This window comes from Arsenophonus nasoniae DSM 15247, from assembly GCF_000429565.1.
Lineage (GTDB): Bacteria > Pseudomonadota > Gammaproteobacteria > Enterobacterales > Enterobacteriaceae > Arsenophonus > Arsenophonus nasoniae.
Genome location: NZ_AUCC01000018.1, coordinates 1 through 46,981, shown reverse-complemented (window position 1 = coordinate 46,981; position 46,981 = coordinate 1). Strand labels below are relative to the sequence as shown.

Genomic DNA, 46,981 nt, shown 5'->3' with positions numbered 1-46,981 from the left:
CAGGGATCCAATCAGGTTTAGCCAGTTCAATTCGCTGAAGCAAATAAGGTTTAAAGGGGGATAATTTAGTCGGTTGTTGACTTCTTTTAGCATAAGTTGGCATTGTCTGTTGTTGTAAATGATGTTTTACGGTGTTACGGGATATACCCAACTCACTGGCAATTTTTCGAAGGCTTTGTCCTTGTGCAAAGCGAACATGAATATCCACAAATATCTCCTTGGTTAACATAAATTATCCGTACAAAAATGTGCGAATAATACCAAGTGGATCAGTTTTAGATGATCGTTAGTGGATCAGTTTTGCATGATCGGTGACACTATATTCCAAGAAAGTGGTTCAGTTGCTAAAATTTGATTTAGATAACGCTATAGGTCACTGTTTTTTATTATTTACTTTTTTAAGGATGATTGGTCACAAAGGGCATCAAAGTGATAAACTAAGAATAATTAAGAAAAATGTATAATTAAAATATTTAACTGGATTTTTACATAATGAGTGAGTGCCAATCAGATTATCAGACGGATGTCAGGCTCAAGGAACAAGTGGAACATGCTTTACAGCCACCTTCTATGTATAAGGTGATTTTGAATAATGATGATTTCACACCAATGGATTTTGTAGTACAAGTGTTAAAGAAATACTTTTCTTTTGATGAAGAGCAAGCCACACAAATTATGTTGGATGTTCATTTTCACGGGAAAGGGATCTGTGGGGTTTATACTGCTGAAGTTGCAGAAACAAAGGCCGCGCAAGTTAATATTTATGCAAGAGAACATGAATATCCATTACTTTGCACGATAGAAGAAGTCTGATTAGACTAATTTATAGGGAGGTGATTATGCTTAACCAAGAACTTGAACTTAGTCTTAATGTAGCTTTTGCCAAGGCAAGAGATAGCAGGCATGAATTTATGACGGTTGAGCATCTATTGCTGGCGCTGCTCAGTAATACATCCGCCCGGGAAGCTTTAGAAGCTTGCAAAGTTGATCTTGTGATATTGCGACAGGAATTGGAGCATTTTATTTCACAAACAACACCATTATTGCCTGAGGATGATAGTCGGGACACTCAACCCACGTTAAGTTTTCAGCGAGTACTACAGCGTGCTGTATTTCATGTTCAGTCATCAGGGCGTAATGAAGTTACCGGTGCCAATGTATTGGTTGCTATATTTAGCGAACAAGAGTCTCAAGCTGCCTACTTATTGCGTAAACACGATGTCAGTCGGCTTGATGTTGTTAATTTTATTTCTCATGGTATGGTCAAAGGTAGTGAGGCAGACAATCGCCAGTCAGATTCCATTAATGCCGCTTATCAGAATGAAGAGGCAGTTGGCGTTGAAGAACGGATGGATAGCTTTACCACCAACCTTAATCAATTATCAAAAGCCGGTAAAGTTGATCCTTTAATTGGGCGTCAGTTGGAGTTGGAGAGAACGATCCAGGTTCTTTGTCGTCGACGAAAGAATAATCCGCTATTAGTGGGTGAATCTGGGGTGGGTAAAACAGCGATTGCCGAAGGGCTAGCATGGCGTATCATACAAAATGATATTCCGGAAGTGATGAAAGATTGTACTATTTATGCGCTGGATATCGGTTCATTACTGGCCGGTACTAAGTATCGTGGTGATTTCGAAAAGCGCTTTAAAGCATTATTAAATGTGTTAGAAAAAGATGAAAAAAGTATTCTATTTATTGATGAAATCCATACGATTATTGGTGCTGGTGCGGCATCTGGCGGACAAGTTGATGCGGCTAATTTGATTAAGCCATTACTATCTAGCGGTCGGATCCGCGTGATGGGCTCAACTACCTACCAAGAATTTAGTCATATTTTTGAGAAAGATCGAGCGCTGGCAAGACGATTCCAAAAAATTGATATCGTCGAACCTTCTGCTGACGAAACGGTACAGATTATTAACGGATTACGGGCTAAGTATGAAGCTCATCATAATGTTCGTTATAGTCCAAAAGCAATTAAAGCTGCGGTTGATTTGTCAGTAAAATATATCACAGATCGCCATTTACCGGATAAAGCGATTGATGTTATTGATGAAGCGGGTGCAAGAACGCGTTTGATGCCACAAAACCGACGTAAGAAAACAATTGGGGTACAGGAGATAGAATCGGTTGTTTCCCTAATTGCCCGCATTCCTGAAAAAACAATTTCTTCTAGCGATAAAGAGCGATTGAAAAATCTAGATAATAGATTGAAATTGCTAGTATTTGGCCAAGAGCAAGCCATCGAAACTCTTAGTGAAGCGATTAAAATGAATCGGGCGGGATTAGGCAGTAGTCATAGACCAATAGGAGCATTTTTATTTGCTGGACCAACAGGTGTAGGTAAGACAGAAGTCACTGTGCAACTGGCAAAAGCATTAGATATTAAATTATTGCGTTTTGATATGTCTGAATATATGGAACGCCATACAGTTAGCCGGCTAATTGGTGCCCCGCCAGGATATGTAGGCTTTGATCAAGGCGGTTTATTGACAGATGCGGTTATAAAACATCCTTATTCAGTCGTTTTATTAGATGAAATAGAAAAAGCACATTCTGATGTATTTAATCTTTTATTACAAGTGATGGATAATGGGACATTAACCGATAATAATGGCCGTAAGGCTGATTTTCGTAATGTTGTATTGGTGATGACTACCAATGCGGGTGTGCAAGAAACACAACGTCAATCAATTGGTTTTACTCAGCAGGATAATAGTACTGATGCATTATCAGAAATAAAACGAATTTTTGCGCCTGAATTTCGTAATCGATTGGATAGTATTATTTGGTTTAATGCTTTAACAACTGAAGTTATTGCCCAAGTTGTTGATAAGTTTATTGTTGAGTTACAAGCTCAACTTGATGAAAAAGGCGTGTCAATTGAAATCAGCAATGCGGCACGTCAATGGCTTTGCACTAAAGGTTATGATAAGGCGATGGGAGCTAGGCCGATGGCAAGGGTTATCCAGGATAATCTGAAAAAACCTTTAGCTAATGAACTTTTATTTGGCCAGTTGAGTCGCGGTGGTGCTGTTAAGATTGATCTAAATAAGAAGACGCAAAAATTAACCTATCATTTCGAAGGTATGCACAAAACTAAACCAGAGGATGCAATAATTTAATTACAGATGGTTTATAACCATAGGCGATATTCCAATCGTCTATGGCAAGAGCTTGAGATAAGAGGCGATCAACGGCTACGAAAGATGATGCGGCCTTTACTCAGATCATAAGGTGTTAACTCGACAGTTACTTTGTCGCCCGTCAGAATCCGGATATAATTTTTACGCATTTTGCCAGAAATATGCGCAGTAACTACGTGTCCATTTTCTAGTTCAACACGGAACATGGTATTGGGCAGAGTATCTAGTACTGTACCTTGCATTTCAATATTGTCTTCTTTGGCCATCTAATCCTCTAAGTTAATCACCAAGTTTTTTACGGGCAAGATAATGCCGAAAAACCCTCTTTATGTAAAGGAGTGTAGAGTGTAAAGTCACTTTTACTTTTTATCAAGAGATGAAAATTACGCCATTAAAGCTTAATAGTACAAAAATATACAACAAGTATACGATTTGAACAACGCGAATGATAAAAAATAAAATGCAACAATGTCATAGCAAACTATCTAACTTAGTTTGCAATAGCATGAATTATTCTGCTACTTATATCCTCAAATTAGTGTTTAATCAGCTATCAATTATCTTTGTTTAGGCAAAAAATATTTTCCAGTTAATCATCCGAAATGATTAGTTTCTTCTGTCTTAGGTAAAGTTATCGTTTGCTTTTGCCAACATGCTTTATCAAGAGCTTGGTCGCGATATTGATAGAGATAATTTAAAAATTGTATCCGAGGGATCTCTCTCACACCTAAAGAGGCGGTATATGCATTAATTATTTGGCAATCAAACAGTTTACCGCCGAAACGCAGGAAATGGTGATAAAAAGCAATAAGTGCATATTTAGAACCATCACTAACCCGGCTAAACATCGATTCACCACAAAAAATTTTACCAACATTAACACCATATAGTCCACCAATTAATTTTGTGTTGTGCCAAACTTCGACGGAATGCGCAACACCTAGTTGATGCAAAGCAGTATATGATTCTATGATTTGATGGGTGATCCAGGTTCCTTCTTGCCGTTGTGCGCAGCCGGCGATAACTTGTTCAAAGTCATGATTTAGCGTTATGACATAAGGCGTTTTTCGCATTCTTTTTTTGGTTGTTCGGCTAATGTGTATTTCTGCTGGCAAGAGCACTGCACGTGGATCTGGCGACCACCACAATGGAATTTCCGTTGGATTAAACCAAGGGAAAATCCCTTCATAATAGGCAGCTTGTAATCTACCGACCGCCAGATCACCGCCAATCGCGAGTAAACCATTGGGGTCAGATAGAGCATATTCTGGCGCTGGAAAGAGATAAGATCCCTCATCAAGCTGAAACATATAACCATCCTATTAACGAATTTTGTGATTATGTGAGTACTATTCTGGCTTGGTAATATTGAAAATAGCGCCCTTGCAATTGTAATAATTCCTCGTGGGTAGCATGCTCAATAATTTTTCCATCATCCATCACATATATTTGATTCATTTTTTCCAGTCCTTGTAAGCGATGCGTAATAACTAACAAGGTTTTGTCGCTACAGTGCTGCTGCAACTGAATTAGGATCTGTTTTTCAGTTTTTGCGTCTAATCCTTCGGTCGGCTCATCTAATAAAATGACTGGCGCATCATAAAGTAGGGCTCTTGCGATACCTAATCGCCGTTGTTCACCGCCTGAAAGCTGTCGACCACCTTCACCGATCCAACTATCCAGCCCTTGATTTTTAATTAGGCTATCTAAACCGACTTGTTTTAATACTTTTGTCAGTAAAGTGTCACTTGCATCATCTTTAGCTATTAACAGATTATTACGTAAGGTATCACTAAAAATATGGGTTCGTTGTGGTACTACCGCCATTAATTTACGTAATGTTTTCTCATTATAGTGATTAATTGGCTGGCCATTTATCAAGATTTGGCCTGAACTAACATCCCATGCACGCGTTAATAATTGTAATAGCGTAGATTTACCACAACCGGTTTTACCTAGTAGCGCAACATGTTCACCTGCATTGAGTGTTAAAGAGATATTTTGTAGTGTCGGTTGCGGTTGTTGAGGATAACTGAAATGCACATTTTGCAATTTGATCTCAACTTTATTACTCATCGTTATGCCGGAAGTTGGAAATGTCACTGCCGGTTGTTGATTAATTAACTCCATTAAGCGATTTGCAGAAGTGACGACTTGTCCTAAATATTGAAATGCAACAGCTACTGGTCCAAGAACTTCAAATGCCGCTAAGGTACAAAAAACAAACAGGGCAATAAGTGCACCAGGTTTATGCTGTTCACCCACACCGGTTGCTGCTAACCACATTAGTAGGGTTGCAGTAAGGCCGGAAATTAAAATCATAATAGATTGTGATAGCGCGGTTAAGTTAGATTGTTGCTGCTGGCGTTTTAGCCAGCTGGATTCTAGATTGGTCAATACTTGCCGAAAGCGAGGTAATGCGCCAAAAACAGTTAGCTCTGCTTGTGCCTGGATAATATTAATTAAATAAGCACGATATTGACTGCGAAATATAGTGAGATAGTGCCCAATAGATTTTCCCGCCTGATAAAAGAAAAAGGGTAAAGTAATCAGCAAACAGAGCATAATAGTGCCCAAAGTAAGAGCAAGAAGTAAGTCTAATGTACTTAACGCCAAGGTGAGCAAAATAGTAATAACTAAAGCAGCAAATATTGGAGAAAGCACTCGTAGATACAAATGATCAAGGCTTTCGACATCAGCGACCAGACGATTAAGAATATCTCCTTGGCGATAGTGTGCGATAGCGCCAGGAGATAGTGGAAATAGTTTTTGAAATGTAAATACTCTTAAATGGGCTAAGACACGAAAAGTCGCATCATGGTTAACTAATCGTTCAGCGTAACGACTGGCCGTGCGAATAATGGCTGAACCACGAACACCTGCTGCTGGTAGCATATAATTAAAAGTATAAAGCCCGGCAGTGCCCGCGAGAGCCGTTCCGGCTAAAAACCAACCTGATAAAGTCAGTAGGCTAATACTCGCCAGTACCGCGACAATGGTTAATAAAATACCAAGATTAAGCAGCAACCAATGACGTCGATATAGCGCAAGAAAAGGGAGTAGTACACGCATATTATATTTCCTCTGCGCGATAAGTTAGCAAGCGGCTAAAAGCCCCTTTAGTCTGTCTTAGCTCATTATAAGTGCCTTGTTCAATAATTAAACCCTTTGCCATGACCCATATTTGGTCGTAAGTAACAGCTTCTTCTAGCAAATGGGTAACCAGCAAAGTGGTTTGTTTAGTAGATGCTGTATTAAGTGCTGTCATCACACGTTGCTCACTTTGCATATCAAGGCTTGCTGCAGGCTCATCCAGTAAAAGCAAATGACAAGGGTTTAATAACGCACGCGCGACAGCAATGCGTTGCGCTTGTCCAACGGACAAGCGAGCGGCATTTTCGCCAATTTGGGTATTAACACCTGCGGGTAAATACTTAGTAAACTCAGTTACATAAGCATTTTCCATCGCAGCATTGATTGCTGCTGTGGAAGCTTTAGTTGAATGGAGACATATGTTGTCAATAATGGTTTGTGCAGGTAAATGGGGATTTTGACCAACCCAGCTAAGTTGTTTGCGCCAATCAGTCATATCGAGATCCTTAAGTTCAATTCCATTAACCATTAGCGAGCCACGATAAGGTAGAAAACCGAGTAGCACATTTAACAATGAACTTTTACCAGCTCCGCTTTGGCCGACTACAGCGATCCGCTGATTTGGCAATAGGGTGAAATTTAACGGGCCAGCTAAGCGTACATTGTCATGAGAAAAAATTTCTAGCTGTTGTGCAGTAATCGTGAATGGTTGAACCGGAGTAATTAGCTGATTATTTTGTGGTTGTGGTTGAGGTTGTTCTATGCTGGCTAATAATGTAAATAAAGATTCTGCTGCACCTACTGCTTGTGCTTTAGCATGATAATAAGTACCTAAATCACGTAGTGGCTGAAAAAATTCCGGCGCGAGGATCAAGGCCAAAAAGCCGGCAAAAAGGGTAACTGGTATGCCATAATTACCAAAATGCAATTCCCCTAAATAAGAAAAACCAAAATAAACTGCGACAATGGCAATGGAAATTGATGCGAAGAATTCTAACACTGCCGAAGAGAGAAAGGCCATACGTAAGACTTCCATCGTTCTTTGGCGAAATTCTTCAGTCGCTTGTTCAATATCTTTTACTTCTTTGTTGGCACGGAAAAAAAGTCGTAAGGTATCAAGTCCACGTAAACGATCGAGAAATCTGCCGCTTAATCGGGCTAACGCCACAAAATTTCGCCGATTAACATCAGCGGCCCCCATTCCGACTAATATCATAAATAAAGGGATTAAAGGTGCGGTGATAAATAAAATTAAGCCAGCTGCCCAGTTAATCGGGAAAATCGCAATCAGAATGATAATTGGGATCATAGCGGCTAAATAGATTTGCGGTAAATAGCGAGCATAATAATCCTGTATGTCCTCAATTTGTTCTAAAATGATCGTTGCCCAACTTCCAGCGGGTTTATTTTTAACCCAAATTGGCCCTAATTGGTCAAGTTTATTTAATACTCTGCTACGGATCTGCTGGCGAACTATTTTGCCACAAACAAATCCAACACTTTCCCGGATAAAATGAATTAACGCTCTTAAAGTAAATACACAAATGAGTAATACAAATTGAACTAGCAGTTGTTCTCGAGCTAGATTATCTACAATCAATGCTTGTAAAATGGTAGCTAAAAGCCAGGCTTGCATAACGATAAGTAGGCCACTAATAACTCCCAGTAACATGGATAAGCGTAGCCAGTGTTTTGCTGGTGCTGATTGTTGCTTCAACCATTTAACCAACTCAGTTTGTTTTTGTTTATCCATAATGATGATTTTATATACCGATGATAAGTTAATTAGGATAACGGGTTGATTTTAATTTATCTAATATCAACTTTTATAGGTATGTTACAGATAAAAAGGCGCTATTTCGACAGCGCCTGTTATAGAAATTTATAAAATTATTATAATTTGTAACATTTATTTGCGATATAGCGCGTCTAAATAACGTTCGGCGTCAAGGGCAGCCATACAACCAGTCCCTGCTGAGGTAATGGCTTGACGATAGACATGATCCATGACATCACCAGCAGCGAAAACACCTTCAACTGAGGTTTGGGTTGCATTACCTTTAGTGCCAGATTGCACTTGAATGTAGCCATTTTCTAACACTAATTGATCGGCAAAGATACTGGTATTGGGGGTATGGCCAATAGCGATAAACACGCCAGTTACGGCAAGCATCTCTAGATTGTCATTTTCGGTTGAACGTAAATTGATACCAGTGACACCACTATTGTCACCTAATACTTCATCAAGGATAAAATTGGTATGTAACACAATATGGCCAGTTTTTACTTTTTCCATCATCCGTTGGATGAGAATTTTTTCAGCGCGAAACGTTTCACGGCGATGAATAACATGGACTTTTTCGGCAATATTGGATAGGTAAAGTGCTTCTTCAATCGCCGTATTTCCACCACCTACTACCGCCACTTTTTGCTTGCGATAAAAAAAGCCATCGCAGGTGGCGCAGGCTGAAACGCCACGACCTTTAAAGGCTTCTTCAGAAGGTAAACCCAAATAGCGAGCTGAGGCGCCGGTAGCGATAATAAGCGCATCACAGCTATATATTCCGTCATCGCCCGTGAGTTGGAACGGCCGTTGCTGTAGATCAACCGCATAAATATGATCATTAATAATATTTTCTTCTGCAGAGAATTTTTTAGTATGCTGCAGCATCCGTTCCATCAATACCGGCCCCATTAACTCGGTATGATCGCCAGGCCAATTTTCAACTTCGGTGGTGGTAGTTAACTGCCCTCCTGGTTGCATGCCGGTAATTAATACCGGATTTAAGTTTGCTCGGGCGGCATAAATAGCTGCCGTATAGCCAGCTGGGCCAGATCCCAGAATAATAACCTTACTATGCTTGTTGGTGTTCATGGCGGCTCCATTTGTAAGAATATCTATTTAATGTGGCGATTGTAGGAGATTAGGAAAATTAAAAAAAGTAAATTGAATGAAAAGATGATAAGGAAATAATCATTCTTTGTTGACTTGTTTTAACATTTTATTTATTAAGGCGAGTCATGAAAAAAGATTATTTTTCGTGAAATAACGTTTTAAAGTGAGAATTTTTCTGATGTCTTATTGACAATTAGTTAATAATAAATTCATTTCCTTATGATGTTCTGATTTTTATTCATAATCTTTGACAATCGGTTGTGTATTTGAGAAAACATCTTATAGGATTAATTACCTAATTTGATTAATTGAAATTGAACATCATTTAAACAAATAGATAAATATCCTACTTTTCATTATCAAATTGAAAACTAACCAGATGATTTATCTACAAGATGAATTATACTACAAATACTAATGGTCAGGCGGAGTTTAACCTTATTGCATCTTTTCCAATTCAATAATAAGAAAAGAAAATAGGGAATGTAATGGGTATAAAAAAATAGATAAAAGAGAGATAACGAAATGATTGATAACAAAAAGCGTCCAGGAAAAGATCTTGATCGTATTGATAGGAACATACTTAATGAATTACAAAAGGATGGTCGTATTTCTAATGTTGAGCTTTCTAAGAGAGTAGGGTTATCGCCGACCCCTTGTTTGGAACGTGTGCGTCGTTTGGAGCGTCAAGGTTTTATTTCTGGTTATACTGCTTTATTAAATCCACACTATCTCGATGCATCTTTATTGGTTTTTGTTGAGATCACCTTGAACCGTGGTGCTGCAGATGTTTTTGAACAGTTTAATGCTGTTGTGCAAAAACTGGAGGGGATTCAGGAATGTCATTTAGTCTCTGGCGATTTTGATTATTTACTTAAAACACGGGTTCCTGATATGTCTGCCTATCGTAAATTGTTAGGCGAGACTTTGCTTCGTCTCCCCGGTGTCAATGACACGCGAACTTATGTAGTAATGGAAGAGGTAAAACAGAGTAATCGTTTGGTCATTAAGACACGTTAATCAAATAGATGCAAAACCGGAAAAAGTTAGGTACACTCCTGTTTATGCATACAGTTTCAACGCTGAGCATTACTCAGCGTTGTTCCTTTCAATCAACAGGAAAGACCTGGAGTGTTAGTTTTGGGCCAGGAATATACAGAAGACAAAAACATTAAGTTAAAAAAGATCAGTAATGGCAAGATACTGACAGAGGTTATTTTACTGATAATTACTATCTGGGCGATTTTTTTGCTGGTGGCTCTGATAAGTTTTCATCCTTCCGATCCTAGCTGGTCACAGACGACTTGGAATGAACCAATTAAAAATTTAGCGGGCGGCATTGGTGCATGGTCAGCGGATATTCTTTTCTCTGTTTTCGGTATTTTAGCCTATGCTATACCATTAGTCATGTTGTTAGGATGTTGGAATATATTTAAAGATATCGATAACCAAAATTGTCTGGATTTCTTTGTTCTTTCTTTACGCCTGATCGGTGGGTTGGCGTTAATAATTACCTCGTGTGCTTTGGCAGCACTTAATATTGATGATTTACCTAATTTTTCCTCCGGTGGCATTATTGGTAGTGTTTTTAGTAATGCCATTCTACCTTGGTTTAATATTTTAGGAACCACGTTAACGCTACTTTGTATTTGGGCGATTAGTTTCACCCTATTTACGGGTTGGTCATGGTTAACGATTGCAGAAAAGATTGGTGCACTGGTTTTAGCGGCAATAACGCTTATTACTAATCGTACTCGTAGTAACAACAAGCATCAAGCAACAGAATCTTATGTCTCACCTCATCCGGCTAAATTATACGATGGTACATCAGACACAGCAGATTATATTGATCCTGATGATGTGCTTTTTTCAACTGCGCCAATTAAACAGTTAGCGAAAGAAGAATTGAGTAATAATAAAAACGATCAATTGTATCCAGATAAGGTACAGTTTTTGACGCCTGATGAAGCCAAAGTTGCCCTTGATATTCAGGCAGAAACATTGGACAAATATGACGAAGATATTTTTAGCAAACCGTCAAATATCCCCGTTCCAATGGATGATGAAGTTGATCTCAATAAACCGATAGATCCTAATCACGTTTCTCAAGCTGGCTTGCAAAAAGAAGCGGCTGATCTGGCTGAACCCTTAATTTCCCCAGTAACCAAAATAGATGCGGAAGCTGACGTGAGTACTGCCTTCACGCCGGTAAAATCACAAATTAAAAAAGGTATTGGCCCCGAATTTCCGCGCCCTAATCCTGTTCGTTTACCAACACGGCGCGAGCTTTATGGTAATCGTCTAACGACACAAAAAGAGCAGGAATTGGATGCCGACCAAAAAGCTTTTCAAAATCACGCGCCCCAGCCGGATGGCTCTGAGTTTAGTATTGATAATTGGAATGAAGAAAAATTACGTGATCAGTTTTTGCAGCAGCAAAATGAGCGTTATAACACCAATATAACTAATAATCTTAATCAGCCAACAGATAACATTGATGTGCACGACAAAGTCATTACATCAGAGGAAACAGAATCAAACGCGTTAGTTGAAAACCAACCGCACATTGAGCATAAATGGCCTTTGGCAGAAGACGAAGTAATACCACAAGCGCAAGTAGCAAAAGATTTCAGCGAAACATCATTAGCCCATGAAGATAAAAAGCAAAAGGTAGCGCAGACATTACCTGAGCAGGGAAGTCTTTTTCATCCTTTTCTGGTACGTAATGATCAACCATTACCGAAACCCACAACGCCCATGCCCTCATTAGATCTGCTTGCCAGCCCACCAAACCACAACGAACCGGTTGATATGTTTGCGTTGCAACAGACATCCCGTTTAATTGAAGCGCGTTTAAGCGATTATCGGGTAAAAGCGGAAGTGGTTGGCTTTTCACCTGGACCGGTTATTACGCGCTTTGAGTTGGACTTAGCCCCTGGCGTGAAGGCCGCACGTATTTCTAACTTATCAAGAGATTTAGCCCGCTCTTTATCGGCAACTGCGGTACGTATTGTGGAGGTGATACCGGGTAAACCTTATGTCGGTTTAGAATTACCCAATAAAAAGCGCCAGACGGTGTATCTACGTGAAGTGCTTGATTGTGATAAATTTCGCCGTAACCCATCACCCTTAACCATTGTATTAGGTAAAGATATTGAAGGTGAACCCGTTATTGCTGATTTAGAAAAAATGCCGCATTTGTTAGTTGCCGGTACCACCGGTTCGGGTAAATCGGTTGGGGTTAATGCCATGATCCTCAGTATCTTGTACAAAGCAAAACCTGAGGATGTCCGTTTTATCATGATCGATCCTAAGATGTTGGAACTTTCTATTTATGAAGGCATTCCGCATTTGCTGACCGAAGTTGTCACCGATATGAAAGATGCGGCGAATGCACTGCGTTGGTGTGTTAATGAAATGGAACGTCGCTACAAACTTATGTCTGCTTTAGGGGTAAGAAATTTGGCGGGCTATAACGATAAAATTAATGCCGCTGAGCGCATGGGACGCCCAATACCTGATCCATTTTGGAAACCAGGCGATAGTATGGATAGTAGCCATCCAGTACTGAAGAAAGAGCCTTATATTGTTGTTATGGTCGATGAATTTGCTGATCTGATGATGACTGCCGGCAAAAAAGTCGAAGAGCTAATTGCACGTTTGGCGCAAAAGGCGCGAGCGGCCGGTATTCATCTAGTCTTGGCGACGCAGCGACCATCCGTTGATATTATTACCGGTTTAATTAAGGCTAACATACCGACTCGGATTGCATTTACTGTGTCAAGCAAGATAGATTCTCGCACCATTCTTGATCAAGGTGGCGCCGAATCTTTATTAGGCATGGGCGATATGCTTTACTTACCGCCTAACTCCTCTATTCCCATTCGTGTTCACGGTGCTTTTGTTCGCGATCAAGAAGTGCATGATGTGGTCAAAGATTGGCAAGCGAGAGGTAAACCTGAATATATAGATAATATCACTAAAGGTGGTGAAGATGGTGAAGGTAGTAATGGTTATGATAGTGATGAAGAGCTAGATCCCCTGTTTGATCAAGCGGTTGAGTTTGTGACGGAAAAGCAGCGTGTCTCTATATCGGGCGTGCAGCGACAATTTCGTATTGGTTATAATCGAGCGGCCAGAATTGTTGAGCAGATGGAGGCGCGAGGGGTTGTTAGTGAACCAGGGAACAATGGTAATCGCGAAGTTTTAACACCACCACCAGCAGAATATTGATTGAAAAATATTCGCCCAAAAACAATAAATATGATGAATGTAAAGGTCGTGACTTGATGAAAAAACTGATAATGTTAGGCTTGTTAGCAATAAGTTTTCATATTAGCCAGGTATGGGCGGATGCGGCTGCAGAACTGCAAATGCGCCTAAATAAAATAAATAGTTTTCATGCTAATTTTGCGCAAAAGGTAACCAGTATTGACGGTGATTTAATCCAGCAAGGTGAAGGTCAGCTCTGGATCAAGCGGCCAAATTTATTTAACTGGCATATGGTATCACCGGATGAAAGTTGGTTAGTTTCTGATGGTACTAATCTTTGGTTCTATAATCCTTTTGTTGAGCAGGTTACAGTAACTTTATTGAGTGAGGCAACGACCGATACGCCGTTTATGTTGATCACCCGTAACGATCCACAGGATTGGAAACGTTATCACATTAGCCAAAATGGCGATGATTTCCTGCTGACTGCAACACAAAATAAGGGAAATCTGAAACATTTTTCCATTACTGTCCAGCCTGATGGGACTATTCAACAGTTTACAGCGGTAGAGCAAGATGGCCAGATGAGTGCATATCAACTCAAGGGTCAGCAAAATAGCCAGGTTGATGATGATAAATTTAAATTTGTGCCACCACAAGGTGTAACCCTTGATGATCAGAGATCAAGGAGGTGAGGTGAGTAATTTGCCACTTGATTTTTCATCTAATGAATTTCAACCCTTGGCCGCAAAGATGCGGCCAATCAACTTAGAGCAATATATTGGTCAGCAACATTTATTAGCTAACAACAAGCCACTCGCGCGTGCTATTCGTGCAGGTCAACTGCATTCCATGATTTTGTGGGGGCCAGCCGGTACAGGAAAAACGACCCTGGCGGAAATTATTGGTCACTATGCGGATGCAGCGATTGAAAAGATCTCCGCAGTAACATCAGGTATCAAAGAGATCCGTGAGTCGATTGAAATTGCTCGCCAAAATCGGCAATTAGGGCGCAGAACGATTTTATTTGTTGATGAAGTTCATCGTTTCAATAAAAGTCAACAAGATGCTTTTTTACCTCATATAGAAGATGGTACGGTAACTTTTATTGGTGCCACGACAGAAAACCCTTCTTTTGAACTCAACTCAGCCTTACTTTCACGTGCGCGTGTTTATCTACTGAAATCATTGGCTAATGAAGAAATTGCTATGGTTTTACAGCAGGCCATGGCGGATAGTCAACGTGGTTATGGTGGGCAGAAAATTATTTTACCCGATGATACCCGTGACATGATCGCTCAGTTAGTCAATGGTGATGCCAGACGAGCACTAAATTTACTGGAAATGATGGTCGATATGGCTGAAATCGATGATAAAGATCAGCGAATATTAGCCGTAAACTTACTAAAAGATGTAAGTGGTGAAAGAAGTGCGCGTTTTGATAACAAAGGTGATCGTTATTATGATCTAATTTCAGCTCTACATAAATCGATCCGTGGCTCAGCTCCGGATGCGGCGCTTTATTGGTATGCTCGCATTATCACTGCGGGTGGCGATCCGCTATATGTTGCTCGTCGCCTGTTGGCCATCGCCTCTGAAGATATCGGTAATGCCGACCCAAGAGCGATGCAAGTTGCGATAGCAGCGTGGGATTGTTTTACGCGTGTTGGCCCAGCAGAAGGCGAGCGTGCCATTGCCCAAGCGATTGTCTATTTAGCTTGTGCCGCTAAAAGTAATGCGGTTTATAATGCTTTTCAGGCCGCCATAACTGATGCACAACAGAAGCCAGATTATGATGTCCCCAGCCATTTACGCAATGCACCGACTAAATTAATGAAAGAAATGGGCTTAGGGCAAGAATATCGCTATGCTCACGATGAACCTAATGCTTATGCGGCTGGTGAAAATTACTTTCCAGCAGAGATGCAAGGAACACGTTATTATTCTCCATCAAATCGTGGATTAGAAGGCAAAATTGGCGAAAAATTATCCTGGCTGGCAGAATTGGATCAAAATAGCTCAATAAAACGCTATCGTTAAAAATCTCAATGGGGTAAGGTAGCCAAATCAGACTAAGAAACTATTAACCATCAGAAAATACTGACAGGTTGTTTTTATTTTTAAACAATAATCATTTTACAGGTTAAGCATGCTCGATCCAAATTTACTGCGTAATGAGCTAGACGTAGTGGCTGAAAAACTGGCTCGTAGGGAATTTATTCTTGATGTAGATAAGTTGCGTAAACTAGAGCAAGAACGCAAAGATTTACAAATTAAAACGGAAACTTTGCAGGCAGAACGAAACTCCCGCTCGAAAACTATCGGTGCAGCAAAAGCACGTGGTGAAGATGTTGACGCTTTACGTAAGGAAGTTAACCAGTTGGCTGAAGAGCTGGATAACACTAAAAATAAGCTTACGCAAATCCAAGATGAGATCCGCAATATTGCCTTAACGTTACCCAATTTACCTGATGAAAGTGTACCAGACGGTAAAGATGAAACCGATAATGTCGAAATAAGCCGTTGGGGTGAACCGCGCCAGTATGATTTTGCCATCAAAGATCATGTAGCATTAGGTGAATTAACGGATGGACTGGATTTTCCCGCCGCAGTAAAAATTACCGGTTCACGCTTTGTGGTTATGAAAGGTCAAATAGCGCGTTTACATCGGGCATTGGCACAATTCATGTTGGATTTACATACCGAACAACATGGTTATACAGAAACTTATGTTCCCTATTTAGTTAATCATGCCACCCTTTATGGTACAGGCCAATTACCTAAATTTAGCGAAGATCTTTTTCATACTAAACCGCTGGCAGAGCAGGTATCAAATCAGCAATATGCGTTGATCCCAACCGCTGAAGTCCCAGTAACTAATTTAGTCCGCGATGAGATTATAGCGGCGGAGAGGTTGCCAATCCGCTTGACGGCGCATACTCCCTGTTTTCGTTCTGAAGCGGGCTCTTATGGCCGCGATACCCGTGGTTTAATCCGAATGCACCAATTTGATAAAGTTGAGTTGGTACAGATAGTAGAGCCAGACAAATCGATGGCTGCGCTGGAAGAGTTAACCGGCCATGCAGAAAAAGTATTGCAACTACTAAAATTACCATATCGTAAAATTGTTTTGTGTACTGGTGATATGGGATTTGCTGCATGTAAAACCTACGATCTGGAAGTATGGCTGCCAGCACAAAATACTTATCGCGAGATCTCTTCTTGCTCAAATACCTGGGATTTCCAGGCGCGTCGCATGCAAGCACGTTTCCGTCATAAAGAGGATAAAAAACCGCAGTTGCTGCATACCTTAAATGGCTCAGGTTTAGCGGTTGGACGTACCTTGGTCGCCGTTATGGAAAATTATCAGCAAGCTGATGGACGAATCGAAGTGCCTGAAGTTTTGCGGCCCTATATGAAGGGCTTAACCTATATTGGTTAATGCAATAGTAAGATATTTTTGCAATAGCACCGACAATGAGGCACTGTTACAACAGTGCCCTAAAACGATAGCTATATTGATGGCTGGAGCAAATGGATTAAATTAGGTAATAGATAATCCGTTCAAGGCGAATAATAATTGTTTAAAGCTGTTTAAGGTTGCATGCTAAATAATACTTAGCACTTCCCTTAATTGTATTAATTATAGAGATAACGACATGAAGGTATCTCTAAGCCCTTATCTGTTAACCGGTAACCCGACGCTTTAGTGGATGAACAAGGATGGCGCCGTCTTTGAAAAAAGATGTGGCTAAAAGTGTCAGTAATGCCATCAAGACGATTGATAAAGCACAAAAAATCTTACAACAGAATCAAGAAGCCGTTGATCAGGTGATGACCACCTTCTTTGGTAATGCTTCAAGTGAATTTAAAAAGAAATGGAGTGAAGATTTAGCAGAAATGCAGGAGTTTATGAAAGCATTTAATATAGATAAAAATTTTATTATCTTGCCTGATGGAGAAGAGGCGCCGATAGCTTCAGTAGATCGTTTGAAGCGTCAGTCATATTGGCGATATTGGGGGGCGATAAAAAAAGTTCAGCGCGATGCCTAGTTTTTGGATAAGAAACAAGTCAAAAGGTTACTGGCTGAAAAAGAGGTTTTCTATAAGGATGAAAAGGAAACGCCATATTTGGAATCTAATGTTCAACAATGTTATAAGCTACAAAAAAAAGTCGGTGATGATTATATGGCTTTGCTTTTGATTCACGAATTTTCCCATGCCGCACTTTATACCGCGGATTATGTTTATGCAGCCAATAATACTAATGAAATCAATCCGTTGCCACTATATGGTTTACCTGTTGGTAATGTATCAAAGAAATATCAACTTTTAAATTATGAACGCCGAGGTGGAAATACCGGGGATGCGAGTACTTTTCAAGACTTAGCCTACAATAATGCCGACTCATTTGCTCTAGCCACTACGCTTTTAGCCTATTCAGCATCGAAGCAACCGAAACGACTAGAACAATTTAACCGCTTTGTTATCAATCGAGCTGCGTTTATGGAGCAATATAAACAATATCTTTAATATTATAAGGGCTTTTTTCACGAAGCTATAAAGCGAAAAAAGCCCGCTTGATAAAAATGAATAAATCATAAAATATCTATAATTTAATGAATAAGTTAATAAACCACTTTATGGCCATAACCTTGCAGAATATGTTTTACCCGCTCCATGGTTTCGGTCGTTGGTGGTTTGATATCGGCTAGCTGGTACTCTTCCCCCATCGCTAGCCATTTATGTTTGCCCAACTCATGGTAGGGTAGCAACTCGATCTTTTCGATATTATGCATATCACGGGTAAATTGGCCTAATAGATGGGCAGATTGGTCATCATCTGACCAACTGGGCACCACCACATACCGGATCCAGGTTTTTTGCCCACGTTTAGCCAGATAACGGGCAAATTCAAGGGTTCGGTGATTAGAAACTCCAACCAGATTTTTATGAATATTGTCGTCCAGTTGTTTTAAATCTAGCATCACTAAATCGGTAACATCCAATAATTCATCTATCACCTTATCATAACGGCGGACAAAACCATTAGTATCGAGGCATGTATGAATACCTTGTTGCTGACAGGCACGAAACCAGTCACGCACAAATTCAGCCTGCAAAATGGCTTCACCGCCTGAGGCCGTCACGCCGCCACCGGAAGCGTTCATAAAATGGCGATAACTGACCACCTCTTTCATCAATTCTTCGACGGTAATTTCCTTACCACCATGGGTATCCCAGGTGTCTCGGTTGTGGCAATACAGACAACGCATCAGGCATCCCTGAAAAAAAACGATAAAGCGAATACCCGGGCCATCTACTGTACCACAAGATTCAAAAGAGTGAATTCGCCCAACTAGCGACATAACAGCTCCAAAAATTAATGGTAGTTAAAAAGCCCCATTTTAAGCGGGGCTTTTATCTACTGCTATTTTAGTTCAACAACAAATTGTTACATAGTTGCCGTAAATGTACGGGTAATAACATCTTGCTGCTGTTCTTTGGTCAAAGAATTAAAACGCACCGCATAACCGGACACACGAATGGTTAGCTGAGGATATTTTTCCGGATTTTCCATTGCATCTAATAGCATTTCACGATTCATAACGTTAACGTTTAGATGTTGACCACCTTCAATATTGGCTTCATGGTGAAAGTAACCATCCATCAGTCCTGCCAGATTGGTTTTACGTACCTCATCATCTTTACCCAATGCATTAGGTACAATCGAGAAAGTATAAGAGATACCGTCTTTGGCGTAAGCGAACGGCAATTTGGCTACCGAAGTCAGCGAGGCTACGGCACCTTTCTGATCACGGCCATGCATTGGATTAGCGCCTGGGCCAAAAGGAGCACCGGCACGGCGACCATCAGGAGTATTACCGGTTTTCTTGCCGTAGACCACATTGGAGGTAATGGTCAGAATTGATTGAGTTGGCACCGCATTGCGGTAAGTGCGCAATTGTTGGATCTTCTTCATGAAGCGCTCAACTAAATCGCAAGCAATATCGTCGACGCGGTTATCATTATTACCAAATTGTGGATATTCACCTTCAATGTTGAAATCAATGGCAATACCATCTTCATCACGAACCGGCGAAACTTTGGCATATTTGATCGCCGATAGTGAATCAGCGGCAACGGAAAGCCCCGCAATACCACACGCCATGGTACGATAAACATCACGATCATGCAGCGCCATTAAGGCCGCTTCATAGCTATATTTATCATGCATATAGTGAATGATATTCAAAGCCGTAACATATTGGGTAGCCAACCAATCCATGAAGTGATCCATTCTGTCCATCACGACATCAAAATTGAGCACATCATCGTTAATCGCTGGCATTTTAGGGCCAACTTGCAGTTTAGATTTTTCATCGATACCGCCGTTGATGGTATACAGCAAGGTTTTGGCTAAGTTTGCCCGCGCGCCAAAAAATTGCATCTGCTTACCGACGATCATCGGGCTAACACAGCAGGCAATAGCATAGTCATCATTATCAAAATCAGGCCGCATCAAATCGTCGTTTTCATACTGAATCGAAGAAGTATCAATAGAAACTTTGGCGGCGAATTTTTTGAAATTGAGTGGTAGCTTTTCTGACCAAAGAATGGTCATATTGGGCTCAGGCGAAGGGCCCATGGTATAGAGCGTATTGAGGAAACGATAGGTATTTTTCGTCACGAGGGTACGCCCATCGACGCCCATACCGGCCAGTGACTCAGTTGCCCAAATGGGATCACCTGAGAATAACTCATCATATTCAGGAGTACGTAGGAAACGCACCATCCGCAATTTCATGACTAAATGGTCGATCAGTTCTTGTGCTTGTTGCTCAGTTAAGTGACCGGCTTTTAGATCGCGTTCAATATAAATATCAAGGAAAGTAGAAACACGGCCAAAAGACATAGCGGCGCCGTTTTGTGATTTAACCGCGGCTAAATAGGCAAAATAGGTCCATTGAACCGCTTCTTTCGCATTGGTTGCCGGGCCTGAAATATCATAGCCATATTTTGCTGCCATCTCTTTCATTTGACCTAACGCGCGGTGTTGCTCAGCAATCTCTTCGCGTAATTGAATGGTCATTTCCAGCTCTTCGCCTTGCTCTAGTTTACTTTGTAGAGAATTAAATTGAGCCAGCTTGTCATCACGTAAGAAATCAATACCGTAAAGCGCTACGCGACGATAATCACCAATTATCCGGCCACGGCCGTAGGCATCTGGCAATCCGGTCAAAATACCTGATTTGCGGCATTTCATAATGTCTGGGGTATAAACATCAAATACCCCTTGATTATGGGTCTTACGGTATTCGGTAAAGATTTTTTTCAGTGCCGGATCCAATTCACGATTGTAGGCTTTACATGAGCCTTCGACCATTTTAATGCCACCAAAAGGGATCAATGCGCGCTTAAGGGGGGCATCAGTTTGTAAACCGACAATCTGCTCTAACCCTTTTTCAATATAACCGGCATCATGGGAAGTAATGGTAGCGGCAACATCAGTATCAAAATCGACAGGCGCATGGGTACGATTTTCGATCTTAATCCCTTGCATCACTTTTTCCCATAAGCTATCAGTCGCTTTGGTTGCGCCGGCTAAAAATGATTCGTCACCTTCATAAGGTGTATAGTTGGTTTGGATGAAATCACGTACATCAACGTCTTTTTGCCAGTTCCCCTGAGTAAATCCTTGCCATGCAGCAGAGAATTTTTCATTTAACTTGGACATCATATTTTTTACCTTTATTTTTTAAATAATAAAATGCTGACAATCTGTACGCGATGGATCAATGTTGACAGCCATCGCGTAAATATATTAACCAATATGTCATACCGACTAACAAAGCACCGCCGATGATATTACCAATAGTGACAGGGATAAGATTATCTGTAATAAAATTGGCCACAGTTAAATGAGAAAACTGGTTTTCATTTACTCCGGTCATCAGCCAGAAATCCGGTGAGGCAAAATTTTTGATCACGATGCCTAATGGGATCATAAACATGTTGGCAATGCTATGTTCAAAACCACTGGCAACAAACATGCCTATTGGTAAAATTAATACAAAAATTTTATCTAGCAAGCTACGGCCTGAATAACTCATCCAAACACCCAAGCAAACCATTAAATTGGCTAAAATACCTAAGCAAATGGCTTCGAGAAAAGTGTGATCAAGTTTATGATTTGCTGTTTGTAAAACATTAAGCCCCCATTGGCCATTAGCCACCATGTATTGTCCGGCAAACCAGATTAATGCAACGAAAAACAGGGCACCAATAAGGTTGCCAATATAAACATTAAACCAATTAACAAACATCTGTTTCCAGGAGACTTTGCCGGTTGCTTTTGCCACAATGGTTAACACGGAAGAAGTGAAAAGATCAGCGCCACAGACAATCACCAGCATAAGTCCTAATGAAAAACAGAGACCGCCAGCAAGTTTAGCCAGTCCGAAAGGAACACTAGCAATGCCCGTGGTGACAGTAATATAAAAAACAAAAGCAATGGAAATAAATATACCCGCCGTAATAGCAGATAAATAAGTAATTCGAGGATGCTTGTTAACTTTATATGCCCCAGTATTATCTGCAAGTTGCGCCATTGCAGCCGGTGATAATAAATTAGACAAGTTGTTAGCTTTCATAACCAACATGCTCTTATGAAGTTAAGGAATTATAACGCCAACAATATTAACAAAGGGGACATCAAATAAATTTGATATAGATCATTATTATTTGGTTAACAAATAGCTATAAAACTAACAAATTATGATAATTATTTGATTTATATTGAAAAAAAATTTTTAATTTTTATAAAAAAATTTTATAAACACAATGAGGAAATAAATAATCAGGTTAAATTATCGTTGAAATAGGGTTTTTGTCTAATAAATTTTAACCTGATATTTATTTTTTAGTGTTGACTCATTAGCTTAAGTGAGCCTGTTTAGCGGTTTGCAGTTTATGATAAACGTTGAGTAATGCTTGATGAGTCGGTAGCGTTTGTAACTCAGGATCAATTGACCATAAGCCATAAAAACAATTTTCACCAGCAATGGCTCTCGACGCGGCAGTAACCGCTTGTTGGCCATACATTTTAGTGAAAGCCTCATAGTATTGATCAGGTTGACGATCAGCTTGTTGCGTTAGTTGCAGTAAGGTTTGTAGACAGCGATAATAATTGGCTCGCTCAGCAGTAAATAGCGAAGAATTAAACTCTAGCGTCCATTCAACCCACAGCAGTGCTTGGGCAAAATCACCACCGGCCAGTGCTAGCATCGATTTTAATTCACCGATCCGCAGGTGACTCCAACCATTGCCAACGCCCACCGCAATGCCTAATAATTCACGGACTCGAGTAAAATCATCAAAACCTTCTTCATCGAGCTGCGCTAACAACCGCAAATAGTCCTCTTTTGGCCATTGACTATCGGCTAGCGACATAATGGTATCGCGCAAATCTATTGCCATGGCATTATTAGCAATATGCAGATCGTCAACGGGATAAATATCCGAGATCTCCGGCACAATAATACGGCAGACATAGACGCCTAAATGTTGATAATCGGCAATATAAACTTCCGCATTCATCTGATTGAAAATCGCCATCAACGTAGCAAATTCTGCGCTGGTCGTGCCTTTGAAGTTCCAATCGACAAAAGGATAATCGGCATCTTGTTTAAAGAGATCCCAGCTAATTAAACCGCTTGAATCAATAAAATGGGTCTCCAGATTGGTATGCTCTGCCACTTCATCATCATCAAATGTTGGCATATTAAACACATCTAAATCTTTTAAACTGCGGCCTTGCAGTAATTCGGTAACTGTTCGTTCGAGGGCAATACCAAAATCAGGATGAGCACCAAAAGAAGCAAAACAAGTGCCATTATTGGGATTGAAGAGTACCACACAGATAACCGGGTATTTGCCACCGAGAGAAGCATCAAAACAGAAAATTGGAAAACCTTCTTCTGCTAATTTAGCAACTGCCTCAACAACGCCAGGATAGCGTTGCATAACAGGCTCAGGAATAACAGGCAAACTGATTCGCTCGGCAATAATACGATTTTTGATATGACGCTCAAAGATCTCTGACAATGCCTGAACGCGTGCTTCATGTTGCGTATTACCGGCTGACATGCCATTCGATACATACAAATTACCAATAATATTCATTGGAATATAAATAGTTTGTTGATCGGATTGGCGTATAAAAGGTAATGCACAAATCCCGCGTTGTTTATTACTTGATTGTAAATCAATTAGCATGCTAGCAGACAGATTATTATCAGGATCGTAAAAAGCCCGTAATTTTGCGTCCAAAATCCCATCAGGTAAATGATCGTCCGATGGTAGAGCAAACCACTTTTCATTCGGATAGTGGACAAAATCACCATTAGCAACTTTAGCACCCAGATAAAAATCAGCGAAAAAGTAATTGGTAGCTAAACGTTCAAAATATTCGCCCAATGCAGAGGCTAGAGCAGCTTTTTTACTAGCACCTTTACCGTTAGTAAAACATAAAGGGCAGTCTCGATCACGGATATGGACTGACCAGACATTCGGCACCGGGTTTAACCAAGAAGCTTCTTCAATATCAAAACCGAGTTTCTTAAGTTGCTGTTGAAAAGTGGTAATAGAATCTTCTAAGGCGGCATCTTTGCCAGGAATAAAAGTTTGGCTCATAAATTAGGTTACTTATCCGTGTTTGATTACTAAAAGGTGATAATACGGCATTTTTGCTGGCTTCTCTATTCACGAGTTCATAGGAGTAAAACACATTATTGAAATTAATCGCTGTTTTTGTTGGTAGTTACAGAAATATATTTTGTAATTTATATAATTTTACAAAATTTTACAGCGGGATTTTATTATGAGGAAGTTAAATATTTCTTTATTATTTGGCGCTATGTTGTTAACTAACAGTGCTGTTTCTGCCTTACCAACCATTACGGTACTAGCGACTGGAGGTACGATTGCTGGTGGCGGTGATTCAGCGACACAATCCCAATATACAGCCGGTAAAGTCAGTATCGATGCATTAATTAATGCGGTACCTGAAATAAAGAAAATTGCCCATCTTAATGGCGAACAAATTGTTAATATTGGTTCCCAAGATATGAATGATCAGGTATGGCTAACGCTAGCAAGGAAAATTAATGCTGATTGTGATAAAACAGCAGGTTTTATTATTACTCATGGTACTGACACGCTTGAGGAGACTGCTTATTTTTTAGATTTAACGACTTATTGTCATAAACCTATTGTAATGGTTGGTGCGATGAAACCGGCTACGGCATTAGGGGCTGATGGGCCATTAAATCTCTATAACGCGGTTATTGTTGCCACTGATAAAGAGGCGGGCAACCGGGGAGTCTTATTAGCCATGGACGACAAAGTCATTAGCGCTCGTAATGTGGTTAAAATGAATACCAATTTTGTTGAAGCATTTGAAGCGGTTAATGCGGGTCCAGAAGGTTTTATCTACAATGGCAAGGTGCATTATTTAAGCGCGGCCAAACCCAGAGCAGATAAGGCTATTTTTGATATTAGTCAGTTAGATCAATTACCTAAAGTTGGTATTGTTTATAATTATTCAAATGCATCGGCGCTGCCGGCTAAGTCATTTATCTATCATGGCTATCAAGGCATTGTGAGTGCTGGAGTGGGGAACGGTAACATGTATAATAAGATTTTTACTGTACTGGCTGATGCGGTAAAACAGGGAATAGGGGTGGTTCGCGCTAGTCGGGTACCGACTGGTTTTATAACGCGAGATGCAGAAGTTGATGATAGCAAATATGGATTTGTCGCTGCTGAACGTTTGAATCCACAGAAGGCTCGAGTTTTACTTCAATTAGCCTTGACCCAAACCCATGATCCAATAAAAATTCAAGCGATGTTTGATAAGTATTAATTCGTTATCTAAATATGTTGCTTGCCGGCCAGATATTTTATTTATGCAATTAAAAATTAAATGATTGCAGCTGTTTTACGGTAATGTTAAAACCGAACCAGAGATTAAATAATAGTAAAAGTTTAATTAGGTCAATAAGGGTGGGTGATGAGTCAGATATACAATTTTAGCGCGGGTCCAGCCATGTTACCGGTAGACGTTTTGCACCGTGCACAGCAAGATCTTTGTAATTGGAACAGTATGGGTGTTTCGGTGATGGAAATAAGCCATCGCAGTGAAGCATTTATGGAGATCGTTAAACAAGCTGAGCAAAATTTACGTGAACTGCTCAAAATACCTGATAATTATAAAATCCTTTTTTGTCATGGTGGTGCCAGAGGTCAATTTTCTGCCTTGCCATTAAATTTATTTCAGGCTGACGAAACTGTTGACTATATTGTTGGTGGCTATTGGGCAAAATCTGCTGCGCAAGAGGCAGCAAAATATTGTATGGTTAATGAGATTGATATTCGGCTTGAAAAATCAGCTTATCTGAGCATGCAACCAATGGAAGAGTGGTCATTAACGACCAAGGCCAAATATCTGCATTATTGCCCCAATGAGACAATTGACGGTATTGCTATCCACACACTACCTGACTTTGCTGCCGATAAAATCGTGATTGCTGATTACTCCTCAGCGATCTTATCGCAACCACTCGATGTTAGCCGATTTGGGGTTATTTATGCTGGGGCGCAAAAAAATATTGGTCCAGCCGGTATCACATTGGTTATTATTCGGCAAGATTTATTAGGCCGAGCGAGAAAAACAACGCCTTCGATCCTTGATTACACTATACTGGCCAAAAATGACTCGATGTACAATACACCACCGACTTTTGCCTGGTATCTATCGGGTATGGTGTTTAAATGGTTAAAACAGCAGGGTGGGTTACAAGAAATAGCAAGACGCAATCAAGAAAAGGCCCGCTTATTGTATGATGTGATAGATAATAGCCAGTTTTATATTAATCGAGTTGACCCAATTAATCGTTCGCTAATGAATGTTCCATTCCAAATGGCAAAACCTAACTTAGATAGTCAATTTATCCAAGCGGCAGAGCAGCAAGGACTGCTTTTTCTGAAAGGGCATAAAGCAGCGGGCGGAATGCGTGCTTCAATTTATAATGCGATGCCCTTGGCTGGGGTGCAGAAGCTAGTTAATTTTATGATTGATTTTGAACAGCGGAATAAATAAATTAAATAATCCTTTATGGTTAGATTGGTAACGATACCGTCTAACCGTATCAAATGAATATAAATGTGATGTAAATAATATATCCAACTTTGTTATTGGAGAGTCTACTGTTAATGCAAGCCCTAACCATACCACCCATTTCTTACATTGAAGGTACTATCAATCTTCCTGGCTCGAAAAGTATTTCTAACCGGGTACTATTGTTAGCTGCATTAGCGCAAGGCCAAACCGTAATAACTAATCTTCTTGCTAGTGATGATATTCGTCATATGCTTAATGCCCTGACAGCATTGGGGATTGAATATCAATTATCTCAAGATAATACCACCTGTATTGTAAAAGGCGGCAGACATTTTTTTAGCCATCAACAAGGTTTAGAAATTTTTCTCGGTAATGCAGGTACCGCTATGCGCCCCCTCAGTGCGGTTTTAGCGTTGGCGGACAATGATATTGTCTTAACCGGCGAGCCTAGAATGAAAGAGCGGCCTATTGCTCATCTCATTGATGCACTACAACAAGGCGGGGCAACTATTGACTATCTTGAACAACCTGGTTATCCGCCAATAAGCATAAAAGGTGGTTTTCAAGGTGGGAATATCGCAGTAGATGGAGCAATTTCTAGCCAATTTTTAACCGCACTTTTAATGGCCGCACCGTTGGCGCCTAATGATACGACGATTCAGATCAAAGGCGAGCTGGTTTCGAAACCTTATATTGACATTACTCTAGCACTGATGCGTAGTTTTGGCGTTGAGGTGGACAATCAGCACTATTGTCAATTTCATATTAAAGCTGGACAGCAATATATTTCACCCGGCAATTATCTTGTTGAAGGTGATGCCTCCTCGGCCTCCTATTTTTTAGCTGCGGCGGCCATCAAAGGCGGTACCGTCAGGGTAACGGGTATCGGCAAAGATAGCTTGCAAGGCGATACCCAATTTGCTGCGGTACTTGAAAAAATGGGCGCCAAAATACGTTGGGGAAAAGATTTTATCGAATGTCAGCGGGGTAAGCTAGTTGGTATTGATATGGATATGAATGCGATCCCAGATGCGGCGATGACGGTTGCTACTTTGGCACTGTTTGCGCAAGGTGAAACGATTATTCGCAATATTTATAACTGGCGGGTGAAAGAAACTGACAGATTAACAGCGATGGCAACCGAATTAACAAAAGTTGGTGCTAAAGTAGAAGAAGGGCGTGACTATATACGTATTTTACCGCCTCAATTATTGCAGCATGCTGAAATAGAAACTTACAATGATCATCGTATGGCGATGTGTTTTTCACTGGTCGCTCTGTCAGATACCCCGGTTACCATTTTGGATCCCAATTGTACCGCTAAGACTTTTCCAGACTATTTTAATCAGCTAGAAAAATTAAGTTATCGCGACTAGCATGTATCAGCAACATAGCATAATACTGAACGACGAGAATTATGCTTATTAGGCTAAATCTGATGTAAGCATCGCTTTGTTTTCCTTAATAGAATGAATTGAGTATAATAGGGGACTTATTAGCCTGATAGAGCGTATTTGCTGAAAATGCAATTCTATCAAAAAGGAGGAATATAATGGCGGTTTTACCTCCCGTTATCACAGTTGATGGTCCAAGTGGCGCAGGTAAAGGTACATTATGTCAGGCATTGGCAAATAAACTGGGTTGGCAGTTACTTGATTCTGGCGCTATTTACCGTGTTCTGGCTTTAGCAGCATTACATCATCATGTTGATATTCAGTCTGAAGAAGCATTAGTTCCATTAGCTGCGAATCTTGATGTCCGTTTTGAACCAAGCGAAAAAGAATTAGCAGTTATGCTTGAGGGGGAGGATGTTAGTAATGAAATTCGTAGTGAAATTGTTGGTAATACAGCATCTCTTACTGCAACTTTTCCTCGAGTGAGAGAAGCGTTATTACGTCGGCAAAGGGCATTCCGCACTAAACCGGGTCTGATTGCTGATGGTCGTGACATGGGTACGGTGGTTTTTCAAGACGCACCGGTAAAGATTTTTCTTGATGCCACACCGGAAGAGCGCGCTCATAGGCGGCTACAACAGTTGCAGGAAAAGGGCTTTGATGTTAAATTAAGCGATCTTTTAGTTGATATTAAAGAGCGTGATTATCGTGATCGTAATAGGCTGATTGCGCCTTTGGTGCCTGCAAAAGATGCGTTGATTCTGGATTCAACAAAGTTATCTATTGAAGAAGTTATCAAGCAGGCACTTGCTTATGTGAAAAAAAAGCAAATATTATCTATATAATATGCTCAATATTGACATATAATAAGTGAATACACCTTTTTGGTGTAGCTGAATTTTTGTTCAGTTAAGTAAAGCTTTGTAACAAGGAGTGTTGCGAGGTATGTAAAATAACCCCATTTGGCAGGATGTTGAATGGAAGTTAAAATTAAAATTTTTGAAGATCTTACTATGACAGAATCTTTTGCTCAACTCTTTGAAGAATCTTTACAGAGTATCGAAACCCGTCCAGGGGCTATTGTTCGTGGTGTTGTTGTTGCTATCGACAAAGATGTCGTGTTAGTTGATGCCGGTCTGAAATCAGAATCAGCGATCCCAGTAGAACAATTTAAAAATGTGCAAGGTGAGCTAGAAATTCAGGTTGGTGACGAAATTGATGTTGCTTTAGACGCAGTAGAAGATGGTTTCGGTGAAACTATTCTGTCTCGTGAAAAAGCGAAACGCCATGAAGCTTGGTTAATGCTAGAAAAAGCCTATGAAGATGCCGAAACAGTTATGGGTATTATCAATGGCAAAGTAAAAGGTGGTTTTACAGTAGAATTAAAAGGTATTCGTGCATTTTTACCCGGTTCTCTGGTTGATGTTCGCCCAGTTCGTGACACAACTCACCTGGAAGGTAAAGAGCTTGAGTTCAAAGTTATCAAACTGGATCAGAAACGCAATAACGTTGTTGTTTCCCGTCGTGCTGTTATTGAGTCTGAAAGCAGTGCAGAACGTGATCACTTACTGGAAAACTTGCAGGAAGGCATGGAAGTTAAGGGTATTGTTAAGAACTTAACTGACTATGGTGCATTCGTTGATCTGGGTGGTGTTGATGGCTTACTACACATTACTGACATGGCTTGGAAACGTGTTAAACACCCAAGTGAAATTGTTAATGTTGGTGATGAAATCAATGTTAAAGTATTGAAGTTTGATCGTGATCGTACACGTGTCTCTTTAGGCCTGAAACAGCTTGGCGAAGATCCATGGGTAGCTATTGCTAAGCGTTATCCAGAAGGTACTAAACTGACAGGAAAAGTCACTAATCTTACTGATTATGGTTGCTTTGTTGAAATTGAGGAAGGTGTTGAAGGTTTAGTACACGTTTCCGAAATGGATTGGACTAATAAAAATATCCATCCCTCTAAAGTTGTTAATGTGGGTGATGTTGTTGAAGTTATGGTGCTGGATATTGACGAAGAGCGTCGTCGTATCTCCTTAGGTTTGAAACAGTGTAAACCAAATCCATGGCAGCAATTTGCAGAAACGCACAATAAGAATGATCGTGTAGAAGGTAAAATAAAATCGATTACTGATTTTGGTATCTTCATCGGTTTAGAAGGTGGTATTGATGGCTTAGTTCATCTATCTGATATTTCTTGGAATGTTGCAGGTGAAGAAGCGGTTCGTGAATACAAAAAAGGCGATGAAATTGCTGCTGTTGTATTACAAGTTGACGCTGAACGCGAACGTATTTCTTTGGGTGTTAAACAGTTAGCGGAAGATCCATTTAATAACTATCTGTCTGCTCATAAGAAAGGTGTTATCGTTACTGGTAAAGTAGTGGCTGTTGATGCAAAAGGTGCAACGATTGAGTTGGCTGCGGGTGTTGAAGGTCACTTACGTGCATCAGAAGCTTCACGTGATCGCGTGGAAGATACGACTCAAGTATTGAACGTTGGTGATACCGTTGAAGCCAAATATACTGGCGTTGATCGTAAAAACCGTATCATTACTTTGTCTGTTCGTGCAAAAGATGAAGCAGATGAAAAAGATGCCATTGCTTCTGTGAACAAACAGGAAGATAGCAATTTTGCAAATAATGCTATGGCTGAAGCGTTCAAAGCAGCGAAAGGCGAATAATTAAGTTAATCATAGGGCAACATTTTGTTGCCCCGTAACGGTAGTTTAGGGGGAGGTACTATGACCAGGTCTGAATTAATTGAAAGACTTATTAACCAATTAGCTCATATACCAGCAAAACTTATTGAAGAAGCTGTGAAAGAAATGCTTGATCATATGGCAATAACACTTGCTAAGGGAGAGCGTATTGAGATCCGCGGATTCGGCAGTTTTTCTCTTCATTACCGTGCGCCGCGCATCGGTCGTAATCCGAAAACGGGTGACAAAGTTGATTTGAAAGGAAAACATGTTCCTCACTTCAAGCCTGGTAAAGAATTACGTGATCGCGTTAATATTTATGCATAAAAATTACCAGATTTAATTTGTTTATTCTATTAAAATGGCGTCTTAATTAAGACGCCATTTTTATTGCTATATTCAATTTTTCCAATACAAAATTTTTGCATTATTAAAGTCCCTCTTGATTGTTACAAAAGGCTTAATTTTTAATTATTAAAAAAATAATAAAATTTTATAATCAAAAAATAAATTTTCTTAACAAAAACTAGTTGGGAATCATCTCGCAAAAATATGAAAATAATAAAAAAGAAATAAATGTTTTTTCGGTTTTCTATGGACAATATTGTTTATCTTTTTGAATTATATTAATAATATCATTAATTTCATGATATCGGTTTTGTCAGGAAGCGATACATGAAAAAAATGCTAGCTAATATAAATAGGGTTCAGATAAATATTAATTCAGCAGCAGTGGCGGTAATATTGGGATTATTACCTTTACTCTTTTTGGCACAATTACCCAATAAATCACTCCAATTGGGATTTTTTATTATATTCTGTTTATTTTGGTTTATTCCACTTTATTTGACTAAATTTGTAGCTATTTTGGGTATAAGCTTTTTGTGGGGATGCTGGCAGGGATATTATTTATTAGAAAAAATGAAATTATTTAGTCAGCAACAACAACGTTATGTAGCCATTATTGAAGATAGTCTAGTGAATAGGCACAATAATATTCGCATAAAAGTAAGATTGTTAATCAATAATAGTAAAGAATCATTTCCTATGTTGTACGCTTATCTTCAGTTTAAACCTGATACTCTGACAAGAAATCATTTTTTTTGTGCCGGGCAAAAACTCATTTTTTCTGGGCAATTAAAATCCGTTCATAGTTTATTAAATCAAGGCGGATTTGATTTACAACGATATGCAATAAATCAACGTTTACTAGGTACGTTTAAAGTTCAAAGCTTTACTATATTGAATAAACATTGTTCTTTAAGGCAACAGATAATATCAATGTCGACTAATGTTATCAGTAAATATCATCATCAAGCGGTGATTTATGCTTTAATGTTTGGTGAACGTGGATTATTAGACTCGGAACTAAGGCAACAATTGCAACGAACAGGTATCGCTCATTTGATGGCTATTTCTGGTTTACATATTGGTATGGCTTACTTTTTTGGTTTTTGGCTATCTCGTTTAATACAATTTTTATTACCTACTTATTTTATAAAGCCTCGTATTCCAATGTTAATAGGATGGTGCTTTGCTATAGGTTATGCTTGGTTATCTGGTTGGGCAATACCTGCGATGCGGGCTATTTTTGCCTTGTCTTTATGGCTTTATATTCGTCAACAAAATTTTGTTTGTTTTCCCTGGCAATGGGCATTATGGAGTATCACTTTAATTTTAGTCGTTGAGCCTTTAGCAATACTTGCTGATAGTTTTTGGCTCTCGAGTTTTGCGGTTACGGCATTAATATTCTGGTTTTCGTTTGTTAAATTGAGTGTCCAGTTTCAATACAATTGGCTTAATTGGCTTAATTGGCTTAATTGGCTAGCTAAATTGGTTCATTTACAACTTGGCATGCTGATTTTGTTAATTCCTATTCAATTGATTTTGTTTCAAGGCATTAATATTGCTAGTTTTTGGGCTAATTTATGGGCGGTGCCAATTATTTCATTTATAACCATACCGTTAATTATGGTTTCATATATTTGTATTTTTTGGCATTCAGTACAAAATTTATTATTTGATATTATTGATAAAAGCATTAGTTTAGTATTATGGCCCCTACCGAATATTGAGCGTTATTGGCTTGATAGTGGCCATCTGCCAATTCTCATCACCGGGGTAAGTTGGCTTATTATCTTATGTTGGCAGTTTGGTTGGTTTTTTCAGTATAAGTTGCTGATAACATTATTAATCTATTGGTCAATAACAACACTAAAACAAAACGATTTAGCGCTTTGGCGATTGATTATGTTAGATGTGGGACATGGATTAGCGATTATCATTGAGCAACAGGGAAAAGTGTTAATTTATGACACGGGTATGTCATGGAAGAAAAACAGCATCGCTAATAGTACTATTTTGCCTTATTTACGATATCATCGTTTAACACCAGAAGGCGTTATACTTAGTCATAATCATATCGATCACACTGGTGGGATAGCGAGTTTATTCTTAACCTATCCTGGATTAATGATCCGAAGTCATTTTGATAAAGAAAATCATTTTCCTTGCCACCGAGGTATTTATTGGCAATGGCAGAAATTACATTTTGAAGTATTATGGCCCATAGCCGATCAAAAAGAATCACATAATAATGAATCATGTGTAGTAAAAATTAGTGATGGTTACCATTCGGTTATTTTATCTGGCGACATTGAGAAAGCAGCGGAGAAGGAACTCGTTCGTTTAGCAATGGCAAATTTACCGGCTAATTTATTACAAGTTCCTCATCATGGTAGTAATACTTCGTCAACGATGGCATTTATTCAAGCAATTAAACCGCAATATGCACTGACTTCTGTTGCTCGTTATAGCCGTTGGCGTTTACCTTCTAATAAAGTACGCCAACGATATAAGAATATGGGGGCAAATTGGCTAAGTACGGCAGAATCAGGGCAAATTATAGCGCAGTTCTATTCTGATAAAATTGAAATAATGCGATATCGACAGGAGCTTTATCCTCGTTGGTATCATCAGCAGTTTGGTATTTAGGCATTTACCGAGTAGAATAAAGGGCTTATTTTTATAGGTATTTAATAAGACAATGATAATGAATGATAAAGATCTTTCCACATGGCAAACATTTCGCCGACTATGGCCAATGATTTTGCCATTTAAACTGGGATTAAGTGTAGCTGCTGTTGCGTTAATCATTAACGCTGCAGGCGATGCATTCATGATCTCCTTATTAAAACCTTTGCTTGATGAAGGTTTCGGTAAAGCTGATAACACCACACTAAAATGGTTACCCATTGCTATATTGGGGTTAATGCTGATAAGAGGGATATCGAGTTTTATCTCCAATTATTGTATTGCGTGGGTTTCTGGTAAAGTTGTCATGAATATGCGTAGGCGTTTATTTGGTCATATGATGGGGATGCCGGTTGCTTTTTTTGATCAACAGTCGACAGGAACCTTACTTTCTCGTATCACTTATGATTCTGAACAAGTTGCTTCATCTTCTTCGAGCGCTTTGATCACTATTGTTCGAGAAACTGCCTACATTATCGGTCTATTTGGACTGATGTTTTATTATAGTTGGCAACTTTCACTAATATTAATTGTCATTGCTCCTATTGTCGCATTAACCATCCGCTCGGTTTCCAAACATTTTAGGAATATTAGTAAAAGTATGCAAACTGGCATGGGGCAAGTAACAGCCAGCGCTGAACAGATGTTAAAAGGCCATAAGGAAGTTTTGATTTTTGGTGGACAAAAAGTTGAAACTGAGCGTTTTAGCAAAGTGAGTAATCATATGCGTCGGCAAACGATGAAAATGGTAACTGCATCTTCAATCTCTGATCCTATTATCCAACTGATTGCCTCTCTAGCGCTAGCATTCACGCTTTATATTGCGAGTTTTCCTGAAGTTATGCAAACATTGACTGCAGGAACTATTGGTGTTGTTTTTTCATCTATGTTTGCATTAATGCGCCCATTAAAGTCCTTAACAAATGTTAATGCACAATTTCAACGAGGTATGGCTGCCTGCCAGACATTGTTTAGCATTTTAGATATGGAGCAGGAAAAAGACGAGGGTAAATTAACCTTAAAAAAAGCTAAAGGTAAAATAGAATTTAAACATGTTACTTTTAAGTATCCAACCAAAGATCATCCTGCATTACAGGATATCTGTTTTAAAATTCCGGCTGGAAAATCTATTGCTTTAGTCGGACGATCCGGTTCAGGAAAATCGACTATTGCGAATCTAATTACCCGTTTTTATGAGGTTAACGAAGGTCAAATACTGCTTGATGATCGTGATTTACGTGAATACACCTTAACTTCTTTACGTAACCAAGTCGCACTGGTATCGCAGCATGTCTATCTTTTTAACGATACCATTGCAAATAATATTGCCTATGCAACCGATGGTCGTTTCAGTCGCAAAGCGATCGAAAAAGCGGCCAAAGCTGCTTATGCGATGGACTTTATTGAAAAACTGGATAATGGGCTAGATACGGTTATAGGTGAAAATGGTGTAATGCTTTCTGGTGGGCAGCGTCAGCGCATCGCCATTGCGCGTGCTTTATTACATAACTCATCTATATTAATTCTTGATGAAGCTACATCTGCACTTGATACTGAGTCAGAGAGAGCCATTCAAGCAGCACTGGACGAATTACAGAAAAATCGGACTTCTATTATTATTGCCCATCGTCTTTCGACAATAGAAAACGCCGATGAAATTTTGGTTATTCAGGAAGGCCAAATTATTGAACGAGGCAACCATCAAACTTTACTTAAGTGTGATGGGGCATATGCTCAACTTTATAATATGCAATTTAAATAATGATTGAAAAAATATGGTCAGGTCGTTCGTGGCTATCTCTTTTGCTAGTGCCGCTGTCGATATTATATAGCATGATTATTGGTTTAAGACGCCTTTGCTATCATTTGGCAATTTTGCCTCGTTGGAAAGCGCTAATACCTATTATTGTTGTGGGTAATTTGACGGTTGGCGGTAATGGTAAAACACCAGTTGTCATTTGGTTAGTTGAGCAACTTTTATCACGAGGCTATCGTGTTGGCGTTGTATCACGTGGATATGGGGGTAAAGCAACTTCTTATCCGTTATTAGTTAATAAAAGTATATCAATAAAGGAAAGTGGCGATGAACCCGCTTTAATTTATCGGCGAACTGGTGTGCCAGTGGCCGTTGCCCCTAAACGAGTAGCAGCAGTTAAAATGCTACTCAGGGAACACAACCTGGATGTTATTATTACTGATGATGGTCTTCAACATTATGCACTGCGAAGGGATTTTGAGATTGTTGTTATCGATGGTATTCGTCGTTTCGGTAATGGTTACTTGCTGCCGGCGGGCCCGTTACGTGAGTGTCAATATCGTTTGAATACTGTTAATGCTGTTATTATTAATGGTGGCATCGCTAAGCAGGGAGAGATTGCTATGCAGTTAACAGGCGATATTGCTATCAATATGTTGACCGGTGAAAAAAGATCAGTCTGTGAATTGGGGCAAGTTGTTGCAATTGCAGGTATTGGCCATCCAGCACGTTTTTTTTCAAGCCTTGAGCAAAAAGGGGTGCCATTAATTGCCACACATGCTTTTTCTGATCACCAGCACTATGAATTTTCTACACTTTCATCCTTAGTGACTGATCATCAAACATTATTAATGACAGAAAAGGACGCAGTGAAATGTTTTCATTTTGCTCAATTAAATTGGTGGTATCTACCGGTAAATGCTAAGCTTTCACAACCTGGCGCAGGAAAAATTCTTTCAGCCATCAGTGAATTAGCGAAGCTAAGTAAAAATGCTTGAAATGATAACATTATCATGTTATTTATAAGTCAAATCTAGTTAGGAATATAGTGACATCATTTCATTAATACCACGCCAGCTATTATTTCATTAAGACAAAATCCTTTAATTTTATTCGGTATCAAGTTTGATTGATAAATTTTAGTAATGAATAATTTGGTTTATTGTAATGTTGTTTGCCATTTAAATGAATTCTAGATAACAAGAGACACTAATGCGTTAGTGTTTTATTAGTATAATAATACTACTCTGACATTAAGGGTATTTGGTAAAAGAAAAATGGGGTTTCTATCGAAAGCTTAATAAAAGAGTAGGGAGCATTAGGGGAAAATAAAATTTTGTCTCCTAGTGAACAAAAGGAGTTTTATTATGACATTTCAATTACAAATGGGTCGCGTAAAATGGTTTGATGTAAAAGAGGGCTATGGATTTATCTCTCCTGTCAATGGCGGTCAAGATATCTATGTTAATCGTCGAGCTATTGCGAACACCAAAAATAAGTGGCTTAAAGAAGGCCAGTGTGTTGAATTTTCAATTACGCGTAACGCTTATGGTATTGCTGCTGCTGATGTTATCGCTTATGAATTTTAAACCATCATCCGCTGCCAATTTGTCAAAAAATTGACAAATACTTATCAGGGCAGAGATTAAAGTTAACGGTGATGCATGCTTGTGCTATCCTAGTTTCATCTAAAATGATGTTTTTGATGGGGAATGTATGGATCACCGCCTACTTGATATTATTGCTTGTCCTATTTGTCATGGCAAACTAATCTATGATAAACAAAATCTAGAGCTTATCTGTAAATTTGATCATCTTGCTTATCCTGTACGCAATAACATACCTGTTTTATTAAGAGAAGAAGCTCGTGAGTTGCCTTTAGATGAAGAAAAGTAACATGTTTACAGTTATTATTCCGGCGCGTTTTGCTTCTAATCGCTTACCGGGCAAGCCGTTAGCTGATATTCATGGAAAACCTATGATTATTAGGGTAATGGAAAGAGCGCTAATGTCAGATGCGACGCGTGTTATTGTGGCGACTGATCATCAGGCTGTATTTGATGTGGTGAAAGCAGCCAATGGTGAAGTCTGTATGACCGACCCAGCCCATCAATCAGGCACTGAAAGATTGGCGGAAGTTATTGAAAAATATAAATTTTCTGATGAAGAAATTATTATCAATGTTCAAGGTGATGAACCTTTAATTCCACCAGAAATAATTAATCAGTTAGCTAACAATCTAATGCTAAATAACGTCGGTATGGCAACCTTAGCCTCTCCTATTAACAGTCCAGAGGAAGTATTTGATCCGGCTATTGTAAAAGTCGTAACAGATAAACAGAGTAATGCTTTATATTTTTCCAGAGCGGCAATACCCTGGGAACGAGATCGCTTTGCAGTTAGCAAAATGGAAATTGGGCAGCACTTTTTACGTCATATTGGTATTTATGCATATCGAGCGGGTTTTATTCGGCGTTATATTCAATGGCCAATAAGCCCGTTAGAGACGATAGAAATGCTTGAGCAGTTGCGTGTACTCTGGTATGGCGAGAAAATTCATGTTGCGCTAGCCGTTAAAACACCAGGGCATGGAGTAGATAACCAGCAGGATCTTGATGCTGTTCGGAAAATGTTTTTCCCTGCTTAAAATTATACGGCTGTTAGCTATTATGTAACGGTTTATTTCGCTACATTAGAACTATGCATTAGAGGTTGAGTATTGTTAATTTTTATTGCTTGCCATACTGAACCAATAAATTCATACCAAGCACGTTCTGAATGGGAAAAATAGTAAGCAGAAGGAAAAATTCTTTCCCAGGGCTGTAATGGTGAAGTAATGGCAAGTTGATTGGCTGGTGCAGTGATGGGGTGCATATTTCTAGCAAGAAAGAAATGTTCAGCACGTGCCATATGATTAGCTGAAGTTACCAATAGAAAAGGTTGTTTGCCAACGATTTTTTCCACTTCCAAGGCTTCTTCTTCTGTATCTCTAGGTTCAGTTAAGGTAATTAAATCTGTTTCAGGTACACCTAATGATAATGCGACTTTTGCTGCCACTTCAGCATTACTGATCATATTATTACCGCGACCGCCTGTAAAAATTAATTTAGCACCGGAATGTTGAAGATAGAGGCGAATTCCTTCCGTCACTCTTGCTAGGCTATTATTAATAAGGTTAGCACTTGGTGGCCAATCAGGGTTGTAAGTAAATCCGCCTCCAAGTACTACGATATATTGGATTGTTTGTTTAGGGTGTAATAGTTCATAACGCTTATTAAAGGGAGCTTCCGTTGACAGTAGTAATTTGTCGGCAATAGGCTGTATGCCTAGTAATAACAGCGCCAACCAGCTAAAAGAGATTAAACATTTGCCGCTTTTTTGCCAGTGAGTGAACCATAATAGTATTAATCCGATAAAACTTACTAAAATGATGAGCGGTAATGGCATTAAAAGCGCCCCAAGATATTTTTTTAATGTAAACAACATATTTCAACCCTAGTTAATGAATTTATCAAGTGTGTGGTATATTCGATCATATAGATACTAGTTTAATGAATTGTTAATATAAAAATTATTTTCAACAAAGATTGCTATTATTTTTTATTATCTTAGTGTTGGTTAAATAGGTATTTTTTATCATCAATGGCGATTAAGTTTTATAATAGTTGTTATCGAGGTATTTTTTCATGGTAGATCGCAATTTTGATGACATTGCAGATAAGTTTACACAAAATATTTATGGCACAACTAAAGGAAAAATACGCGAAGCAGTTATTTGGCAGGATTTAAACTCTCTGCTTGATTTATTACCCAGTAAACCATTAAAGATATTGGACGCCGGTGGAGGAGAAGGTCTTTTTGCTTGCAAGTTGGCTGCGATGGGACATCAAGTTATCGTTTGTGATATATCTTCAACGATGGTTGAACGCGCCAGATTGTTGGCTGAAGAAAAAAAAGTAAGCCATAACATGCGATTTGTTCACGCTTCCTTTCAGGATATTGCTCAATCTTTAACAGCAACGGGCGCCGTTGATTTAGTACTGTTTCATGCAGTGATTGAATGGATCAATGAACAAAAATCGGCAATAAAAACGCTAGCGGATATAATTAACCCAGGTGGCGCATTTTCTATCATGTTTTATAATGCGAATGGGTTGGTGATGAGAAATGCTGTATTGGGTAACTTCCATTTAGCGACACCTAATATTCAGCGTCGCCGCAAACGTTCACTTACCCCCCTAAATCCGTTATTACCAGAAACAGTATATCAATGGTTAGAAGAATTTGACTTTAAAATAGTTGGTAAAACAGGTGTACGGGTTTTTCATGATTATCTACAAAACCGTCAGTTACAAAATAAAGATTTTCCGGCGTTGCTTGCTTTAGAGCAGCGCTACTGTCGACAACAACCCTATATTAATCTGGGGCGCTATATTCATGTTATGGCATGCAAGTCTATGTGAAAGGATGAATTATGAGTGAATTTTCCCAGACTGTGCCGGAATTGGTATCCTGGGCGCGGAAAAATGATTTTTCTATATCATTACCTGCTGAGCGTCTGGCCTTTTTATTAGCTGTTGCTGTCCTTAATAGCGAGCGGCTTGATGGTGAAATGAGTGAAGGTGAATTAATTGATGCTTTTCGTGAAGTCAGTAAAGGATTCGAGCAGACTGCTGAAACCGTTACTGCCAGAGCGAATAATGCAATTAACGATATGGTACGACAGAAATTATTTAATCGTTTTTCTAGTGAAATCATTGAAGGTAATGCCATTTATCGTTTAACGCCACTCGGTATAGGCATCAGTGATTATTATATTCGCCAGCGGGAATTTTCTTCCCTACGTTTATCGATGCAACTTTCGATTGTAGCTGGTGAATTAAGTCGAGCGGCAGATGCGGCAGAAGAAGGTGGAGATGAATTTCATTGGCATCGCCATGTCTTTGCGCCATTAAAATATTCAGTGGCAGAAATTTTTGACAGTATTGATATGTCGCAGCGTGTGATGGATGAACAGCAAAATAGTGTTAAGGAAGATATCTCTGCACTACTTAGTCAGGATTGGCAGGCAGCAATTGCCAATTGTGAACAACTATTAACGGAGACTTCAGGCACATTACGTGAATTACAAGACACGCTGGAAGCAGCGGGTGATAAATTACAGACCAATTTGTTACGCATCCAAGAGGCAAATATGAATGGAGGTGGTTCAGAATTGGTTGATAAGCTAGTATTTGATCTACAAAGTAAGCTTGATCGAATTATTAGCTGGGGTCAGCAATCAATTGATCTCTGGATTGGTTATGATCGTCATGTGCACAAATTTATACGTACTGCCATTGATATGGATAAAAACAGAATATTCTCGCAGCGCTTACGTCTATCCGTGCAAAATTATTTTGCCGATCCTTGGGCATTAACGGTAGCCAATGCTGAACGATTATTTGATGTGCGTGATGAAGATCTGGTATTGAGTAATGAAGAAGTGACGGGTGAGTTGCCAACTGAACTGGAATATGAAGAATTTAATGAGATTAATGAACAACTGATTGAAATGATGGAGCAGGCATTAGCGGGTTATAAGAAGGATCAACATCCACTTGATATTGGTTTAATTTTGCGTGATTACTTGACTAAATATCCACAGAAACGGCATTTTGATGTGGCGCGTATTATTGTTGATCAGGCAGTTAAATTAGGTATAGCAGAAGCGGATTTCTCAGGCATCCATCCTGAATGGTTAGCGATTAATGATTACGGAGCCAAGGTACAGGCACATGTCATCGACAAATATTGAACAATTTATGCCAGTAAAATTGGCACAAGCTTTAGTCAGCTCTCTTTTCCCTGAATTGGATAGCCAGCTTCGAGCCGGGCGTCATATTGGCATTGATGATTTGGATAATCACGCCTTTTTGATGGATTTTGAGCAGGAATTAACCGCTTTTTATGCTCGCTATAATGTTGAGTTGATCCGCGCGCCAGAAGGTTTTTTCTATTTACGGCCACGTTCGACCACATTGATTCCTCGCTCAGTTTTATCTGAATTAGATATGATGGTTGGTAAAATTCTTTGTTATCTTTATTTAAGTCCGGAAAGACTCTCTAATCAGGGCATATTTACTGCGCAGGAACTGTTTGAAGAGCTATTATCCCTAGCGGATGAAAGCAAACTACTTAAGTTTGTTAATCAGCGCTCGACAGGTACCGATTTGGATAAACAAAAATTACAAGAAAAGCTGCGCACTTCGCTTAATCGTCTACGCCGATTAGGAATGGTTCATTTTTTACAAAATGACAGTCAGCGTTTTATGATCACCGAATCTGTTTTTCGTTTTGGTGCTGATGTGCGTAGTGGCGATGATCCACAACAAGCCCAATTACGCATGATCCGTGATGGCGAAGCGATGTCGTTGAAAGATAACTTAGCGTTAAAAGATAACGAAAGTAATGATAGTGAAGAAGATGAAGCGGAGGATGAATAGCTATGTTAGAACGAGGCAAGTTTCGCTCACTCACGCTCATCAATTGGAACGGCTTTTTTGCCAGAACGTTTGATTTGGATGAGTTAGTAACGACGCTATCTGGTGGTAATGGTGCCGGTAAATCGACCACTATGGCGGCATTTATTACCGCCATGATCCCTGATTTAACCTTATTGCATTTTCGTAATACCACCGAAGCGGGTGCGACTTCAGCATCGCGGGATAAAGGGTTGCATGGAAAATTACGCCCAGGGGTTTGTTATTCAATTTTGGACGTAATGAATTCTCGCCATCAACGTATTTTAGTCGGTGTTCGCTTACAACAAATTGCCGGTCGTGATAAAAAAGTTGATATAAAACCTTTCATAATCCAAGGATTACCTACTGCAATGTTACCAACGCATATCTTGACTGAGCAAGTTGAAGAGCGTCAAGCGCGTGTGATTGGTTTAAACGATTTAAAAGATCAAGTGGATGCAATTGAAGGTGTGCAGTTTAAACAATTTAATTCAATCACTGATTATCATGCTCAGTTATTTGATCTGGGTATTATTCCTAAACGATTAAGATCATCGAGTGACAGGAGCAAATTTTATCGCTTAATTGAAGCTTCTTTATACGGTGGAATTTCAAGCGCCATTACGCGTTCCTTACGTGATTATCTTTTGCCTGAGAATAGCGGGGTGCGAAAAGCCTTTCAGGATATGGAAGCAGCTTTGCGGGAAAATAGATTAACCCTTGAAGCAATCCGGGTCACTCAGTCTGATAGTGATTTATTTAGACGGTTAATTAATGAAGCAACAGATTACGTTTCTGCTGATTATATGCGTCATGCTAATGAACGGCGAGTGCATCTCGATAGTGCTCTTGCTGTTCGGGCTGAATTATTTGATGGCCGTAAACAACTGATTGCTGCCCAAACTCGTCATGTTGAAATGGTACGAGAGCTGGATGAACAAAATGGTTCTTCGTTAAATTTAGAGGTGGATTTTCAAGCAGCCAGCGATCATTTGGGGCTTGTACAAGCAGCAGTACGCCAGCAGGAAAAAATTGATCGTTATCAGGCCGATATTGAAGAGATAACTTATCGTCTGGAAGAACAAACTGAAGTTGTTGAGCAAGCGGTCGAGCAGCAAACTGAGCTTGAAGCCAACGTTGAAGCGGCAGAATTAGAAGTTGATGAGATAAAAAGTCAACTGGCTGATTACCAGCAAGCATTAGATGTTCAGCAGACGCGTGCCATCCAATATCAAAAAGCCCAGCAAGCGCTGGAACGAGCAAAGAAAATTTGCCAATTGGCTAAACTAACGCCAAATAATGTTGAGCAATTTTTAACAAGTTTTGAGCAAAAAGAGCAACAGCATACGGAAAAATTGCTAGCACTGACTCAGAAAATCAGTGTGATTGATGCGGCCACTAACCAATTTGACCAGGCCTATAACTTAGTTAAAAATATTGTTGGCGAGGTAAAACGAGATAAGGCGTATCAAAAAGCTCGTGAACTATTGCGCGACTGGGCTTCCCAGCAACATCTTGCTCAGCGCATTGAGCCGCTACAAATGCAATTAGCCGAACTGGAGCAAAAACTGAATAGTCGGCAGGATGCTGAACGTATTTTAGCTGAATTTTGCCAATATTCTGAGCAACAATATCAACCCGATGAACTGACGACATTACTTGAACAATTAGAAGCACAGCAAGAAGAACTAAGTATTTCTGTTAATGAAAGTAATGAGCATCGCATGTTAATGCGGCAAGAACTTGAGCAGATCAAACAGCAAATTCAGACGTTAACCCAAAAAGCACCTATTTGGCTAGCAGCCCAAGATGCGCTTAATCAATTAACCGCACAGGCTAATGATAGTTTTAGCCATAGTCATGAAATTACCGAGCATCTACAGCAATTATTAGAACAAGAACGGGAAATAACCGTTGAACGCGATGAAGTCGCCAGTCAAAAGCGTGAATTAGAGCAACAGATAGCCCATCTTAGTCAACCCAGTGGTGCTGATGATAATCGCTTACTTGGCTTGGCTGAACGTCTTGGTGGTGTTTTGTTATCAGAAATTTATGATGATATTACTATCGATGATGCGCCCTATTTTTCAGCGCTCTATGGTCCAGCCAGACATGGTATTGTGGTTCCTGAACTAGCAAAAATTCAGCCACAATTGAATGAATTGATAGTCGAATGCCCGGATGATGTCTATTTTATTGAAGGCGATCCGCAATCTTTTGATGATAGTGTGTTTCATGCGGAAGAATTTGATCAGGCTGTATTAATTCGATCTTCAGAGCGTCAATGGCGTTTTTCTCGTTATCCTGCAGTCCCCTTATTTGGTCGGGCGGCACGTGAAAATCAACTGGAAATGTTGAACCAGCAGAGAGATAGCTTAGCTGAACGCTATGCAACTCTCTCTTTTGATATGCAAAAATTACAACGTGCTCATCATGCATTTAGTGGTTTTATTGGCAAACATCTGGCGGTGGTTTTTGACGCTGATCCAGAAGCTGAAATTCGTTCTTTAAACCAACGTAGAAATGAACTAGAGCGCCAGTTAGCACAATTTGAAGATCAGACACAACAACAAAAAAAGCAACATACTGCGATCAAAGCGCGGTTATCCAGTTTGAACCGCTTGTTGCCACAAGTTAATTTGCTAATGGATGAAACGCTAGTCGATCGCATTGCAGAGATCCGTGCAGCGCTTGCAGAGGCCGAAGAAGCGGGGCATTTTTTGCATAAACATGCAAAATCGTTGGCCAAGTTAGAACCGATAGCTAATGTCTTGCAAAGCGATCCTGAACAACATGAGCAATTGCGTAATGAATATGAACAAGTCAAACAGTTACAGCAACAATCGAAACAGCAAACGTTCGCTTTAATTGAAGTTTTACAACGTCGAGCACATTTTAGTTATAGCGATTCGACCGAAATGCTGACAGAAGATACTGATTTAAATAATAAACTCCGACAGCGTTTAGAAAAGGCAGAAAAAGAGCGTAGTCAGACACGGGAACAACTAAAGCAGCAACAAAGTAAAACCGCGCAATTTAATCAACTATTAGCTTCATTGCGTAGCTCTTTTGAAACTAAGCAGGATATGCTAAGAGAATTAGAGGCTGAAATAAAAGCGATTGGCGTTCAGGCAGATAGTAATGCAGAAAAACGGGCTCGTGAACGCCGAGACCAACTTTATGCAGCAGTAAATGCTAATCGCTCGCGCATCAATCAATTAGAAAAACAGATCGCATTTTGTGAAGCTGAAATGGACAATTGGCAGAAAAAATTACGTAAATTAGAGCGGGATTATTACCAACTGCGCGAGCAGGTTGTATCAGGTAAATCCGGTTGGTGTGCTGTTATGCAAATGGTCAGGGACAACGGTGTTGAGCGTCGTTTACATCGGCGTGAATTGGCTTATATGGATGGCGATAGTTTACGTTCGATGTCAGATAAAGCGCTAGGCGCGCTTAGACAAGCGGTCGCGGATAATGAACATTTACGGGATGCATTACGTGCCTCTGAAGATCTTAAACGGCCTGAACGCAAAATAGCGTTTTTTATTGCGGTTTATCAACACTTACGTGAACGTATTCGACAAGATATTATTCGCACTGATGATCCGGTTGATGCCATTGAACAGATGGAAATTGAATTAGCGCGTCTAACCGAAGAACTGACCGCTCGTGAACAAAAATTAGCCATCAGTGCTAAGAGTGTGGCAAATATTATCCGTAAAACAATTCATCGTGAGCAAAATCGGATTCGCATGCTTAACCAAGGGCTACAGTCAGTTGCTTTTGGCCAGGTAAATGGGGTTCGACTTAATGTTAATATTAGACAAAGCCATGAATCATTACTTGATGTATTGTCAGAAGAGCACGAACATCACCAGGATCTGTTTAAAAATAAAAATCTGACATTTTCTGAAGCGATGGCAAAACTTTATCAGCGTTTAAACCCTCAGCTAGATATTGGGCAACGCCTGCCACAAACCATTGGCGAAGAGTTACTCGATTATCGTAATTATCTGGAACTGGATGTTGAAGTTAATCGTGGTTCGGAAGGTTGGCTCAAAGCAGAAAGCGGAGCACTATCAACGGGCGAAGCGATTGGTACAGGCATGTCAATTTTGGTGATGGTGGTACAAAGTTGGGAAGAAGAATCACAACGATTAAGGGGTAAAGATATTTTACCATGTAGGTTTTTATTCCTGGATGAAGCGGCCCGATTGGATGCTAAATCGATTGCAACCCTGTTTGAACTCTGCGAACGATTAAAAATGCAATTAATTATTGCTGCGCCTGAAAATATCAGTCCGGAAAAAGGGACGACTTATAAGCTGGTACGGAAGGTATTCGGCCAACAAGAACATGTGCATGTTGTTGGTTTAAAAGGTTTTGGCCAACAGGACGAGCAGTTAAAAATATCATCTGCTGTCACTTAAATTCAAGTCAAAAAAATTATTTTTATATTTTAATAACCGCTATTTCATGATAGCGGTTTTTTTATAAAAGGTTTGTTTTAAAAGTAAATTATGTATTGCAATTGAAAATAAAGTGATCGAAGATTATATTTTAAATATAGCGGATTGGTAATTTAATTTTTTAATAAGTATTAAATCTAAAATTTATGGGATTTTATTTTAAATGAAAATTTACTTTGTCAATACAGGTTTAAATTAATTTATAAACATGATTATTTTTTAAATATAAAAATTATTTATTTTTGTATCAAATAATAAATATCTATCAACAATAGCCGTTAACCGTCATCGATAGTCGATATTTAATAATTAATACTATGTTTTATATCATTTTTATTTTCCATCTCAGTATATAATAGCTGTTTTTAGTCACCTATTATAATCCTTGTGTCATGAAATTTATGTACATATTGGTGTACATGAAATATCATAAAAAGATTGGACACAAGGAGAAAAAAAAGATGGCGGTAAGTGATTCATGGTTAAGAGCGGTAAATGGTAAGCCACAAGCTAAAATGGTGACTAAATCAGACAGAGAGGGGTTATCAGTTCGCGTAACACCAAAAGGTAAAGTGATTTTTCAATATC

Annotated in this window: 36 protein-coding genes and 1 pseudogene; 26 read left to right on the top strand and 11 right to left on the bottom strand. The window is 39.5% G+C overall.

The window, feature by feature from the left end; genetic code table 11:
• The coding region (locus G468_RS0106265) for a helix-turn-helix domain-containing protein (RefSeq protein WP_034249427.1) at positions 1-229 on the bottom strand (229 nt) is incomplete at its 3' end.
• 263 nt (positions 230-492) lie between these two features.
• Between G468_RS0106265 and clpS the strand changes: the two genes are divergently transcribed.
• Both clpS and clpA read left to right on the top strand, forming a co-directional pair.
• A complete protein-coding gene (clpS, locus tag G468_RS0106260; protein WP_026822399.1) occupies positions 493-813 on the top strand; it encodes an ATP-dependent Clp protease adapter ClpS in 321 nt (106 codons plus the stop codon).
• 26 nt (positions 814-839) lie between these two features.
• Positions 840-3,125, top strand: a complete 2,286-nt coding sequence (gene clpA, locus G468_RS0106255; protein WP_026822398.1) for an ATP-dependent Clp protease ATP-binding subunit ClpA — start codon at positions 840-842, stop codon at positions 3,123-3,125.
• A gap of 68 nt (positions 3,126-3,193) precedes the next feature.
• Here clpA and infA read toward each other — a convergent pair whose 3' ends face one another.
• The 5 genes from infA to trxB all read right to left on the bottom strand — a co-directional run bounded on the left by infA (position 3,194) and on the right by trxB (position 9,114).
• Entirely contained in the window at positions 3,194-3,412 is a 219-nt protein-coding gene (gene infA, locus G468_RS0106250) for a translation initiation factor IF-1 (RefSeq protein ID WP_004244560.1), read from the bottom strand.
• Between the two features lie 327 nt (positions 3,413-3,739).
• Positions 3,740-4,456, bottom strand: a complete 717-nt coding sequence (gene aat, locus G468_RS0106245) for a leucyl/phenylalanyl-tRNA--protein transferase (protein ID WP_026822397.1) — start codon at positions 4,454-4,456, stop codon at positions 3,740-3,742.
• A gap of 28 nt (positions 4,457-4,484) precedes the next feature.
• Positions 4,485-6,218: a heme ABC transporter ATP-binding protein/permease CydC gene (cydC, locus tag G468_RS0106240; protein ID WP_026822396.1), complete on the bottom strand. Its 1,734-nt coding sequence runs from the start codon at positions 6,216-6,218 to the stop codon at positions 4,485-4,487.
• Between the two features lies 1 nt (position 6,219).
• Complete coding sequence (cydD, locus tag G468_RS0106235) at positions 6,220-7,992, bottom strand: heme ABC transporter permease/ATP-binding protein CydD (protein WP_026822395.1); 1,773 nt, start codon at positions 7,990-7,992, stop codon at positions 6,220-6,222.
• 156 nt (positions 7,993-8,148) lie between these two features.
• Entirely contained in the window at positions 8,149-9,114 is a 966-nt protein-coding gene (trxB, locus tag G468_RS0106230; RefSeq protein WP_026822394.1) for a thioredoxin-disulfide reductase, read from the bottom strand.
• A 546-nt stretch (positions 9,115-9,660) separates the two neighbouring features.
• Here trxB and lrp point away from each other — a divergent pair.
• The 7 genes from lrp (at position 9,661) to G468_RS0106195 (ending at position 17,880) form a co-directional block, all read left to right on the top strand.
• Positions 9,661-10,155 (top strand): leucine-responsive transcriptional regulator Lrp, encoded by a 495-nt coding sequence (gene lrp, locus G468_RS0106225; RefSeq protein WP_026822393.1) that lies wholly within the window; start codon positions 9,661-9,663, stop codon positions 10,153-10,155.
• A 120-nt stretch (positions 10,156-10,275) separates the two neighbouring features.
• Complete coding sequence (locus tag G468_RS0106220) at positions 10,276-13,368, top strand: DNA translocase FtsK 4TM domain-containing protein (RefSeq protein WP_026822392.1); 3,093 nt, start codon at positions 10,276-10,278, stop codon at positions 13,366-13,368.
• Positions 13,369-13,424: 56 nt separating this feature from the next.
• A complete protein-coding gene (gene lolA, locus G468_RS0106215; RefSeq protein ID WP_026822391.1) occupies positions 13,425-14,042 on the top strand; it encodes an outer membrane lipoprotein periplasmic chaperone LolA in 618 nt (205 codons plus the stop codon).
• Position 14,043: 1 nt separating this feature from the next.
• On the top strand, positions 14,044-15,387 hold the full coding sequence (locus G468_RS0106210) for a replication-associated recombination protein A (protein ID WP_026822390.1): 1,344 nt from the start codon (positions 14,044-14,046) through the stop codon (positions 15,385-15,387).
• Between the two features lie 109 nt (positions 15,388-15,496).
• A complete protein-coding gene (serS, locus tag G468_RS0106205; RefSeq protein ID WP_026822389.1) occupies positions 15,497-16,789 on the top strand; it encodes a serine--tRNA ligase in 1,293 nt (430 codons plus the stop codon).
• Between the two features lie 281 nt (positions 16,790-17,070).
• Positions 17,071-17,400, top strand: a complete 330-nt coding sequence (locus G468_RS0106200; protein WP_026822388.1) for a hypothetical protein — start codon at positions 17,071-17,073, stop codon at positions 17,398-17,400.
• A 3-nt stretch (positions 17,401-17,403) separates the two neighbouring features.
• Complete coding sequence (locus G468_RS0106195; protein WP_026822387.1) at positions 17,404-17,880, top strand: hypothetical protein; 477 nt, start codon at positions 17,404-17,406, stop codon at positions 17,878-17,880.
• 95 nt (positions 17,881-17,975) lie between these two features.
• Here the strand turns inward: G468_RS0106195 and pflA are convergent, their stop codons facing one another.
• From pflA to ycaO, 4 genes are all read right to left on the bottom strand, one after another.
• Complete coding sequence (pflA, locus tag G468_RS0106190; RefSeq protein WP_026822386.1) at positions 17,976-18,716, bottom strand: pyruvate formate lyase 1-activating protein; 741 nt, start codon at positions 18,714-18,716, stop codon at positions 17,976-17,978.
• Between the two features lie 86 nt (positions 18,717-18,802).
• Positions 18,803-21,085, bottom strand: coding sequence for a formate C-acetyltransferase (pflB, locus tag G468_RS0106185; protein ID WP_026822385.1), 2,283 nt, complete (start codon positions 21,083-21,085; stop codon positions 18,803-18,805).
• Positions 21,086-21,143: 58 nt separating this feature from the next.
• Entirely contained in the window at positions 21,144-22,001 is an 858-nt protein-coding gene (gene focA, locus G468_RS0106180; RefSeq protein ID WP_026822384.1) for a formate transporter FocA, read from the bottom strand.
• 283 nt (positions 22,002-22,284) lie between these two features.
• Entirely contained in the window at positions 22,285-24,042 is a 1,758-nt protein-coding gene (gene ycaO / locus G468_RS0106175) for a 30S ribosomal protein S12 methylthiotransferase accessory factor YcaO (RefSeq protein ID WP_026822383.1), read from the bottom strand.
• 187 nt (positions 24,043-24,229) lie between these two features.
• On the opposite strand from ycaO, the gene ansB reads away from it, so the two are divergent.
• From ansB to kdsB, 12 genes are all read left to right on the top strand, one after another.
• On the top strand, positions 24,230-25,273 hold the full coding sequence (ansB, locus tag G468_RS0106170) for an L-asparaginase 2 (protein WP_026822382.1): 1,044 nt from the start codon (positions 24,230-24,232) through the stop codon (positions 25,271-25,273).
• Between the two features lie 147 nt (positions 25,274-25,420).
• A complete protein-coding gene (serC, locus tag G468_RS0106165; protein ID WP_026822381.1) occupies positions 25,421-26,509 on the top strand; it encodes a 3-phosphoserine/phosphohydroxythreonine transaminase in 1,089 nt (362 codons plus the stop codon).
• Between the two features lie 113 nt (positions 26,510-26,622).
• On the top strand, positions 26,623-27,906 hold the full coding sequence (aroA, locus tag G468_RS0106160; protein ID WP_026822380.1) for a 3-phosphoshikimate 1-carboxyvinyltransferase: 1,284 nt from the start codon (positions 26,623-26,625) through the stop codon (positions 27,904-27,906).
• Between the two features lie 176 nt (positions 27,907-28,082).
• Positions 28,083-28,769, top strand: a complete 687-nt coding sequence (gene cmk, locus G468_RS0106155; RefSeq protein ID WP_026822379.1) for a (d)CMP kinase — start codon at positions 28,083-28,085, stop codon at positions 28,767-28,769.
• A 168-nt stretch (positions 28,770-28,937) separates the two neighbouring features.
• Positions 28,938-30,611 carry a 30S ribosomal protein S1 gene (gene rpsA / locus G468_RS0106150; RefSeq protein ID WP_026822378.1) on the top strand — a complete coding sequence of 558 codons (1,674 nt, stop codon included), beginning with the start codon at positions 28,938-28,940 and terminating at the stop codon, positions 30,609-30,611.
• Positions 30,612-30,671: 60 nt separating this feature from the next.
• On the top strand, positions 30,672-30,956 hold the full coding sequence (gene ihfB / locus G468_RS0106145) for an integration host factor subunit beta (protein ID WP_026822377.1): 285 nt from the start codon (positions 30,672-30,674) through the stop codon (positions 30,954-30,956).
• 348 nt (positions 30,957-31,304) lie between these two features.
• On the top strand, positions 31,305-33,623 hold the full coding sequence (locus G468_RS0106140) for a DNA internalization-related competence protein ComEC/Rec2 (RefSeq protein WP_051296975.1): 2,319 nt from the start codon (positions 31,305-31,307) through the stop codon (positions 33,621-33,623).
• 55 nt (positions 33,624-33,678) lie between these two features.
• Positions 33,679-35,424: a lipid A ABC transporter ATP-binding protein/permease MsbA gene (gene msbA / locus G468_RS0106135; protein WP_026822375.1), complete on the top strand. Its 1,746-nt coding sequence runs from the start codon at positions 33,679-33,681 to the stop codon at positions 35,422-35,424.
• The gene (gene lpxK, locus G468_RS0106130) at positions 35,424-36,416 is read left to right on the top strand and encodes a tetraacyldisaccharide 4'-kinase (protein WP_026822374.1); all 993 of its coding nucleotides are present in this window, start codon (positions 35,424-35,426) and stop codon (positions 36,414-36,416) included. Before msbA ends, lpxK begins: the two co-directional genes overlap by 1 nt.
• Before the next feature lie 369 nt (positions 36,417-36,785).
• On the top strand, positions 36,786-37,007 hold the full coding sequence (locus G468_RS0106125; RefSeq protein WP_026822373.1) for a cold-shock protein: 222 nt from the start codon (positions 36,786-36,788) through the stop codon (positions 37,005-37,007).
• A 127-nt stretch (positions 37,008-37,134) separates the two neighbouring features.
• A complete protein-coding gene (locus G468_RS0106120) occupies positions 37,135-37,314 on the top strand; it encodes a Trm112 family protein (RefSeq protein ID WP_026822372.1) in 180 nt (59 codons plus the stop codon).
• 1 nt (position 37,315) lies between these two features.
• Positions 37,316-38,065, top strand: coding sequence for a 3-deoxy-manno-octulosonate cytidylyltransferase (gene kdsB, locus G468_RS0106115; protein WP_026822371.1), 750 nt, complete (start codon positions 37,316-37,318; stop codon positions 38,063-38,065).
• Between the two features lie 32 nt (positions 38,066-38,097).
• Here kdsB and elyC read toward each other — a convergent pair whose 3' ends face one another.
• Entirely contained in the window at positions 38,098-38,904 is an 807-nt protein-coding gene (elyC, locus tag G468_RS0106110) for an envelope biogenesis factor ElyC (RefSeq protein WP_026822370.1), read from the bottom strand.
• 200 nt (positions 38,905-39,104) lie between these two features.
• Between elyC and cmoM the strand changes: the two genes are divergently transcribed.
• The 5 genes and pseudogenes from cmoM to G468_RS24640 all read left to right on the top strand — a co-directional run.
• Positions 39,105-39,881 carry a tRNA uridine 5-oxyacetic acid(34) methyltransferase CmoM gene (gene cmoM / locus G468_RS0106105; RefSeq protein ID WP_026822369.1) on the top strand — a complete coding sequence of 259 codons (777 nt, stop codon included), beginning with the start codon at positions 39,105-39,107 and terminating at the stop codon, positions 39,879-39,881.
• 11 nt (positions 39,882-39,892) lie between these two features.
• Entirely contained in the window at positions 39,893-41,215 is a 1,323-nt protein-coding gene (gene mukF, locus G468_RS0106100; protein ID WP_026822368.1) for a chromosome partition protein MukF, read from the top strand.
• Positions 41,196-41,903 carry a chromosome partition protein MukE gene (mukE, locus tag G468_RS0106095; protein WP_026822367.1) on the top strand — a complete coding sequence of 236 codons (708 nt, stop codon included), beginning with the start codon at positions 41,196-41,198 and terminating at the stop codon, positions 41,901-41,903. Before mukF ends, mukE begins: the two co-directional genes overlap by 20 nt.
• Positions 41,904-41,905: 2 nt before the next feature.
• Positions 41,906-46,354, top strand: coding sequence for a chromosome partition protein MukB (gene mukB, locus G468_RS0106090; protein ID WP_026822366.1), 4,449 nt, complete (start codon positions 41,906-41,908; stop codon positions 46,352-46,354).
• Positions 46,355-46,854: 500 nt separating this feature from the next.
• A pseudogene (locus tag G468_RS24640) lies at positions 46,855-46,981 on the top strand (Arm DNA-binding domain-containing protein); the annotation flags it as partial.

Bases quoted from the DNA above. Each gene is read 5' to 3' on its own strand.
- clpS (WP_026822399.1), top strand. From the start codon at position 493: ATGAGTGAGTGCCAATCAGATTATCAGACGGATGTCAGGCTCAAGGAA.
- clpA (WP_026822398.1), top strand. From the start codon at position 840: ATGCTTAACCAAGAACTTGAACTTAGTCTTAATGTAGCTTTTGCCAAG.
- infA (WP_004244560.1), bottom strand. From the start codon at position 3,412: ATGGCCAAAGAAGACAATATTGAAATGCAAGGTACAGTACTAGATACT.
- aat (WP_026822397.1), bottom strand. From the start codon at position 4,456: ATGTTTCAGCTTGATGAGGGATCTTATCTCTTTCCAGCGCCAGAATAT.
- cydC (WP_026822396.1), bottom strand. From the start codon at position 6,218: ATGCGTGTACTACTCCCTTTTCTTGCGCTATATCGACGTCATTGGTTG.
- cydD (WP_026822395.1), bottom strand. From the start codon at position 7,992: ATGGATAAACAAAAACAAACTGAGTTGGTTAAATGGTTGAAGCAACAA.
- trxB (WP_026822394.1), bottom strand. From the start codon at position 9,114: ATGAACACCAACAAGCATAGTAAGGTTATTATTCTGGGATCTGGCCCA.
- lrp (WP_026822393.1), top strand. From the start codon at position 9,661: ATGATTGATAACAAAAAGCGTCCAGGAAAAGATCTTGATCGTATTGAT.
- lolA (WP_026822391.1), top strand. From the start codon at position 13,425: ATGAAAAAACTGATAATGTTAGGCTTGTTAGCAATAAGTTTTCATATT.
- serS (WP_026822389.1), top strand. From the start codon at position 15,497: ATGCTCGATCCAAATTTACTGCGTAATGAGCTAGACGTAGTGGCTGAA.
- G468_RS0106200 (WP_026822388.1), top strand. From the start codon at position 17,071: ATGGCGCCGTCTTTGAAAAAAGATGTGGCTAAAAGTGTCAGTAATGCC.
- pflA (WP_026822386.1), bottom strand. From the start codon at position 18,716: ATGTCGCTAGTTGGGCGAATTCACTCTTTTGAATCTTGTGGTACAGTA.
- pflB (WP_026822385.1), bottom strand. From the start codon at position 21,085: ATGTCCAAGTTAAATGAAAAATTCTCTGCTGCATGGCAAGGATTTACT.
- focA (WP_026822384.1), bottom strand. From the start codon at position 22,001: ATGAAAGCTAACAACTTGTCTAATTTATTATCACCGGCTGCAATGGCG.
- ycaO (WP_026822383.1), bottom strand. From the start codon at position 24,042: ATGAGCCAAACTTTTATTCCTGGCAAAGATGCCGCCTTAGAAGATTCT.
- ansB (WP_026822382.1), top strand. From the start codon at position 24,230: ATGAGGAAGTTAAATATTTCTTTATTATTTGGCGCTATGTTGTTAACT.
- serC (WP_026822381.1), top strand. From the start codon at position 25,421: ATGAGTCAGATATACAATTTTAGCGCGGGTCCAGCCATGTTACCGGTA.
- aroA (WP_026822380.1), top strand. From the start codon at position 26,623: ATGCAAGCCCTAACCATACCACCCATTTCTTACATTGAAGGTACTATC.
- cmk (WP_026822379.1), top strand. From the start codon at position 28,083: ATGGCGGTTTTACCTCCCGTTATCACAGTTGATGGTCCAAGTGGCGCA.
- rpsA (WP_026822378.1), top strand. From the start codon at position 28,938: ATGACAGAATCTTTTGCTCAACTCTTTGAAGAATCTTTACAGAGTATC.
- ihfB (WP_026822377.1), top strand. From the start codon at position 30,672: ATGACCAGGTCTGAATTAATTGAAAGACTTATTAACCAATTAGCTCAT.
- G468_RS0106140 (WP_051296975.1), top strand. From the start codon at position 31,305: ATGAAAAAAATGCTAGCTAATATAAATAGGGTTCAGATAAATATTAAT.
- lpxK (WP_026822374.1), top strand. From the start codon at position 35,424: ATGATTGAAAAAATATGGTCAGGTCGTTCGTGGCTATCTCTTTTGCTA.
- G468_RS0106125 (WP_026822373.1), top strand. From the start codon at position 36,786: ATGACATTTCAATTACAAATGGGTCGCGTAAAATGGTTTGATGTAAAA.
- G468_RS0106120 (WP_026822372.1), top strand. From the start codon at position 37,135: ATGGATCACCGCCTACTTGATATTATTGCTTGTCCTATTTGTCATGGC.
- kdsB (WP_026822371.1), top strand. From the start codon at position 37,316: ATGTTTACAGTTATTATTCCGGCGCGTTTTGCTTCTAATCGCTTACCG.
- elyC (WP_026822370.1), bottom strand. From the start codon at position 38,904: ATGTTGTTTACATTAAAAAAATATCTTGGGGCGCTTTTAATGCCATTA.
- cmoM (WP_026822369.1), top strand. From the start codon at position 39,105: ATGGTAGATCGCAATTTTGATGACATTGCAGATAAGTTTACACAAAAT.
- mukF (WP_026822368.1), top strand. From the start codon at position 39,893: ATGAGTGAATTTTCCCAGACTGTGCCGGAATTGGTATCCTGGGCGCGG.
- mukE (WP_026822367.1), top strand. From the start codon at position 41,196: ATGTCATCGACAAATATTGAACAATTTATGCCAGTAAAATTGGCACAA.
- mukB (WP_026822366.1), top strand. From the start codon at position 41,906: ATGTTAGAACGAGGCAAGTTTCGCTCACTCACGCTCATCAATTGGAAC.